The organism is Arthrobacter sp. P1_B11 (assembly GCF_056406715.1).
This window is the reverse complement of record NZ_JBFTZQ010000017.1, coordinates 1-55,638: the sequence shown is the minus strand read 5'-3', so window position 1 is coordinate 55,638 and position 55,638 is coordinate 1. Positions and strand designations below refer to the sequence as shown.

Below are 55,638 nucleotides of genomic sequence, written 5' to 3'. Positions count from 1 at the left end.
GCGTTGGAGCTTCCCACGGTGCCCACAAGAACCACCGTAAGCCCGGTTCAATCGGTGGCGCATCCACCCCGAGCCGCGTCTTCAAGGGCATGAAAATGGCCGGCCGCATGGGCGCCGTTCGTCACACCACGCTGAACCTCACTGTTCACGCGGTTGACGTCGAGAAGTCGCTGCTCCTGATCAAGGGTGCCGTCCCCGGCGCCCGCGGCCAGGTCGTACTCGTACGCACCGCCGTGAAGGGAGCCTAGTTCAATGACTAGCACTGTCAAGGTTGACCTGCCCGCAGAGATCTTCGACGTACAGACCAACGTGCCGCTGCTGCACCAGGTCGTCGTTGCACAGCTCGCTGCTGCTCGCCAGGGTACCCACAAGACCAAGACCCGCGCCGAAGTTTCCGGTGCAGGCCGCAAGCCGTTCAAGCAGAAGGGTACCGGCCGCGCCCGTCAGGGTTCCATCCGTGCTCCTCACATGACCGGCGGTGGCGTTGTCCACGGTCCGACTCCTCGCGACTACAGCCAGCGCACCCCCAAGAAGATGATTGCTGCTGCACTTCGCGGCGCACTGTCTGACCGCGCCCGTAACGGACGCATCCACGTCATTGCTGACCTGGTCGCCGGCTCCACGCCGTCCTCCAAGGAAGCACTGGCAACGCTGCGCGGCGTCTCCGAGCGCAAGAACCTGCTCGTTGTCATTGAGCGCGCCAACGATGTTGCTGCACTGTCCGTGCGCAACCTCGAGGAAGTTCACGTTCTGTACGCAGACCAGCTGAACACCTACGACGTTCTCGTTTCTGACGACGTAGTCTTCACCAAGGCTGCCTATGAAGCATTCGTTGCTGACAAGGCTGCAAAGAACGAGGAGGATGCCAAGTGAGCGCAGCCACCATCAAAGACCCGCGCGACGTCGTGCTTGCACCCGTTGTTTCGGAAAAGAGCTACGGCCTGATCGATGAGGGCAAGTACACCTTCCTGGTGGACCCCCGCTCGAACAAGACCGAGATCAAGCTGGCCGTGGAGAAAATTTTCTCCGTCAAGGTCGAATCGATCAACACCATCAACCGTGCCGGTAAGCGCAAGCGCACCAAATTCGGATGGGGTATCCGCAAGAACACCAAGCGTGCGATTGTCACCCTCAAAGAAGGCACTATCGACATCTTCGGCGGTCCGCTCGCGTAGCGGAGACCACTTTAACGAGGAAATAAATTATGGGAATCCGTAAATACAAGCCGACTACCCCGGGCCGTCGCGGCTCGAGCGTAGCTGACTTCACCGAAATCACGCGGTCGACGCCGGAAAAGTCGTTGGTACGTCCGCTGCCCAAAAAGGGTGGCCGTAACAACTCCGGCAAGATCACAACCCGTCACAAGGGTGGTGGACACAAGCGCCAGTACCGTCTGATCGACTTCCGTCGCCACGACAAGGACGGCGTCAACGCCCGCGTTGCCGAAATCGAGTACGATCCGAACCGCACGGCTCGCATCGCCCTCCTGCACTACGTTGATGGCACCAAGCGTTACATCATCGCTCCGAACAAGCTCTCCCAGGGTGACTTCGTAGAGGCCGGTGCCGACGCTGATATCAAGCCCGGCAACAACCTGCCCCTGCGCAACATCCCTGTGGGTACCGTTATCCACGCAGTTGAACTGCGCCCGGGTGGCGGCGCCAAGATGGCACGTTCCGCTGGAGCTTCTGTTCAGCTCGTCGCCAAGGAAGGCCGTTTCGCCCAGCTGCGTCTGCCTTCCGGTGAAATCCGCAACGTTGATGTGCGCTGCCGCGCAACCATCGGCGAGGTCGGCAACGCCGAACAGTCGAACATCAACTGGGGCAAGGCCGGCCGTATGCGCTGGAAGGGCGTCCGCCCGACCGTCCGTGGTGTCGCCATGAACCCGGTTGACCACCCGCACGGTGGTGGCGAGGGTAAGACGTCCGGTGGACGTCACCCCGTCAACCCGAACGGTAAGCGTGAGGGCCGCACCCGCCGCCCGAACAAAGAGAGCGACAAGCTTATTGTGCGTCGTCGTCGTACTGGCAAGAACAAGCGATAGGAGCCTGGACACATGCCACGCAGCCTGAAAAAAGGTCCTTTCGTTGACCAGCACCTCTTTGTGAAGGTGGACAGGGAAAACGAAAAGGGCACCAAGAACGTCATCAAGACCTGGTCCCGCCGCTCGATGATCATCCCCGACATGCTCGGGCACACGATCGCCGTGCACGACGGACGCAAGCACATTCCGGTGTTTGTCACCGAGTCGATGGTCGGGCACAAGCTCGGCGAATTCGCTCCCACGCGGACATTCCGCGGCCATGTCAAGGACGACCGTAAGGGCAAGCGCCGCTAGGCGCCTGCACTTACGTCAAAGACGAGAGAAGGAAAGCAATGGAAGCCAAGGCAATTGCGCGTCACATCCGCGTAACGCCTATGAAGGCCCGGCGCGTCGTCAACCTTGTTCGTGGTAAGCAAGCGAACGAGGCTCTGGCAATTCTGAAGTTTGCCCCCCAGGCAGCTTCAGAGCCGGTATTCAAGGTAGTTCAGTCGGCAATCTCGAACGCCCGGGTCCTCGCGGACCGCGACGGTGTTGCGTTTGACGAAGGTGACCTCATCATCAGCGAAGCGTTTGTTGATGAAGGCCCGACCATGAAGCGGTTCCAGCCGCGTGCTCAGGGTCGTGCATTTCAGATCAAGAAGCGCACGAGCCACATCACCGTGGTAGTCGCTACCCCGGAGAAAGAGGAGGCTCGCTAAGTGGGACAGAAAGTTAACCCGCACGGGTTCCGACTCGGCATCACCACCGATCACGTATCGCACTGGTTTGCTGACAGCACCAAGGCTGGCCAGCGGTACAAGGACTTCGTTCGCGAAGACATCCGTATCCGCCAGCTCATGTCCACGGGCATGGAGCGCGCCGGTATCGCCAAGGTCGAAATCGAGCGCACCCGCGACCGTGTCCGCGTGGATATCCACACGGCACGTCCGGGCATCGTTATCGGCCGCCGCGGCGCAGAAGCAGACCGCATCCGCGGCGAGCTCGAAAAGCTCACCGGCAAGCAGGTCCAGCTGAACATCCTCGAGGTCAAGAACCCCGAGATGGAAGCCCAGCTTGTTGCCCAGGGCGTTGCTGAGCAGCTGACTTCCCGTGTGGCTTTCCGCCGTGCGATGAAGAAGGCCATGCAGTCCGCACAGCGTGCCGGTGCCAAGGGTATCCGTATCGCTTGCTCCGGCCGTCTGGGTGGCGCAGAAATGTCCCGCTCGGAGTTCTACCGCGAAGGCCGTGTGCCCCTGCACACCCTCCGCGCGAACATCGACTACGGCTTCTACGAAGCCAAGACCACCTTCGGCCGCATCGGCGTGAAGGTCTGGATCTACAAGGGTGACGTCACGTCCAAGGAACTGGCTCAGCAGGCAGCTGCTGCTCCGTCCCGTGGACGCGGTGCCAGCGACCGTCCGGGCCGCCCGGGTGGCGCTGACCGTGGTGACCGCCGCCGTCGTACCGACCGTCCGGCAGCCGAAGCAGCTCCTGCTGCTGCAGCTCCGGCAGCCGATGCCGCTTCTGCCGCACCGGCACAGGCAGCAGAAGGAGGACAGGCTTAAATGCTTATCCCACGTCGAGTCAAGCACCGTAAGCAGCACCACCCGGGTCGTTCCGGCGCTGCTACGGGCGGCACCAAGGTCTCCTTCGGTGAGTACGGCATCCAGGCCCTGAGCCCGGCTTACGTAACGAACCGTCAGATCGAGTCTGCCCGTATTGCGATGACCCGCCACATCAAGCGTGGCGGTAAGGTCTGGATCAACATCTACCCGGACCGTCCCCTGACGAAGAAGCCGGCCGAAACCCGCATGGGTTCCGGTAAGGGTTCTCCGGAATGGTGGGTCGCAAACGTCAAGCCGGGCCGGGTTCTCTTTGAGATCTCCGGTGTCGAAGAATCGGTTGCTCGCGAGGCACTGCGCCTGGCAATCCACAAGCTCCCGTTGAAGGCACGCATTCTGCGTCGCGAAGGTGGTGAATAGAAATGGCAGTAGGATCCAAGGAACTTGCATCCGCACAGCTGGACGGTTTCGACAACGAGCGTCTCGTTGAAGAACTCCGTAAGGCTAAGGAAGAGCTGTTCAACCTGCGTTTCCAGTCCGCCACCGGTCAGCTGGAGAACCACGGTCGTCTGCGCGCGGTAAAGAAGGACATCGCACGCATCTACACCGTTCTCCGTGAACGCGAGCTGGGCATTCGTGCCGAGGTTGCCGCGCCTGTTGCGGAAGCCAAGGAAGAAAAGAAGTCCAAGAAGTCCGCAGCGAAGAAGGCCGAAACGCCGGCCGAAGCTGAGACTGAGGAGGACGCCAAGTGAGTGAAAAGGACGAGAACGTGACGGAAACTGTTTCCGCTGCAGCTACGGCTGCTGAGCGCGGTGACCGTAAGACGAAGCGCGGCTACGTGGTCTCGGACAAGATGGAAAAGACCATCGTTGTCCAGGTTGAAGACCGCGTGAAGCACGCCCTTTACGGCAAGGTCATCCGCCGCACCTCGAAGATCAAGGCTCACGACGAAGAGAACACCGCCGGCATCGGCGACCTCGTTCTCCTCGCCGAGACCCGCCCGCTGTCCGCTAGCAAGCGGTGGCGCCTGGTTGAGATCCTCGAAAAGGCCAAGTAACACCTGCAGCTCTCGCCGTAACCGGTGAGGTTTGTCCGGAAACCCCCGTTCCCTTTGGGAGCGGGGGTTTTCCGCGTTTTGGCTGGCGGCAGGCACCGGCCGCCGCCGTCGTCGGTTTAACGGAACCGGCTTAACGGGAGGGCAGCTGCTGTGATATGGGGCTGGGCCCGAAATGTGCTAAGATTTTGAGTTTGTATGGCGCCTTCTGTGCGCCGTCATCAAACCTCGTAAACAATCGTGCCACGGCATAGTGCCCCCTTGCGCTTGGACTGCGTCCGAATCCGCTTGGGAAGCAAATGTTTTTGGCACGGGCGTTTAGGCCTGGTCTGGCAAAATCCAGGCAGGTCAAGAGACACCCCGATCAACCGTTCCGCAAGGCTCATTCCGTAGGAAGATTTTCGGTCTGAGAACCGGCGCGACGCAAGGAGTAAATAGTGATTCAGCAGGAGTCGCGACTCAAGGTCGCCGACAACACGGGTGCTAAGGAAATCCTTACCATTCGCGTTCTCGGTGGATCTGGCCGTCGCTACGCAGGCATTGGCGACGTTATCGTCGCTACCGTCAAGGACGCAATTCCGGGCGGCAACGTAAAGAAGGGCGACGTCGTCAAGGCTGTCATCGTCCGTACCAAGAAGGAACGCCGCCGTGCGGATGGTTCCTATATCAAGTTTGACGAGAACGCGGCCGTGATTCTGAAGGCTGACGGTGACCCTCGCGGTACCCGCATCTTCGGACCGGTTGGTCGTGAACTTCGCGACAAGAAGTTCATGAAGATCGTTTCTCTGGCTCCGGAGGTGCTCTAGTCCATGGCTAAGATCAAAAAGGGTGACCTGGTTCAGGTCATCACTGGCGCCAAGGCTGAGCGCGGCGGCGACCGTGGCAAGCAGGGCAAGGTTCTGCGCGTATTCCCGGAGACCAACCGCGTGTTGGTTGAAGGCATTAACCGCGTAACCAAGCACACCAAGGTCGGTCAGTCGCAGCGCGGCACCAAGACCGGTGGCATCGAGGTCGTAGAAGCTTCGGTCCACATCTCCAACGTGGCTCTGGTTGACCCGTCCACCAAGAAGCCCACTCGCGTAGGTTTCCGCACCGAGACCGTTGAGCGCAATGGCGTGAAGCGTGAAGTGCGCGTACGCGTGGCAAAGAGCTCAGGGAAGGACATCTAATGACTGAGACTCTCGAGACTCCGGCAAGCAAGATCGTTCCTCGTCTGAAGACCAAGTACGCCGATTCCATCAAGAGCACGCTTCTTGAGGAATTCAAGTACGAGAACGTTAACCAGGTTCCCCGTCTGGTCAAGGTTGTTGTGAACATGGGTGTTGGAGATGCCGCCAAGGACTCCAAGCTGATCGACGGCGCTGTCCGCGACCTCACCCTGATCACCGGCCAGAAGCCGCAGGTAACCAAGGCCCGCAAGTCGATCGCACAGTTCAAGCTGCGCGAAGGCATGCCCATCGGTGCACACGCAACCCTGCGTGGCGACCGCATGTGGGAATTCGTGGATCGTCTGGTCACGCTGGCTCTGCCGCGTATCCGTGACTTCCGCGGCCTCAGCGGCAAGCAGTTTGATGGCAACGGCAACTACACCTTCGGTCTGACCGAACAGGTTATGTTCCACGAGATCGACCAGGATTCCATCGACCGCGTTCGCGGTATGGACATCACGGTTGTGACCACTGCCAAGACCGACGACGAAGGCCGCGCGCTGCTCAAGGCGCTTGGTTTCCCGTTCAAAACCGAAGCTTAATTAGCTACGTAAAAGGTCCGGCTGCACTGATCCTGAGGGATCAGCGCGAAGGAAACCGTTACGAGGAAGGGCAAGAGCCCAAATGACAATGACAGATCCTGTCGCAGACATGCTTACGCGTCTGCGCAATGCAAACTCGGCGTACCACGAATCCGTGACTATGCCGTACAGCAAGCTCAAGGCACGCGTTGCTGACATCCTGAAGGCCGAAGGTTACATCGCCTCCTGGAAAGAAGAAGACGCTGAAGTCGGCAAGAAGCTGACCATCGAGCTCAAGTTCGGTCCGAACCGCGAGCGTTCAATCGCCGGTGTTCGTCGTATTTCCAAGCCGGGACTGCGCGTTTACGCAAAGTCCACCAACCTGCCGCACGTGCTCGGTGGCCTGGGTGTCGCAATCCTGTCCACCTCTTCCGGCCTCTTGACTGACAAGCAGGCCGGCAAGAAGGGCGTGGGCGGCGAAGTCCTCGCTTACGTCTGGTAACGGGAAAGGAAGAGAATAATGTCACGTATTGGACGTCTCCCCATCACCGTTCCTGCCGGCGTTGAGGTCAAGGTTGACGGCTCTGTCGTCAGCGTCAAGGGTTCCAAAGGCGAGCTGAGCCACACTGTGGCCAGCCCGATCGAGGTCTCCCTGGTCGAAAGCACCCTGACTGTCGCCCGCCCGAACGACGAGCGCGCCTCCCGTTCACTGCACGGCCTGACCCGCACCCTGATCGCCAACATGATCCAGGGTGTCACCGCAGGCTACGAGAAGAAGCTTGAGATTGTCGGTACCGGTTACCGCGTCCAGGCAAAGGGTTCTGACCTGGAGTTCGCTCTGGGCTACAGCCACCCGGTTAACGTCTCGGCACCGAACGGCATCACCTTTGCAGTTGAGACCCCGACCAAGCTCTCTGTTTCAGGTATCAACAAGCAGCAGGTCGGCGAGGTTGCTGCCAACATTCGCAAGCTGCGGAAGCCGGACCCCTATAAGGGCAAGGGCATTCGCTACGCCGGCGAAGTCATCCGCCGCAAGGTCGGAAAGGCTGGTAAGTAACCATGGCCATCGCAATTAATAAGAAGCGTACGAACAAGAGCAAGTCTGCTTCACGCAGCCGCCGCCAGCTTCGTATCCGCAAGCGCATCTCCGGAACGGCTGTGCGTCCTCGCCTGGTCGTCAACCGCTCCGCACGCCACGTATTCGTCCAGGTTGTCGATGACACCAAGGGCCTGACCGTAGCGAGCGCGTCCACACTTGAAGCCGACCTTCGTGCATTCGACGGTGACAAGACTGCCAAGGCCAAGCGCGTTGGCGAGCTCGTAGCCGAGCGTGCCAAGGCTGCCGGAATCGAAGCTGTTGTCTTCGACCGCGGTGGTAACAAGTACCACGGCCGGATCGCCGCCGTCGCTGACGGTGCACGTGAAGGTGGGCTGTCACTGTGACGGAAGCAAACAAGGAAAAGGACACTGTGTCTGCAGATCAGAAGGCACCTGTTGCCGTAGCTGCTGAGGCCACTGAGACCACTGCCCCCGCAGCTGCCGATGACCGCCGTGGTGGCGCTCGTCGTGGCGAGCGTGGCGACCGTGGCCAGGGCCGCGGCGACCGTGGTGGCCGTGGCGGCCGCGACGGTGGCCGCGAAGCCGAGAAAAGCCAGTTCGTAGAGCGCGTTGTTACCATCAACCGCGTTTCCAAGGTCGTCAAGGGTGGTCGTCGCTTCAGCTTCACCGCACTGGTCGTCGTCGGTGACGGTAACGGTATGGTCGGCGTTGGCTACGGCAAGGCGAAGGAAGTTCCTGCCGCAATCGCGAAGGGCGTAGAAGAGGCCAAGAAGTCCTTCTTCCGCGTTCCCCGCATCGGCAGCACCATCCCGCACCGCGTTCAGGGTGAGGCCGCCGCAGGCGTCGTCATGCTGCGTCCGGCTTCCGCCGGTACTGGTGTTATCGCCGGTGGCCCGGTCCGTGCAGTACTGGAGTGCGTGGGCATCCACGACATCCTCTCCAAGTCGCTCGGTTCCTCCAACGCCATCAACATCGTTCACGCGACCGTTGATGCCCTGAAGCGCCTCGAAGAGCCGGCAGCAGTGGCAGCACGCCGCGGCCTCCCGCTCGATGAGATCGCTCCGCCGGCAATGGTGAAGGCGCTCATGAACCAGAAGGCAGGTGTCTGAGTCATGGCTAAGAACCTGATTCCGTCCGACGCCCAGTTGGAGATCACTCAGATCAAGTCCGCCATTGGCGGCAAGCAGAACCAGCGCGACACCCTGCGGTCCCTCGGCCTGAAGCGGATCGGACACACTGTTGTCCGCACCGCCGACGCCGTGACCGTTGGAATGCTCAACACGGTTCCGCACCTGGTAAAGGTAGAGGAGGCGAAATAAATGGCCGAGAAGAACACTGCCGAGAAGGCACAAAGCGACGCATCTGCTGACAAGCAGAACGCGCTGAAGGTTCACCACCTGCGTCCCGCTCCGGGTGCCAAGACCGCCAAGACCCGTGTTGGTCGTGGTGAAGGTTCCAAGGGTAAGACCGCCGGTCGCGGTACCAAGGGTACGAAGGCCCGCTACCAGATCAAGGCTGGCTTTGCCGGCGGCCAGCTGCCGCTGCACATGCGCCTGCCGAAGCTGCGCGGCTTCAAGAACCCGTTCCGGGTTGAGTTCCAGGTTGTAAACCTGGACAAGCTCAACGAGCTGTTCCCGGAAGGTGGCGCTGTCACCGTGGAGAACCTGGTTGCAAAGGGTGCCGTTCGCAAGAACCAGCCCGTGAAGGTGCTTGGCACCGGCGACATCACCGTCAAGGTCGACGTCACCGTCCACGCCTTCTCAGCCAGTGCCGCTGAAAAGATCGCCGCAGCAGGCGGAAGCACCACCGCTCTCTAGGAGAATTTTCTCCAGGAGCAGTGGGCTGATGCCCGTTGCGCAAACTCCCGGTACGCGGGGCCGAGGCCCCCGTGCCGGGAGTTTTTTCATATCTGCAGGTCTTCCGGATTGTTCGCATAGCGCAAACAACCGTTAGACTCGGTTGTTGGGTTTATTGACCTGCATCACAAGACTTATTAACTACTGAGGAGGACGCTTGCTTAGCGCATTCGGCCGGGCTTTTCGAACGCCTGATCTGCGTCGCAAGTTGTTGTTCACGCTGGGAATCATCACAATCTTCCGCTTGGGAGCCTTCATCCCCTCGCCTGGTGTGAGCTACCAGAATGTCCAGCAATGCTTGTCGAACGGGCAGACCCAGGGCGGGATCTACCAGCTCGTCAATCTTTTCAGCGGCGGTGCATTGCTGCAGGTCTCCATCTTCGCTTTGGGAATCATGCCGTACATTACGGCCAGCATCATTGTGCAGCTGCTTCGGGTGGTCATTCCCCGTTTCCAGCAGCTGTACGAAGAGGGCGCCTCGGGGCAGTCAAAGCTGACGCAGTACACGCGTTATCTGACCATCGCCCTTGGCCTGCTGAACGCAACCACCTTGGTGTCCCTGGCGCGTTCCGGTCAGTTGCTGCCCGGTTGCGCGCTGCCCATCATCCCGGACAGCAGCGTCATCACCACGATCCTGATCATCATCACGCTGACCGCCGGCACCGGCCTCATCATGTGGATGGGCGAGCTCGTGACCGAAAAGGGCGTGGGCAACGGTATGTCCCTGTTGATCTTCACCGCCATCGCTGCCGGCTTCCCCACGTCGCTGGGCGCCATCTGGACGGCACAGGGCCCGGGGACGTTCTTCCTGGTCCTCGTCATCGGTCTGCTGACGGTTGCGCTCGTAGTGTTCGTTGAGCAGTCCCAGCGCCGCATCCCGGTGCAGTACGCCAAGCGGATGATCGGACGCCGGACTGTGGGCGGCACCAGCACCTACATTCCCATCAAGGTCAATATGGCCGGCGTTATCCCGGTGATCTTTGCCTCGTCCATGCTCTACCTGCCGGCGTTGATTTCACAGTTCAACCAGCCCAAGGCCGGGGAGCAGTTGCAGCCGTGGGTTGAGTGGATCAACAACAACCTGACCCGTGGGGACCACCCCATCTACATGGCGCTCTACTTCGCCATGATTGTTTTCTTTACATACTTCTATGTCGCGATCACCTTCAACCCTGAAGAGGTCTCGGACAACATGAAGAAATACGGCGGCTTCATTCCGGGTATCCGTGCCGGCAAGCCGACCGCGGATTACCTGCAGTACGTCCTGTCGCGGATCACGCTGCCCGGCGCCTTTTACCTTGGCTTCGTGGCACTGATCCCGCTGGTGGCGCTCGTGCTGATCAACGCAAGCCAGAACTTCCCGTTCGGTGGCACCTCGATCCTGATCATGGTGGGCGTTGGCTTGGAAACCGTCAAGCAAATTGACGCGCAGCTACAGCAGCGTCACTACGAAGGGCTATTGCGATGACCAGAATGTTGATTATCGGACCACCGGGTTCCGGCAAGGGTACTCAGGCGGAACGCATCTCGGAGCGCCTCGGCGTCGTTGCGATCTCCACTGGCGACATCTTCCGGGCGAACGTCAAGGGTGAGACGCCGCTCGGCGTCGAAGCCAAGAAGTACATGGACGCGGGTGACTTCGTTCCGGACAGCGTGACCAACAAAATGGTTCGTGACCGCCTCAGCGAATCCGACGTCGAAGACGGCTTCCTGCTGGACGGCTACCCGCGCACCACGGCCCAGGTTGACTACCTGGACGAGATCCTGGCCAATGGTGACCAGAAGCTCGACGTCGTCCTGCAGCTGACCGCTGACGACGAGGAACTCGTTGCACGCCTCCTCGGCCGTGCCAAGGAAACCGGCCGCAGCGACGACAACGAAGCCGTCATCCGCCACCGCCTGGATCTCTACCACGAGCAGACCGAGGCCGTTGTGGCCAAGTACGCCGAGCGCGCCATCCTCACCCAGGTGGACGGCATCGGAGGCATTGACGAAGTCACCGACCGCGTCATGCAGGCCATCAAAGAGGCTCAGACAGCCTGATTCAGTAACAACCCTACGAGGCTCCTCCCGGTTTATTGGGAGGGGCCTCCGGCTTTTAGCCCGTACACGGCTAGCGCGCCCGGCATTTCGGCCGGGGGCGGCACCATTGAGAGGAAAACCGCAGATGGCATTCGGCCAGCCCCGGATTGAGTACAAGACCAACGCCCAGATGCGCACCATGCACGAGGCCGGGCTCGTCCTGAGCCGCGCCCTGGACGCTGCCGTGGCCGCGGCCGCACCGGGAGTCACCACGAAGCAGCTCGACGAGGTGTTCGCCGCCGTGCTCCTCGAGGCAGGGGCGAAGTCCAACTTCCTGGGCTACCATGGCTTCCCCGCCACGATCTGCACCTCCGTGAACGAGGAAGTCGTCCACGGCATCCCGGGGTCCAGGGTCCTGCAGGACGGCGACATCATCTCGATCGACGGCGGCGCAATCGTGGACGGCTGGCATTCGGATTCCGCCCGCACGGTCATTGTCGGCACGGTCGACCCCGAGGACCAGCGGCTCTCGGACGTCACCCAGGCCGCCATGTGGCGGGGGATTGCCGCGCTGGCCACCGGCAAGTTCGTCGGCGACGTCGGCTGCGCCGTGGACGACTACGTCTCCTCGGTGCAGGGCAAGCCGCTGGGCATCCTTGAGGACTACGTGGGGCACGGCATCGGCTCCGAGATGCACATGGCCCCGGACGTGCTCAACTACCGCACCAGCCACCGCGGCCCGAAGATCCGGCCCGGGCTGTGCCTCGCCATTGAACCCATGCTGGTGCGCGGCAGCATCGAAACGGCCGTCCTGGACGATGACTGGACAGTGGTCACCACCGACGGCAAACGTTCCTGCCAGTGGGAGCACTCCGTGGCCGTCCATGAGAAGGGCATCTGGGTGCTTTCGGCGCCCGACGGCGGCGCGGCCCAGCTGGCGCCGCTCGGCGTCGTCCCCGTCCCCATCCCCTGACGACTCGCCTTTAGCTTCACGATGCGCAAGATCCCTGTCGACACCGGAATTTCAGTATCGACGGGGATTTTGCGCGTCACGGGGAATTCCCGGCGTCGGCGCGTCAGGTCCGGGGAGTGTCAGGGGGCAGAATGGTGCCCATGGGAGCGATCACCGATGTGCCTGGCCTGCGGGTCGGGCACCAGCAGAAGTCCGACGGCGGCTGGCTGAGCGGCGTCACGGTGGTCCTGCCGCAGCCRGGAACCGTGGGGTCGGTGGATGTCCGCGGGGGAGGCCCCGGCACCCACGAGACCGATGCGCTGGACCCCACCACCCTGGTCTCCACAGTTGATGCGGTGGTTCTAACCGGCGGGAGCGCCTATGGACTGGTCACCGCCCACGGCGCCCAGCGCTGGTGCGAGGAACAGGGCCGCGGTTTTCCCGTAACCGGGGGAGTGGTCCCGATCGTCCCGGCGGCGGCCATCTTCGACCTCGGCCGCGGCGGCGACTTCTCTGCCCGCCCCGACGCGGACATGGGTTACGCTGCCGCTGCCGCAGCCGGTGTCAAAACGGACGGGCACGACGTCGAACGCGGCAACGTGGGAGCCGGCACCGGAGCCGTCATAGGGCGGGGCAAGTTCAAAGGCGGAGTAGGGACAGCCTCAGTCACGTTGGAGAACGGCGCAGTAGTAGGAGCCCTGGCAGTAGTCAACGCGCTGGGCATACCGTTCACCACGCAAGTTGAGCTTGCCGAAACCGAGGCCGGTGATTTCGACAAGCTCAATCAGCGGCAGCAGTTGAACACCACGCTCGTCGTCGTCGCCACGAACGCCGCCCTCGATGTGGCCGAGTGCAAGCGCACCGCATCGGCTGCCCACGCCGGACTCGCCCGGGCGCTGAACCCGAGCCACACCCTGGCGGACGGGGACACCGTGTTCTGCCTGGCGACCGGCGAGGCCACCCTGGACCGGAGTACGGAAGCTGCCCGGCAGGTGAGTCTCATTACCCTGCAGAGCGCGGCAGCCGACGTCGTGCGCTTGGCGATCCTGGACGGGATCAGCAGCGCGGAGGCCGTGACAACCGCTGCCGGCTCTTTTGAGGCGTACAGATTTGATGCGTCCGGCGGCGATGTGCGCTAACATGGCTGGATTTAACATTCCGGACCAAATGCCGTAATGTTGCTTGTTGGTTGTCTGCCCTGCCACGCCCATTTGCGGCCGGAGGGTGACGATCAATCACATCAAAAAACGTCCGCAGTCATGCCCGGTGCAATCCGGAGGGCTGAGGCAAACAACAGTTAGCGGAGGATATGGCCAAGAAGGACGGGGTCATAGAGATCGAGGGCGTAGTGACTGAGGCGCTGCCCAACGCGATGTTTCGTGTTGAGCTCACCAACAAGCACGTCGTTCTGGCACACATCTCTGGAAAAATGCGTCAGCACTACATCAGGATTCTCCCTGAGGACCGGGTAGTGGTGGAGCTGAGCCCTTACGACCTGACACGTGGTCGTATCGTCTACCGCTACAAGTAAACGCTGGGCGGCCAGAGCAACTGCCGAAGGCCGGTCCATCGGACCAACTGCTATCACGCAAAGGAACGCCATGAAGGTCAAGCCGAGCGTCAAGCAGATCTGCGAAAAGTGCAAAGTGATCCGCCGTAATGGCCGGGTCATGGTGATCTGCGAGAACCCGCGCCACAAGCAGCGCCAGGGCTAATTCCCTTTTCGGGAATCCCTGGGTTGCTAACCCACGCAAGTAAATAAAAGGCAGCACAAGCTGATCTGGAACATTTAGCTCGAAAGAGTCCGGACAGCTAACCCCCGGTCGGAGGCTGGGGCCGCACTGAAAGTGCGGGTGTACTGCCTACGACCTCCGGTTTATTCAAGGAGCACTGCCACTATGGCTCGTCTCGCTGGCGTAGACATTCCCCGCGAAAAGCGGCTGGAAATTGCGCTTACTTACATCTACGGCGTGGGCAAGACCCGTGCACACGAAACCCTGGCTGCCACCGGCATCAGCGCTGACGTCCGCGTAAAGGACCTCAGCGACGCCGACCTGGTCCAGCTGCGTGACTACATTGAAGGCAACTACAAGGTTGAGGGTGACCTTCGCCGCGAAGTGGCCGCAGATATCCGCCGCAAGGTGGAAATCGGCAGCTACGAAGGTATTCGCCACCGTAAGGGCCTGCCAGTGCGCGGACAGCGTACGAAGACGAACGCACGTACCCGTAAGGGTCCGAAGCGCACCGTTGCAGGCAAGAAGAAGGCCCGTTAATCCCTGAGGGATTAGCGGATCTTTCCCCCGATAACTTTCTGTAGGAGAAAAAATGCCCCCGAAGACTCGTGGCGCGGTTCGCAAGCCGCGTAAGAAGGACAAGAAGAATATCGCGCTTGGCCAGGCGCACATCAAGAGCACCTTTAACAACACCATCGTTTCCATCACGGATCCGAACGGTGCTGTCATCTCCTGGGCTTCCGCCGGTGAGGTTGGATTCAAGGGCTCACGTAAGTCCACCCCGTTCGCTGCACAGATGGCTGCCGAAGCTGCTGCCAAGCGTGCACAGGAGCACGGCCTGAAGAAGGTTGACGTGTTCGTCAAGGGACCGGGATCCGGACGCGAGACCGCCATCCGTTCGCTGCAGGCCGCTGGCCTCGAGGTTGGCTCCATCCAGGACGTCACCCCCGCCGCGCACAACGGCTGCCGTCCGCCGAAGCGCCGCCGCGTCTAAGGCCTTTCCGCCGCAAAAGCTTGCCCGGACCCTTGCCGGGTCCGGGCAAGCCCAGCGCGTTAAGTCTTCAGACCGATTTTCCACCACCTGTGTTGCGTCATATAGCGGATGCTCGCCGAAAGGAAACCTAAGTGCTCATTGCACAGCGCCCCACCCTCTCCGAAGAGGTCGTCACCGATAACCGCTCCCGTTTCATCATTGAACCGCTGGAGCCGGGCTTCGGTTACACTCTCGGAAACTCCCTCCGCCGTACCCTGCTCTCGTCCATCCCCGGTGCCTCTGTAACGAGCATCCGGATCGATGGCGTGCTGCACGAGTTCACCACGGTTCCGGGTGTCAAGGAAGATGTCACCGAGATCATCCTGAACATCAAGAACCTGTCTGTGTCCTCCGAGCACGACGAGCCGGTTGTTGCTTACCTGCGCAAGCAGGGCCCCGGAGTCGTCACCGCCGCGGACATCGCTCCGCCGGCCGGCGTCGAATTCCACAACCCGGATCTGCACATCGCCACGCTGAACTCGAAGGGCAAGTTCGAACTCGAACTGACCATCGAGCGCGGCCGCGGCTACGTTTCGGCAGCTCAGAACAAGTCCGGCGACGCAGAGATCGGCCGTATCCCGGTCGACTCCATCTACTCGCCGGTGTTGAAGGTTACTTTCCGCGTGGAAGCCACCCGTGTTGAGCAGCGCACCGACTTCGACAAGCTCATTGTCGACGTCGAGACCAAGCAGGCCATCGCTCCCCGCGATGCGGTTGCTTCGGCAGGTACCACCCTGGTGGAACTGTTCGGTCTGGCCCGCGAGCTGAACACCGCAGCTGAAGGTATCGAGATTGGCCCGTCGCCGACGGATGCTGCCCTGGCAGCAGACATGGCTCTGCCGATCGAGGACCTGGACCTCACGGTCCGTTCCTACAACTGCCTCAAGCGTGAGGGCATCCACACCGTGGGTGAACTCGTTGCCCGCTCCGAGGCTGACCTGATGGACATCCGTAACTTCGGTGCGAAGTCCATTGATGAGGTCAAGGCAAAGCTGGTTGAACTGGGACTGTCCCTCAAGGACTCGCCTCCCGGCTTCGACCTCGCCGCCCGCGCCGCAGCCATCGAAGAGGACGACGCCGCGTTCAGCGACGACGAGCTCTAACAAGCAGATCTTGGCCGGCGGGCTGGATGCACCACGTTGTGCGCAGCCCACCGGCTTCCATATGAGGAGAAACAACTATGCCTACCCCCACTAAGGGTCCGCGCCTCGGAGGCGGCCCGGCTCACGAGCGTCTCATGCTCGCGAACCTGGCAGCAGCACTGTTCGAGCACAAGCGGATCACCACCACGGTGACCAAGGCCAAGCGCCTGAAGCCGTACGCAGAGCGCCTGGTCACCTTCGCCAAGCGCGGCGACCTCGCTTCCCGCCGTCGTGTACTCGGCCTGATCAGCAACAAGGGCGTCGTCCACGAGCTGTTCACCGACATTGCACAGGCAGTGGAGAACCGCGACGGCGGCTACACCCGCATCACCAAGATCGGCAACCGCAAGGGCGACAACGCCCCCATGGCTGTCATCGAGCTGGTCCTTGAGCCGGTTTCCGCCAAGCAGGCCGTTGTAGCCGAGGCTACTTCCGCTGCCCAGCGCGACGCCGACAAGAAGGAAGCCGCTGCTGCCGCCCCGGCTGCCGAGGAAGCTCCCGAGGCCGAGGTCGTTGAGACCGAAGCTGCAGAGGCTCCCGAAGCTGAGGTCGTCGAGACCGAAGCCGCTGCCGAAGAGGCTCCGGCCGCTGAGGAAGCTCCGGTTGAGGAAGCTGCTGACGAGTCCGCAAAGGACGCGAAGTAATTCGCTGATTCCTTCGCATAGACTTAGTCTATGAACGACCAAAAACCCGCGGCCCCCGTTTTGGGGGGCGGCGGGTTTTTGCGTGTCCGGCTTGATTTGGCGTACGACGGCGGCCCGTTCAGCGGGTGGGCACTGCAGCCCGGTCTCCGCACAGTTCAGGGGACCTTGGAAGAGGCCCTGGAACTGCTCATCCGCCGTCCCGTCCGGGTCACCGTTGCGGGCCGTACGGATGCTGGCGTCCACGCCCGTGACCAGGTGGTGCACCTCGACCTGACGGAATCCGAGTGGCTCGGACTGAACCGCGGCGCGGAGCTGGATCCCGCCGTCGCACTTTTGCGCCGGCTGCGGGGCGCCCTCAGCCACGGGCTCGGGGACCTGACCGGGGCCATCGTGGTGCACCAGGTATCCATCGCTCCGGAGGGCTTCGACGCCCGCTTCTCGGCGCTGTGGCGCCGCTACAGCTACCGCATCGCGGACGGGCAGGCGCTGTGGGATCCGCTGGGACGGTATGACACGCTGTGGCACAAGTCCCCGCTGGATGTCGACCTCCTGAACGAGGGCTCATCGAAGCTGCTGGGCCTGCAGAACTTCCTTTCCTACTGCAAGCCGCGCGAGGGATCCACCACCATCCGTGAACTGCAGCGCTTTGAGTTTGCCCGCGGCGAGGACGGCGTCATTGTCGCCACTGTCCAGGCCGACGCGTTCTGCCACAACATGGTGCGTGCGCTGGTGGGGTCGGCGCTGTACGTGGGCGAGGGGCTGGAACCGCCGGGATGGCTGCATGAACGGCTGCTGGCCAGGAAGCGCGATGCCCGTTCGGTGCTGGCGGCACCGCATCCGCTCGTGCTGGAGGAAGTGGCCTACCCGTCTGACGACGAGTTGCTGGCCCGGGCCGAGCTGACGCGGGCACTGCGGGAGTAAGTCCCAACGTTAACGCCGTTCTGAGGGTGGCGCATCACTTTCATCCACGCAGCTAGTAGGCTGAACCGCAGTCTTTAGTCATGCGGTCCTTACAGGGGGTAAGGGATGAATGATCGTCGCGTTGTTGTCGTTATCGAACAGGATGAGGAAGTCCGGGCCCTATTGCGGTCCACCCTTGGTGATGCCGGTTTCGAGGTGCACTGCGCCGAAAACGGCGAGTCCGGGCTTGAACTGGTGCGGGCCAAACAACCCGACACCGTCACTCTGGACGTGGTCCTGCCGGACATGGACGGCTACGAGGTGGCGCGGCGCATCCGCGAATTCAGCCACACGTACCTTCTGATAGTCAGCGGCCGCAGCGACCTTGCGGCTACGGTGATGGGCTTCGATGCCGGGGCGGATGACTACATGGTGAAGCCCATCCGCCCGCGGGAACTCCGGGTCCGGGTGGACGGCATGCTGCGGCGGCCGCGCCGTTTGGTGCCTGTTCCTCCGGTGTTGACCGGCGCCGCTATGACGGCGCCGGAGACGGCGGTGGCCGCGGCGGCAGGGCCGGCGGCAGGTGCCGCGCACGGGCCGGCCGCAGAGCCAGCGGATGCCGCCTCACGCTTTGAACACAACGGCCTGCAGATAGACAGCGCCACGCGCGCCGCCAGCATCCGCGGCAGGTCTTTGGAGCTCACCCGGACCGAGTTCGACCTGCTCCGCATTTTGCTGGAGCGCGGCACGGGAGTGGTGAGCAAGGCCGAGCTGGCCGGTCTCCTGGGTCTTGTTCAGCAGGACCTGGCACACCAGGAAGTTGGGCCGTCCGGGGCCTACGACGCCGGCCGCATCATCGAAGCGCACGTCGGCAACCTGCGGCGGAAGCTGGGGGACGATGCCAGGTCACCGAAGTGGCTCAAGACCGTGCGCGGCGCGGGCTACACGCTGGCCTGACCGGCCCGGGTTCTACCCGCAGAGTTGGCCCCTGCAAACGGGGGAGTAGCTGGGAGAAGCCTAAGAAAATGCCAAGGGCGCAGGCGCACGGTAGAGGCATGAAATCACTATCAAGCGACGAGGTTGTCGCCGTCCGAGGCGTTCTAACTGATACGCATCCGGTCGATTTCTATGCGCTTGGCGTCGCGGGGGCGATTGACCGATTGACCCTTCCGTTGCGCGAACGTGGAGTCGTGGTGCACCTGGAAACACCGCACCACGGCATGGAAGTCGATCGTAAGTCCGCGACGCTGCTGTACCGGGCGGCGCAGGAGCTCTTGAGCAATGTCCACAAATTTGCGGGAGCATCAGCTGTTACCGTTCGGTTGGGGTGCGTGAGCCATCCAGCGGCCGGCCACGAGGTTCAGCTCAAAGTGTCCGACAACGGGGCTGGTTTCGATATTGAAGCAGCCACCCACGGCAGGCATTCGGGGATGGGGCTTCGGCTCATGCGCCTCGTCCTGGAAACGGTGGGCGGTCACGTGACCATCGACTCGTCCACAGCGGGAACGTGTGTGACTGTCACGTTGCCGCTGGACTAACAGATTAAACCTTCGCGCCAGACCTAAAGGACCGGTGCGTCTTCGGCCGGGAGCGTCATGGTGAACGTGGTCCCTGCGCCGGGCTTGCTGACGCAGGAGATGTCCCCGCCGTGCCGCTCCACGATGGTCTTGGTGATCGACAGGCCAAGGCCAACTCCGGGGATCGCCGCCTTCCTGGCTGCCTGGGTCCGGAAGAACCGGGTGAAAATCCGTGACGATTCCTCTTCGCTGATGCCCATCCCCGTGTCCTGCACCTTGAGCTGCACCCAGGAGTCACTGCTCCGGGCACTCACGGTGACGGCTCCGCCGTCGGGCGAGTATTTGATGGCGTTGGACACCAGGTTGTCCAGGGCCTGCGAAATGCGCAGCGGATCCGCGTAGGCCCATAGAGGCACCGGGACATCGGCGCTGAGGGAGACATTTGAGGCGTCCGCCTGTGCCTGCGCGGAGCCGATGCTGGTCTCGACGAGGCCTGCCAGGTCCGTCCGCCGGGGATGGACCGCGAGCACTGTTGAGGCCGAGACAAGCAGTTCCGACACGAGCGAAAGGAGCCGCTCGGCATTGCGCTGCACCACTTCCAGCTTTTGCACCGCGGCGGGCGACAAGCCGTCCGCGTCGCCCAGCACCAGGTCCACGTTGCCAAGGACGGACATCAGCGGGCTGCGGAATTCGTGGGAAACGTTGGAGATCAGCTCCTCCTTGGCTGAGAGAGCCTCCACGAGCCCGGTGACATCGCTGTAGACGATGACCGCCCCGCTGAACCCGCCGTCGTCGTTCTTGATGATCCTGGCCGCGGTGGAAACCGCACGCTGTGCCGTTCCCTCGCCGAGCCACACCAGGTAGTTCGCGTACGTCTCGCCGGCCGCCGCCCGGCGGATGGGCCGTTTGTCCACCGCGAGTGGGGTGACCCTGTCCTGGCCGAACATGACCTGCTGCGCTTCCAGCGGCACCTCCACGGCGCCGGCGGGAGCGGCAGCCTGTCGGAACGCTTTCTGCTGGTCGTTGACCAGCACTTTCTGGCCGTCGGCATCGATGGCCACAATGCCGACGTCGATCGTGTCCAGAACCGTTTTGAGCAGCCGCTCGCGGTTTCTGCTTTCTACGAGCAGTTCGCGCAGTTCGGCGTCCTTCTTTTCCAGACGCTGGCGCTGGACCCGGACATTGGCGCTGGCAAACCGGATGGCCAGGGATACGGCCAGCATCATGAGCGGCAACAGAATGGCGCCGGCGATTTCCGAAGGTGAAATGTTGGGAAACTTTTGAATCAGCGAGGGCAGGCTGATGAGCAGGGGCCCAAAGAAACTGATGAAAATCGTGGTGCGCGCGAAGGATCCCGACGCTGATAACCAGATCACGGGGAATATGGCCAGCACACCAAGGCCAGCCACCGCCGGAACTGCACCGTTGCGGGCAAGGCCGATGACCACGAGGTCAAGAATGGGAATGACGAGGTAGGCATTGGCCGGAAGCCGTTCCCAGGGAATCAGGAAACAGGAAACGAAGAGGAGCCCCATCATCACGATGGACGCAATGAAGACGGCATTCGCTATCAGCGTTGGCCAGACGGCCGGGGCAGCAACGGCGAGCGCGGCGAGAATGAGTGTTACCGGGAGCTGGCAGAGGGCCACCCGGACCCGCGGCCCGAGGCGCCTGAAGAATCGGTCCGTGTCACGGACCATCACGTGCTCACCCAACGCGGCCGTACCCCCTGTTCAGCTTTTTGGCGTTCCGGAACGGCGCCTGCATAAACCATGACATGAAGCCAATTATGCACGGCGGTTCTTCTGTAATTGGAGGGCGGGCCCTCGCTTCGTGGTTTCGATCAAAACATATCGCGAATTTCGGGTGTGTGGGCCTAATCACGGGGTAGCGTGGGTAATCTGGTAATGCTTCCCGCATTGCGCTGGGCGTTGCGGTGGTTATATCGGATATGGGGATAGTCGTGGGCGATTTAGGTGTGGCCGTGGTGATCGAAGATGATGACGACGTCCGCAATCTTCTTGACGCGGTCCTGCAGCAGGCGGGTTTCGAGGTGCATTCTGCAGCAACTGGCCGCGACGGCGTGGACGTTGCCAGACATCGTCAGGCGAATGTGATCACCCTCGACGTCGGTCTCCCGGACATCGACGGTTTCGAGGTGCTGCGCAGGATCCGCCAGTTCAGTGACGCCTACGTGGTGATGCTGACCGGCCGGAATGAGGAGCTGGACACCATTAGCGCCCTCCAGGGCGGCGCGGACGATTACATCGTCAAGCCCTTCCGGCCCCGTGAGCTGCGTGCACGCATCTCGGCAATGATGCGCCGGCCCCGGCAGGGTGTAGTTGGGGAGGTTGTGGCGGAACCTTCGGAGCAGATGGCCGCCGCCGTGAATGCTCGCCGCGGCAAGGTGCTTCAGCACAACGGCCTGGCGCTCGATACGGAAACCCGGACGGTCGCCCTTCGCGGCACGCCTTTGGGACTGACCCGCAGCGAGTTTGATCTTCTCCAGGAGCTACTGAAGGGGACCGGGGCTGTCCGGACTCGCGCAGATCTGGTCCGGGTGGTCCGCGGCGAGTACTACGGCGAGGACACCTACATCAGCGAGGCCGATGAGCGGGCCGTTGAAGTCCACATCGGAAATTTGCGCCGCAAGCTTCATGAGGATCCGCAGGACCCCCGGTGGCTGGTCACCGTTCGCGGAGTGGGTTACCGGCTGGCGCCGACGAAGGCTGAGTAATTCAGCTGGTGAAGGCTAGGCTTCGAGCGCCTAGGTCTCCGGCGGGAGGTAACCGAGCTTCAACTCCCTGACCGTCTCTTCGCCCGTTTGCGCGACGACCGGCAGAAGCTGCTCCACAGCGGGCAGGTCCCCGCTCTTGATCAAGCGCTCGAGTTCCACCGCCAGGCACGCCAGCCTCGCGCCGCCCACCATAAAGGCGGAATTCTTCACGCTGAGGACGGCGTCCATGGCGAGTTCGGGATCGTTGTCCTCGACCGATCGAGTCAGGTAGCCAATCCGCTTGTCCCAGATACTGATGTAGTCCCTGGCGAAAGAGCGGGCCACACCGGTACCGCCCAGTTCCTCCTCCAGATCGTGAAGGACGGTCAGATCCAAGAGCGGGACTCCGGACGACCCTTCCGCGGCGCCTTTCTTAGCGCCTTCCAGGGCGTCCCCCGAGGCGGGCAGGCAGACGCCGTTGGCGCCGCCGTCGCCTGTGCTGGACCCTGAACTGGACATACGTTAAGGCTACTTTCTGACCTTGTGAAAAACCTGATCAACCTTGGATCCTGTGGAAACCCTGCGGGTTCCTTGTGGTGGGGGGAAACTTGCGGAAACTCGACGTTACTGGCCACTGAAAGTCTCGATCATATTGATAACGGCCGGTCCCAAGACGGCGATGAAGAGCACAGGGAAGATAAAGAAGAGCAACGGAAATAGGATATTCACTGGCAGCTTCATGGCTTTTTCTTCGGCCCGCTGGCGGCGTTTCACCCGCATCACCTTTGCTTGCACACGCAAAACCCGGCTGATGGCGATACCGTACATATCCGCCTGTACCACCGCTTGGACGAAGCTCCGCAGCTCAGGGATGTTCGTACGCTCGGCCAAGGCGATGTACGACTCGCGGCGGCTGCGGCCCACCTGCATGTCTTGCAGTGTGCGGACGAGCTCCTCGGCCAGCGGGCCCTTGCCGTTCTGACCAGCCCGGGCCATGGCGCCCTCGAAACCAAGGCCCGCCTCCACTGAAATCAGCATTTGGTCCAAGGTGTTGGCAAGTTCCAGCTGCATCGCCTTCTGCCGTTCAATCCCTTTGCTGTAGAGCAGGAGGTCTGGGACGAAATACCCCAAGACCAGAACAAACAACCCGACGAGTTTGATGATTGGAGTTGTTCCGGCGGAACTGATGAGAAGTCCCAACACGGCGCCGACTAGACCCATAACGGGTTTGAGGGCGAGTACTCGGCCCAGTGGCAGAGACGGCGGGCGGCCAGCTAGGGAGAGCAGATGGTCGAGCTTCTGCACGTATACGGCTGGCGTGAGGCTGTAGCCGAACTTCTGGATGAACCCAGCACTGGATTTCTTCTCTTCGTCCGCCCGGTGGCTGCCTCGGGAGAGAATGTCCCGGGCAGTTGCTTGACCCTTACGGTCGACGGACAGCAGGGACCAGCCCAGGTAGGCGAGCGGCAGGCAGACGAGGAGCATGCCGAGGATTATCTGAGGATTCATGGCAGGCTCAGAACTTCAGGTCGATGATTTTGCGCATCCAGAGACCTCCGACGGTCATGAGGACGATGGAAGCCACGACCATGATCCAACCCAGCGGTGTTGTGAACATCTTGTTCATATAGCTCGGGTTGGTCAGCATGAGTAGCGCCACGATGGCTACGGGCAGTGCCATGAGGATGTAGGCGGAAAACTTACCTTCAGCCGCGAGCGACTTTATGTGCCCCTTGATTTCGCTGCGCTCGCGAATGGTTTCGTTCACTTGGTCTAGAACTTCCGCAAGGTTCCCGCCCACCTCACGGTTAATCTGGATGGCTTGGGCAATCCACACAAAGTCCTCGTTCTTCATCCGCTCAGCGGTGTCATTAAGAGACGCCAAGAGATCGCGGCCGAGGCTGGTTTCGGAGATCACGCGACGCATTTCTTCCGACGCCGGGGCCTGGGATTCGTGGGCGGCGGCATCGATGGCGCGCAGGATACTGTGGCCGGCGCGGAGGCTACCGGACAACAGCTGCAAGGTATCACCCAACTGCTCGTCAAACTTGGCGCGCCTTTTCCCGGCACGGATGCCCAACACAAGCTGGCCGATGAAAGGTGCCGCGATTACCAGAAGGATGGCCAGCAGTGGTCCCGCCACTACGAGACCCATGAGGGCGCCCACGAAGGCGCCGATGATCACTAGGAGCAGGAAGTCGGCCTGGCTCAGGTGGAGGCCCGCGTTCTCTAGCGCTTCCCGGTTGAAGTAACGGATGTTCCTCTTTGCAAGGAAGCGCTCGATCGTCTGAACGGCTGACCCTGCAAAGCGGGTCAGCTGCGAGTCTGGTTCCGTCCGGAAGGGCCGGCGGCGTTCCAGCGGAACCGTGGGCGTGCGTGGAATCAGTACCGCTACACCTCCCAAGGCAAAAGAAGAGATCACCAAGATTATTCCGATTGTTAGGACCATAAACGTCAGTGCTTTCCGGTCGAGGCCAAAGGCGACCCGAAGACGCCAGCCGAAACGTGAATGCCCATGTCCTCGAAGCGGTCGATGAACCGTGGACGGATACCGGTGGGGATAGGGCTACCGAGGAAGCGGCCGTGCTGGTCAACCCCTGCCGAGTAGTCGAAGACGAAGGCGTCCTGGAGCGTGACGATGTCGCCCTCCATACCTTGGACCTCAGTCACATGCGTGATTCGCCGGGTGCCGTCTCGTAGCCGGGAAATCTGGATGATCAGGTTTACGGCGGAGGCGATCTGCTCGCGGATGGCCCTGAGGGGAAGATCCATTCCCGCCATGAGGACCAGCGTTTCCAGACGCGCCACGGCGTCGCGGGGCGAGTTGGAATGGACCGTGGACAGCGAGCCGTCGTGGCCAGTGTTCATGGCCTGAAGCATGTCCAGCGATTCCCCGCCACGGACTTCACCCACCACTATGCGGTCGGGCCGCATACGGAGCGAGTTCCGGAGCAGTTCACGGATGGTGACTTCGCCCTTGCCCTCGGTGTTCGGAGGCCGACTTTCCAGCCGCACTACGTGCTCCTGCTGGATCTGGAGTTCCACGGCGTCCTCGATGGTTACGATGCGCTCATTGGCCGGAAGGAACGAGGAAAGCACGTTGAGTAGAGTGGTCTTGCCCGTTCCCGTGCCGCCGGAGACGATGATATTTAGCTTGGCCTTGACGCAGGCATTGAGCAGTTCGGCCATCTCCGGAGTGAGCGTTCCGAAATCGATGAGGTTCCGCACGGTCAGGGGCACCTTGCTGAACTTACGGATGGTCAGCGAGGAGCCGCCAACGGCGAGTGGGGGAATCACGGCGTTTACGCGGGAGCCGTCTTCCAGTCGCGCGTCAACCAGCGGGGACGACTCATCGATGCGCCGGCCCACCTTGGACACGATGCGCTCAATGACCTTGCGCAGATGGTCCTCGGAGCTGAACCTGGATTCCGTCAGGGTCAGCTGACCCTTGCGTTCCACGTAAATCTGGTCCATCCGGTTCACCATGATTTCGGTGACGGCTGGATCATCCAGAAGCCGCTGCAGCGGACCGTAACCCAGCACGTCGTCGGCGACATCTCGGACCAGACGCGAGCGCTCGTCTACGGTCAGCGGAACCTGCTCGGCGTCGATGATACGGATCAGCTCTTCCCTGGCGCTGCTGCGCAGTTCATTCTCCGTGATGGCAGAGTCGTTGAACCGGGCCCCCATCCTTTCGAATAGGGCTGTCGCGGCGCGCTGCTTAAGGGCAGCAAAGGCGTCTATTGGTTGCTGGATTTTCGCCTTGAAGACCTCGAACTGTACCTCCGCCTCCGGTTGTGCAGGCTTCGCTTGTCCTGACCCCGGCTGCGCTACTCTTGCTTGTACTGACCCACGGCGCGTTGAAGGTGCAGCGACGGTAGCTGGCGCGTTCGCCGCAGGCGCGCTTTTAGTCGTTCTTGGTCGTGGCGCGGGTACGGCCGGCCGTGCCACGGCAGTGGTCGAGTTCGGGACTGAAGCAACGGCCACCGGTGCAGCCGCAAGCTGGGACTTCTCCTGTGCCGCCTGGATGCGTGCGGAAAGCTTCATCTAGACCACCACCCTCCTGTGGGTTTTCCGCTGTGACTTGTCGCGCCAAGCAGGGGTGAACCGTTCCACGAGCTTGTTGAGGCCCTTGACTGCGGGGTCCTTTTTCCCGTCCTGCAGGACGGGAACGCCACGGTTAGTGGAGAAAGCGACGGCACGTGAGCGGGGGACGCTAACGTCCACGGGCGCGCCGATGGTGGATTCAACGTCCTGAACTGAAAGGCCGCATTTGGCGTCAGCCATGTTCAGCACCACGTGCCGGCCTTCCGGCAGAATGTCGAGCTGCCGGAGAATGTCGAGACCGGAGCGAAGACCGCGGACACTTGGAATGTCCATGGCGCTCACCCAGACCACGTCCGTGCAGGCTTCCAGGGCAGCCAGTCCTATTTCGGGCAGCCCGGGCGCGGTGTCTACCACCACATACTGGAACTCGTCCGCCAACTGCTCCAGGAGGCCGGTGATCTGTTCGGGCGTAATGTGGTCAGCCTCGACCGGGCTGACGGGTGCGCAGAGGGCATAGATGCTGGACGGATGGACGGTGAGAAATGCCTTGAGCACTAGGGTGTCCTGGCTGGCGGCAGGGGAGACTGCGTCCGTGACCGTGTGCTCCGGATTAAGATAGAGACTGGAGGCGACATCGCCGAACTGAAGGTCCAGGTCAACGATGACCACGCTCATGGGTGCAATCTTTCCAAGCCCAACGGCCACGTTGGTGGCAATGGTGGTTTTGCCGACGCCGCCCTTGGGTGAGAAAACGCCGATCACCATGCCCTTGCCGGTTTCAGCCTGTTTGGGCTGTTCCACCCTGTGTCGGTTGGCGAAGGACTGGCAGGCACGCTCCAGCAGCACTCGGATGTGAGCGGGATCTGCGGACGGGCTGAGTATGTCCCGAACGCCGGCCCGCATTGCCTGCAGGATGAAAGAGGGGTCGGGATCGCTGACCAAAAGAACTGTAAGGTCCGGGACCTGGACGTCGAGCACGGTGGCGAGACGCAGGGCCTCGTCGATGGGAACGTCCGGCCCCAGGATGAGAACCTCGGGCTGCTCCTGGTTCAGCTGGGCGAACAGATCATAGGGTCCGGCGGGCAGCACGTTTGTGAAGAAGGTCTGCACACCGCCCTGGAGTCCGCCGGCGACTGCCTTCCGCAGGCGGCTGTCAAAATCCGCGTTCGGCGTGATCAGGACGAAGCGGCTCACTTGTAGACCTCACTCCGCTGAATGATCCGGGGGCCGCTGTCCTTGGCGTCGAGGGGTTCCTTGCTCAGCCACATCTTGCCAAATTCGGCGGCGAAGACGATTTTCGCGGCCTCAACATCGTTGACTGCCACAGTCAGCATGAGCGAACCGGTCGGGAGAGTTGTATCTTCTGCGCTTGTACCGCTGGCGCCTGCCGTTGCGGTGGGGGCAGGCTGAGTCGTGGCCGCCGGTTGTGGTGCGCGCTGCACCGCTGTCACCAGGGCTTTTCGAACGGCCAATTTAGTGGTTTCGGCGTCCAGCTTGTCTTCCACCCCACCCTTCTCCAGGGAGATAAAGACGCCCACATGATCGCCGGCAGCCAACCTGCCCCCGATAACTCGGTCTGGTTGAAGCTGGAAGGAAACCTCCTGGAGCCCGCCTGGAATCTTCGCTGCCCCCTGGATCTTTAGCTCCGCGGGGGCAACCAAGCGTTCGGCCACGAGCTGCTCTCCGGGCACGAGACTTACGGCCGCGACCTTGCCCGCTGACTTGTCCAAGGACTTCAGTGCTGAATTAGCCACCGCGATGCCCGGCAAGCTTTCAGTGACGAGCGAGGCGCTCATGGATTCCACGGGTGTGCCTGCCGGTATGGCAGTCTTGACAACCAGAACGTCGACAGGTTCCAGGTTCCTGACGGCCCGCTGGTCAGCTCCCTGAGCGTAGGAGACTACCAACATGGCGCCGACGACGGCAAGTACCAGTGCTGCTATACCGGCGAGAAGTCGCGACTTCAAAGTTACGGTCCTTCCAAGGTGAGACGGGCGATGGATGTCCCATAATCAGGGGCGGCCCCTAGTTCAAGGGCTTGAGAAAGTGAGACGAACCTGACGAAGAAGCCCCGGATTGATTTATTGGGAATGCTCCCAATCGAAGTCCAGCCGATGCTGGCAAAGTTGTAGCCGGTCACGTGAAAGGCGGCAAAGCCTTTCACGAAGTATCTGGCACCGGAGCCGGTACCCGTCGCCCAGTCGTAAAGGGGCAAAAGCACGGTTTGATCATTCATTTGGCTGAGGTCGTTGCCCGTGCATGGGGCGGGCGCGCTGGCCCCGGGATCGAGGGAAAACCATGTCCCAGAACTACTCGCCTGGCCGATGGAGATGGTGACGCTGCACAGGGGATCGTTATCGACTATCCATCCGAACCCGCCAGGAACACTTCCGCAACCCTTGCCGAATTCCAAGACCTGTTCAGTGGCCACCTGTGTGCCAGCGTTTAGATTGAATTTGCACTCCGCAACGGCCAACGGCAATATTGGAGTGCCCTTGGAGGGAGTCCCCCATTGAGCCTTTGATGTCGCCGAAACTTCAACACTCTGGATACCCAGAGCACGGGCAACTAGAGTCGACACCGCGTTTGGCGAGCCACCGATTTCTTTGGCCCCCGTAGTTACAGAGACGGTGCGATTTGACTTGTCCAAAGCTATGGATTTTACGTTGCTCAATCCGTCTACTGCGTTCTTGTTGGCGAAATCAGCGGCCATCAGCGAAGTCGCGGAACATTCCGGGTCAGTTGTGTTCTTGGCACACTTCTGGCCCAGCATTAGGGCCGCGGAATCCGAAGCGTTCTGAAGCTGGGCCCGTTCGGAATATAGGCTTGCGACGTCAATTGCGATGGCTGCGAAACCGAGCAGCACCACCATCAGAAGTGCGACGATGATGCCGACGGCCCCGTGTTCGCGCTCGGCCGTCTGCGTCACCCGCCGCATAGCATCGTACCGATGCCCTTCATGGCGAACGGCCCCGCGATTCCAGTCATTGTGTTGAGCGTGTAACTAACTGTCAAAGTGACTTGGCGCCCCGGTGCGCAGGTCGTCGGCGCTGGCGTAGTTGGAGGCGTCGTTTGAAATGCAAAGACTACCTTTTCATCCTTGAGACCGGGGGAGAGTATCGAAGCAGCGCTTTTTGTCGCTAGTAGGGCACCGTTAGCGTTATTGCCGATAGCCATGACGCGGGCGCCTTCGCGGGCAGCGTTCGAGAGCGTAATCTGCACGTTGTAGGCACGGCTGAACTCCATGATGCCGAGCAGGAGCATTATTAGTACTGGTGCAATGAGAGCGAACTCAACCGCGACGGCGCCCCGTTCAGAAGCCCTGAACATATGTTCGCCTTTCACGATGGGACTGGTTTATAACGAAACTCAAAGCGGGTGGCGGAAGTTTTTAGGCTTCCGCCACCGCGATTGAGAAGACTGCTAGCTGCAGGAGGCCGGCGTGGCGCTGCTGCCGGTGCCGGCGGCGGCGTTGTAGGTCTTACCCTGAACTCCGCAGGCGGCGGACTGGAACATGGTCGAAATTTGACCACCGAGGAACGTCACAGCGAGGACGATTGCAACGGCAATCAGCGACACCATGAGACCGTATTCAACAGCGGTGGCGCCCTTTTCGTCGCGACGGATACGGGCTGCGGCGTTTGAGAAGAAAGCAAGCATTTTGAAACTCCTGAGCGAGTGAGGGAGAAGCTGGTCCATCACCAGCTCTATAAAAAAGTTAGCAACGCTTTTCGCCTGGGGGCGCGGTTCTTGCAGCATCCTGAGCCAACCCTTCCCAAGCTGCGCGTTTCCTGCGTCGTCACTGCGTCAACCTTGCATTTCCGGCCATCCCAAAGCTCGTCCGCCGGGCACAAAGGGACCCCCTCGGTGCTGGGGTCCGAGGGGGTCCGTTCTTGGTGGTCCACCGCCCAATGAACTGTGTGCGGTGGACCAGTTGGCAGCCGTGCTGCTGCCCAGGGGACGAACTAGCCGCTGAACATGTCGACAATGCTCATCACGGTCGGTCCAAGCACCACGATGAAAAGCGTCGGCAGGATGAAGAAGATCAGCGGGAAGAGCATCTTGACTGGCATCTTCATCGCGTGTTCCTCTGCCCGCTGCTTCCGCTTGATGCGCATGTCCTGAGCCTGCATCTTCAGCACTCCGGCAATGGCCACACCGTAAGCGTCCGCCTGGACCACTGCCCGGATGAAGCTTCGGACGTCAGGCACATCCACCCTTTCAGCCAGAGCGAGGTAGGCCTCCTTGCGGGACCGACCCACCTGGATGTCCTGAAGTGTACGGATCAGTTCCTCAGCCAGAGGACCGCTGCCGTTGGTGCCGGCCCGTCCCATGGCCGCCTCGAACCCGAGGCCGGCCTGGACGGAGATCAGCATCTGGTCCAGCGACTTGGGGAGCTCAAGCCGGACTGCCTCCCGCCGCTTTTGCGCGCGGCTTCGCACCAGCAGATCCGGCGTGAAGTAGCTCAGCGCGGCCACACCCACCATGATGAGAAACCGCTGAGCCGATGGCTCTCCGGCGAAGTACAGATACCCTGCAATTGCACCGGCGAAGGCCAGCAGCGGCTTGACCATAATGATCCGAGCCAGCGGCCATTCCTTGGGCCGCCCCAGACCAGCCAACTGCTTGTCCAGCCAGGCGACATAGCCTTTCGGCGTGATGCGCCGGCTCACCAGCATCAGTTTTTCATTGGCTGAGAGCGCCGGGCCCTTGGTCTTGGACGTCTGGCCGAGGTTCGCCCTGATGTTCCGCAGGCCGGCCCGGTCGCCGGTGATGACGAACCACGTCATGACTGTCAGCGGGGCTATCACCGCCAGAATTGCGGCATAAGCAAGAGGCTGCAAGCTGATCACCTTCTTTCTAGAACTTCGGCTTGATGATGCGGCTGAGCCAGAAACCGCCCGCGGACAGAAGCACCGCAGCCGCCGCGATCATGAGGAAGCCGGGCAGCGTGCTGGTAAAGACGCGTGAGTACATGTCGTTGAACAACGTGAGGCCGATGAACATCACGATCGGAAGCGCCATGAGGACAATCGCAGACATCCGGCCTTCTGCACTGAGAGCACGAATCTGGCCCCGCACCTGGGTCCGGTCACGAACCGTATCGCCGAGGTGATCCAGCACTTCCGCCAAGTCGCCGCCCACTTCGCGGTGGATTTCGATTGCCTGTGAGATCGAGAGGAAGTCCTCGCTTCGAGTCCGTCTGGCGACGTCGGCCAGCGACTCACCCAGATCCCGGCCGATCCGCGTTTCGTTGATGATCCGGCTCAGCTCCTCGGACATCGGCGGCTGGCTTTCCTGTGCTGCCGCGTCGACTGCCCTGAGCAGGCTGTGCCCGGCGCGGAGACCTCCGGAGAACATCTGCAGCGTGTCCGGTACCTGCTGGTCGAACTTTGCCCTACGGCGCGAGGAAAAAACGTTCAACAGCAGGTGGAGTCCAAGAGGAGTCAGCAGCGCCAGCAGAACGCTTGCAAAAAGGCCACCCAGGAAGAAGCCGAAGACCGCGGCCATCAGGGTGATGATCCCGCCAATCAGAAGGTAGTCTCCCGGCTCTTTCTGGAGCCCGCATTCGTCCAGCCGCTCCCGGGTCAAGAGACCTGGACCGCGTTTTTTCATGCCCTTGTTCAACGCCCCGACGGCGTGGCCGGTCAGACTCGTCAGGATGGATGGCTGGGTGGGAGAGTCGGGCCGGCGCCTGGACAACGGCAGCGCCGACTTCGGCCTGAGGACAACCCCATACACAAGGAACATGGCGAGATACAGGAGGAACAGTGCCGCCACGAGGATGCCGTTGTCGCCTGTCATGGTTACCGACCCCTTGGCTGCAGCGCGCCGGACAAGGCCGGCGACGTACCGAACACAGCCGGCGATACCTCTATGCCAAGTTCCGCGAAACGGTCCGTGAACCGGGGACGCACGCCCGTCGGGACGGGCTTTCCCAGGAACCGTCCGTTGGCGTCGACGCCAGCCGCGTAGTCGAAGACGAAGGCGTCCTGGAGCGTAACGACGTCCCCCTCCATGCCCTGGACCTCAGTGATGTGGGTGACCCGCCGGGAGCCATCGCGCAGCCTCGAAATGTGAACGATCAGGTTGACCGCCGAGGCAACCTGCTCGCGCACAGCCCTCAGCGGGATATCCATACCTGCCATAAGGACAAGAGTCTCGAGCCTCGCGATGGCGTCCCGGGGAGAGTTCGCGTGGACGGTGGAGATGGAGCCGTCATGGCCGGTGTTCATGGCCTGCAGCATGTCGAGGCATTCGCCGCCACGCACTTCACCCACCACTATGCGGTCCGGGCGCATGCGCAGTGAGTTCCGAACCAGGTCCCGAATGGAGACCTCGCCCCTGCCCTCGATGTTCTGCGGACGGCTCTCGAGGCGTACCACGTGGTCCTGCTGCAGCTGCAGCTCGACGGCGTCCTCGATCGTCACGATCCTGTCATCAACGGGAATGAAGGAGGAGAGCACGTTGAGCAGGGTGGTCTTGCCCGTTCCGGTGCCGCCCGAGACGATGATGTTCATCCGGGCGAGCACGCAGGCCTGCAGGAGTTCAGCCATCTCCGGGGAGAGGCTTCCAAGGGAAACGAGGTTCTGAACCGTCAGCGGATCCCGGCCGAACTTGCGGATGGTGAGTGCAGGCCCGTTGACGGCGAGCGGCGGGATGATGGCGTTGACGCGCGAGCCGTCAGCGAGCCGGGCGTCAACCAACGGCGAGGACTCGTCAATGCGCCTTCCCACCTTGGAAACGATGCGTTCGATCACCCTGCGCAGCGCGTCATCCGAACTGAATTTTGTGTCGGTGACGAAGAGGCGGCCCTGTCGTTCAACGTAGACCTGGTCGAAACGGTTCACCATGATCTCCGTGATGGACGGATCATCCAGGAACCGCTGGATTGGCCCGTGGCCCAGAACGTCGGCGATGATCTCCCGGATGAGCCGCTGCCGCTCGGCCGTTGATAGCGGCACCTGCTCCTCGTCCACCACGATCTTCAGTTCGTCCCGTACGAACTGGTGCAGGTCGTCATCTGCCAGCGATGAGTCGGTGAGCCGTGAGCCCAGTCGTTCAAAAAGGGCCTGCATGGCTCTTTCCTTCAGAGCATTCAGTGCTTCGCTGGCGACCGAAACGGGCGGCGGGAGCTCCAGCGCCGCCTCCGCACTGGCCGCTGCCTCGGCGGTCTGGGCCTCATGCTTCCGCCCGAGAGTGGCTGGCGTCTTCGGCTGGAAAACGTCGCCTGGCGGTTTGGTGGTGTCTGGCTCAGCCTTGGCCTCGCCACGGAGGAGCTGGAACCGGTCTGAGAGGCTCACTGTACTACCGCCCTTCTGTGCAGCTTCTTATGAGGTCGTTCTTCCCAATTCGGCTTGAAGCGCTCCACCAGTTGGCGGAGGCCTTTCGCGGCAGGGTCGCGGCTGCCGTCCTGCAGCACGGGAACGCCTTTGTTCGTCGAATAGGGCATGGACTTAGAGCGGGGAAGTGCCACGTCCACCGGGGCGCCGATGGTGGCCTCGATGTCCTGAAGTGTGAGGCCGGCCCGCCGATCGGCCATGTTGAGCACCACGTGGCGCTGCTCGGGCACCAGATTGAGTTCGGTCAGGATCTTGAAGCCCGTCCGGAGGCCGCGGATGCTCGGGATGTCCATGCCGCAGATCCAGACGGCGTCGGTCGCCTGTTCCAGGGTCGCGAGCACGTGCTCACCCAAGCCCGGAGCCGTATCCACCACCACGTAGTGAAACTCCTCTCGCAGCTGGATGAGAAGCCTGGTGACGTGTTCGCCGGTGATCCTGTCCATCTCCACAGGGTTCCGCGGTGCGCAAAGGGCGTAGATGCCGGCCGGATGAACGGTGAGGTAGGTCTTAAGGACCATGGAATCCTGGCTGGCGGCCCCCACCACGGCATCCGTAATGGTGTGTTCCGGGTCCAGCATCAGGCCGCTGGCCACGTCACCGAACTGGAGGTCCAGGTCCACGATCACCACCGTCATCGGTGCGGACTTGCCAAGCCCGACGGCGAGATTGGTCGCCACCGTGGTCTTGCCGACCCCGCCTTTGGGCGACATGACGGCAATGATCCTGCCGCCGGCACCGTGATCGGCGTGCTCGGACGTACCGGGACCCAAACCCCGACGGCGGCCCGCGGCGGCAAGTGCAGCACGCTCCAGCATGACGCGGATTGAGTCCGGATCCGCGGCCGGGTCGAGGAGGTCCCTTACCCCGGATCGCATGGCCTGCAGGACCACCTCCTTCGTTTCCGGCTCTACCAGGACCACGCTGATCTCCGGATACTGGAGGTCCATGACTGACGCCAGCTTCAGCGACCCGTCGACTGGCAACCCGGGGCCGAGTATCAGCACTTCGGGCGGTTCGCCGGCGAGCTGGCGGAGGAAATCATGGGGGCTCTCCGGCAGGTAGTCCGCCTGGAAGACATGGAGTGACCCGTGCATCCCGGCCACTGCCAGCTGCATTCGTCTTTCGAAGTCGGTGTTGGGGGTGATGAGGACGAAGCGGCTCATCGGAACAACCTGGCCCTGTTCACGACGCCCGACGTGCCCTCGACCGCACCTGCCGGTTCTTTGGAGAGGTAGACCGTGCCGAACTCTGTGGCGTAAATGATCCGTTCGGCGTCTGCCGCGTTGCGGGCCACGGTGATCAGGTAGGTGTCGTCGGACGTCGTCTTCTTTTTGGATGTAAGTGAACCCTTGGTCGCGTCATCTTCGGCGGCTGGGTCCTGGGATTTGGCTGCGCTGCCGTTGCTGAACTGGGCCGCGGTGACGAGGACCTTGTGAAAGGTCAGCTGGGTCTCGCTGGAGGCGGACGTGGCGCCATCGACTGAGAGGAAGATGCCGACAGAGTCGCCGGCGGCCMGGGTGCCGCCGACCACGCGTTCGATGGGGAGCTTGAGCGTGATTTCCTGAAGCCCCWGCGGTACGGCCACTCTGGAGGGGCCGATCAGGGAAGCGGCGTCGACCATGCGTGTGGACAGCAGCTGCTCTCCTGGCATGAGCGCCACGCCCGTGACCTTCTGCCCGACATCGGACAGGTCCGTGACGGCACCGGCGGCGACGGCCGACTTCGGAACGTCCTTCTTGACCACGTCGCCGGCCATCTTATCGATGCCTGTACCGGCAGAAATGGCTTTCTCGACGACGTAAACGGATTCTGTTTCGGTGTTGGCAAGGGCACGTTTGTCTGCATTTTGAACGTAGGTTACCAGCAAAACAGTTCCAATAATGGCCACAAGTAAAGCGGCAATGCCTCCCAATAGACGAATTTTCATTGTGTCCCCTAGCTAGATTAGTTAATAAGGCGAATGGCAACAGTGCCTAAATCGTCTCCGGTACCTGAATTGCCGCCGAATGAATCGATGGACTCAAATTTCTTGAACTTGCCGATAATGCCCCGGCAGGGATCCACGCAGGCGGTAGCCGGAGTGGGAGAACTGTTGAAAGTCCTGGGGCCCGAAGAACCGCCGCCAAACTTCCAGCCGACCATTTGAAATGTTGCGTAACCCCGGATATTAAACCAGCCATTACCTTTGTCCTTGCCATCATTGTCGAACACGGGGAACACCCCGAGGACGTCGTCGCCGGCCTGGATGGAGTTGATCCAACCCTGGAGGACGGAGTCGCAGTTTTGGCCCGGTTTGTTCGGATAATCAGCGCCGGGGTCATAGACCGCGTTATCCTCCGTGTCCGTCGTCGCCTTGCACTCGCCGCCGTTCTGGCTCAGCCAGCCGAAGCCGCCAGGAATCGCGTGACCTGACGTCGAGGTGCAGCCCGCCATGCCGGGCTTGTAACGGATCTGCTGGAGCGCGCCTGTCTCCACCGCGTCGGTGAGATCGTATTGACACTCGGAGAACGCGAGCGGAAAGCCTGCGCCGGAACCCGGCACTTCGATACTCGCCGTTGCATGCGCACCGACGCTTGCTCCAGGTGCGCTCAGGGCGCTGGCAAACAGCTTGTTGAGGACGCTGCTGCCGCCGTTCTGGGTGGTGGTCCGGACCGTCACCTGGTTCGGGACCGACAGTTCGACTTCGGAGACGTTCGACTGGCCGTCATTGGAGTTGCCGTTGGCCAGTGCAGAAGCGATGGCTTCGGCCTCGGCCTGGTTGCAGCCCGCCTTGTGGCAGGCCTGGGCAACGGCTATTGCGCTGGCATCAGCCCCGTTCTGAAGTTGCGCCCGTTCGGCGAAGATCTGCCCTACGTCGACGGCCAGGGCGCCGGCGCCGATGAGGACAAGCATCATGACGGCCACCAGCACGCCAGCCGCGCCGCGCTCGCTGTCCCTTCGGATTGTCTTCAGCCGCCGCATCTCATGGCTCCTACTCCCGTTAGGGTGACTGTGCTGCCGAAAATGCCGGTAAGCGTCGAAGCTGGGTACGTGATGGTCACCGTCATCGTGTCTCCGTCACTGCAGGCAGCCGGGGCAAAGGCATATGCGAAGCTCCCGGCGTTAAGCCCGGGCGCGCCTCCGGCAGCGGCCACCGCGGCTGCTGCCTGATCATCCGAGATGGCCATTTCCCTGGCAGCCTCCCGGGCTGCCTGCGTGACAGAAATTTGGAGGTTGTAGGCGTAGGAAAACTCGACGATGCCGGCCACCAGGGCCAGTAATATCGGCGCGACGAGGGCGAACTCAACGGCCACCGCCCCGCGGTCCCGCCAGATGGTTCTGGATCTGCTGCGTTTCACTGGAACTCCCGCGAATAGTTACAGCTGGAGGTGGTAGGGTGCGCCGCGTTCGGCTGGGGCGAACGCGACGCACCGATGGGTTCACATTGCGACCGCTAGTTCGCCCAGCCTGTAACGGTGGTGCCGAGGTCGGTGAACCACGTATTGAGTGCGCCGCCGAAAGCCGTAACTCCGCCGATGACAGCGAATGCGATAAAAGCAATGAGCAGCGAATACTCGGTTGCGGTGGCGCCCTTTTCTGATGACAGTCGGTCCTTGACTCCCGAAACGAAAGCAAGCACCGAGACCATGAGTGTAGTCATTGTGATTTCCTTAAATTCGATGGAATAATTCACCGAATTCCAGCGTCCCCCATATGCCGCGAAGGGCTGGTTCTTCGATAGCTAAAGAATTCCACCGGGGCAGAAATGCAACAATGCGTAGCCATACCCGACTTTTGAGGGGGGACACTTAGTGGCCCCCTCAAATAGGTACTCACATAGAAAATTCCAAGGTCCGGTAATCACTTGGATTCATAAGCCAGGCTTGGCTTTGTTCTCGGAAAACTACTAAGAGGGGCACTGTCCGAAATGCGTCAGGAGGCGAACAGGACCATCCCCAGGGCGGCCGCCAGCATGGAGGGCCCAAAGGCCACGTCGGATGATTTTTCGGTGCGCTTAAGCGAAATCAAGACGACGGAGAAAATCCCGCCCAGCACGAAGCCCAGGGCTCCGCCGTAGAACAGCTGGCTCCAGCCCAAGTAGCCCAGGTAGAGGCCCACCGGAGCAGCAAGCTTCACGTCGCCCATTCCTATGCCGTTGGGCGAGATAATCGCCAGAATCAGGAAGCCTACGAACAGGATGGCGGCGCCGGCGGCCGCACGAAGCAGCTCGGCCCAGCCTGAAGTGGCCGTGCTGCTGAGAGTGAGCAGTGCCAGGCCGGCAAAGAGCAGGGACAAAACCAGGGGATTGGGCAGTAGATGGTGGGCCAGATCAATCCGGGCCAGTTGCACGGCGAGTACACCGAGCGCCAGGAAGGCGGGTAGTGACCAGTCCACACCGAACCGCAGCGCGAAGGCGGCGCAGAGAACGCCGGTGAGCGCCGCCGTCGTAATTCTTGTCCTTATGCCCGGGAGCCCACCAAGGCGGGGGAGCAGGCGCGCGATCAGCAGCTCAGCCAGTATGCAAAGGAGAATTCCAAGCAGGCCGGCGGCAAGCGCAAACAGCGGACTGGCGCTGGCGGTTACACCCACAATGGACACAGAGACTCCCTGGCTGGAACGGATCGGCGCAGACCAAGGCGCGTTGCACCCTGAGACCGGATACCCCATTTTGACCCTGACGCCCGGTTCACGCTATTCTTAGTAGCCGTTGTGCGTGTCCTTTTCCGATGATGCGTGCCCGCTGAGAATCCGGTTGCAGGATAACTACTCCTCGGGCATATTCGGGACTTCTGGACCACTGGATTCATAGAGCCCTCACCTCTGTTCCGGTAGCGCATAGATAGTAGGTGCACCTTAGAGTGACGCCTAAAACAAGAACGCCAGAACAAGAACGAGGCAAACACCGTGCGTACGTACACCCCGAAGCCCGGCGATATCAACCGCCAGTGGCACGTCATTGACGCCACCGACGTTGTCCTTGGTCGTCTCGCCAGCCAGACCGCAATCCTGCTGCGCGGCAAGCACAAGGCCACCTTTGCGTCCCACATGGACATGGGCGATTTCGTCATCATCATCAACGCTGAAAAGGTAGCCCTCACCGGCGCCAAGCTGGAGCAGAAGCGCGCATACCGCCACTCCGGCTACCCGGGCGGCCTGACCTCCGTCAACTACGCGGAGCTGCTGGAATCCAACCCGGTCCGGGCCGTGGAGAAGGCCATCAAGGGCATGCTCCCGAAGAACTCCCTCGCTGCACAGCAGCTGGGCAAGCTGAAGGTGTACCGCGGTGCTGAGCACCCGCACGCCGCCCAGCAGCCCAAGACTTTCGAAATCACCCAGGTCGCCCAGTAGTCCTGGCCACCAACCAACTTATCTATACAAGGAGAACCGTGGCTCAGAACGAAGAGACCACCGAAGCCGTTGTGGCAGAGGAAAACCCGACCAGCTACACCTCGGAAAGCGGTCCTGCAGAAGCAGAAGCGCCGAAGAAGGAACGCCCGGCACTGACCGTCGCCGGCGCAGCAGTTGGCCGTCGCAAGGAAGCCGTCGCACGCGTTCGCATCGTGCCCGGCACCGGCAAGTGGGTCATCAACGGCCGCGAACTGGCCAACTACTTCCCGAACAAGCTGCACCAGCAGGACGTCAACGAACCCTTCAAGATCCTCGATCTTGACGGCGCCTACGACGTCATTGCCCGCATCCACGGTGGCGGCATTTCCGGCCAGGCCGGCGCCCTGCGCCTCGGCATCGCCCGTTCACTGAACGAGATCGACACCGAGAACAACCGCGCCACCCTGAAGAAGGCCGGTTACCTGCGCCGTGACGCCCGCGTCATCGAACGTAAGAAGGCCGGTCTCAAGAAGGCCCGCAAGGCTCAGCAGTACTCGAAGCGTTAATTCGCTTCCGAAGCGCTGCCGCTTCACAGAAGCCCGTCCCGCCGTTCGGCGGGACGGGCTTCTGCCGTTAAGCCTTTGTGACCTGGCGGGATGCCCCCTTGAGCAGGCCAAACGTCCCCGGACGCCAGGCGGTCCCCTTGCCGGGGGCCGCCCGAGGCAGGGGCGGGGACCTGCATCGTCTAAACTTGACCCGATGTCTACATTATTTGGAACAGACGGTGTCCGTGGCCTGGCGAACGGCCTGCTGACTGCCGAGCTCGCACTGCAGCTGGCCCAGGCCGCCGCCGTCGTGCTTGGCCATGAACGCACCAGCGAGGGTGCGCGGCCGCGCGCCGTGGTGGCAAGGGACCCCCGCGCCAGCGGTGAGTTCATCGCCGCGGCCGTGGAGGCAGGGCTTTCCAGCTCCGGAATCGACGTCTATGACGCCGGCGTGCTTCCCACCCCCGCGGCCGCCTACCTAGTGGCGGACCTTAACGCGGACTTCGGCGTGATGATTTCCGCCTCGCACAACCCAGCGCCTGACAACGGGATCAAGTTCTTCGCCCGCGGCGGCCAGAAACTCCCCGACGAGGTGGAGGACGCCATCGAGGAACAGATGGGCAAGGAGCCCGTCCGGCCTGTCGGCGGTGAAGTGGGCCGCATCCAGCGCTTCTCCGACGCCGAGGACCGCTACATCGTCCACCTGCTGGGCACCCTCCCGCACAACCTTGACGGACTGAAGGTGGTCTTGGACTGCGCCCACGGAGCCGCCAGCGGCTGTTCCCCGCAGGTCTTTAAGGATGCCGGAGCCGAGGTTGTGGTCATCGGAGCCGAGCCGGACGGCCTGAACATCAATGAGGGCGTGGGCTCCACGCACCTGGGACCGCTCAAGGCCGCGGTGGTGGCGCACGGAGCAGACCTCGGCATCGCCCATGACGGCGACGCCGACCGCTGCCTCGCCGTGGACCACGAGGGCAACGAGGTGGACGGTGACCAGATCATGGCCATCATCGCCATCGCGCTCAAGGACGCCGGCAAGCTTACGGACAATGTCCTGGTTGCCACCGTGATGAGCAACCTCGGACTGAAGATCGCCCTGCGCAATGCCGGCATCGAGGTCCGCGAGACCGGGGTGGGTGACCGTTACGTCCTTGAGGAAATGCGCGACGGCGGTTTCAACCTCGGCGGCGAACAGTCCGGCCACGTGATCCTCGCCGACTACGCCACCACCGGCGACGGCGTCCTGACCGGCCTGCAGCTCGCAGCGCAGGTGGCCCTCACCGGCCGCCCGCTGAAAGAGCTCGCCACCGTCATGACCAAGCTCCCGCAGGTCCTCATCAACGTGAAGGGCGTGGACCGCAGCCGGGTCAGCGGCGACGAAGCCCTCGCAGCGGCCGTCAAGCTGGCCGAAGCCGAGCTCGGCGACACCGGCCGTGTGCTGCTCCGCCCTTCCGGCACCGAACCCGTGGTCCGCGTCATGGTGGAAGCCGGCACCCAGGAGACCGCCCAGGTCATCGCCGAGCGACTGGCCCAGGTGGTCAAGCGCGAGCTGGCGCTGGATCCCGTCCCGACTGAGCTCGTCCGCTAGGGCAGCTCCCGCAGCACCGAGAATTAAGAAAGCGGTCCGCCTCCCTCTCGGAAGGCGGACCGCTTTTGTCTCATTGGATTGCTCGCCGGGGCGATTACCGGGTGGGCTGTTTGCGCAGCTCGTCCCGGATTTCCTTCAGCAGAGCGATCTGGGGATCCTCGGCTGCTTCCTTCTTCACTTCCTGTCCAATGCCCAGCTTGCGGTTCCGGTGCTCGATCAGCCGGTTCATCGGCAGGATGATGACGAAGTAGATCGCGGCCGAAACCAGCAGGAAGTTGACCACAGCGGTAAGCAGGACGCCGATCCGTACGTCGCCGAAGGCCAGGAAATCATCAAAGTTGGGCTGTCCGACGAGCAGCGAGATCAGGGGCATCATGACACTCTTGACCAGCGCGTCCACCACTGAGCTGAACGCTGCGCCGATGACCACGGCCACGGCCAGGTCAATGACATTGCCTTTGAGAATGAATTTTTTGAATCCGGTAAGCATGGGTCCAAGCTATCGCACCGGTCCTCGCCGGCGGGCAGCGGTTACGCGCGCCAAGGGCAGCGGTTACAGGTAAGCAGGGCAGCGGTTACGGGTAACCGGGCGCCGCTTCGAGCCCGAAATACTCCTCGAGGGTGGCGATTCCGCGCTTCCGCATGTCGCTGGCCGCCTCGACGCCGACATATCTCAGGTGCCACGACTCGTAGTAATACCCCGTAATCGGATGCAGCATCCACGGGTACCGCACCACGAAGCCGAACCGGTACGCGTTGGCCTTGGCCCACACAGCGGCCGGCTGCTCGGCGAAGCAGGGCTGGAAACTGCACGCGCCGCCGCCGTCGCCGATGTCGAACGCCCAGCCTGTCTGGTGCTCGGAATGCCCGGGCCGCGCCGAGGCGGTGTCGGCAGCGGCCTGCCCCCGCGCGCTGACGTAGCCGTTGTAGGTGGCTGTCTGCGTGGCGTAGGACCGGTAGCCGCTGGCCAGCGTCATGGTCACGCCGTCCGCCGCCGCTGCCGCGAACATCTTTTCCGCGGCGGCCGCCGTGGTGCGGTTCAGCAGCGCTGCCTCGCCGGAAACGGCAAGGGCAACGCCCGGCTGGACAAGATCCCGCGGAACAAAGTTGGCCGGCTTCAGCGGGCGCCGCTTGTTGACCACAACCCAGGGGCTGGTTGGGTTGGTCAGTGAGTACTGCTTGGGCAGCCGGGAGGCGGCCGACGGCGGCGCTGGTGCTGCCGTCGGGGCGGCGGCTGCCGACGGCGGTGCTGCCGCGGACGCCGCGGCAGAACCGGAGGGAGGCGCGGTGGCAGAGGGCGACGCGGTGGCGGAAGCCCGCGCCGACGCGCTGCCGGCAGATGCGCCGGGTGACCCGGACGCCGACGGGGGTGCCGGCGTCGTACTTCCCGTGGCGGAAGGTGCCGCGGCAGGACCTGCGGGTGTGCAGGCCGCCAGCGCGGACAGGCTGGCGCCGGCGAGGAGGAATCGGGTGACTATACGGCGGCCGGGCGCAGCCGCTTTAGGGGCCGCGGCTTCCTGTGCTGACGCTGTCTGTGCCGCCCGGTCCGCGGCGGGGGAGCAGTCGTAGCACACCTGTGCTAGACCTTCCTTAGCAGCATGCGGCGGATGGAGTGGTCGGCTTCCTTGGTGAGCACCAGCTGGGCCCGTCCCCTCGTGGGCAGCACATTCTCTTCAAGGTTCGGCTCGTTGATCCGCTTCCAGATTTCGCGGGCCGTGGTCTCGGCCTCGGAATCGGAGAGGGTGGCGTAGCGGTGGAAGTATGACTCTGGCTGGGCGAACGCGGTGGAGCGCAGCTTCCGGAACCGGTCCACATACCATTCCTCGATGTAGGAGGTCTTGGCATCCACGTAGATGGAGAAGTCAAAGAAGTCGCTCAGTGCCAGTCCCTGCCGGCCGTCATGCCGGGGACGCGCGGGCGCCAGGACGTTCAGGCCTTCAACGATGAGGACGTCCGGGCGGCGGACCACCACTTCCTTGCCGGGCACGATGTCGTAGGTGACGTGTGAGTACCAGGGCGCCCGGACTTCCTCCGCGCCGCCCTTGATCTCACTCACGAAACGCAGCAGCGCCCTGCGGTCGTAGGACTCCGGGAAGCCCTTGCGCTCGAGCAGCTGGCGGCGCTTGAGTTCGGCGAGCGGGTACAGGAACCCGTCGGTGGTGATCAGCTCAACGTTGGGGGTGCCCGGCCAGCGCCGCAGCATTTCCCGGAGCACACGGGCGATGGTGGACTTGCCCACGGCCACCGAACCGGCGACACCAATGACGAACGGGGTGCGCTGGGTCTGCTCACCCAGGAACGTCGTGGTGGCCGCGTGCAGCTGGCCTGCCGCCTCCACATACAGGTGCAGCAGCCGGGACAGCGGCAGGTAGACCTCCCGGACCTCCTTCATGTCCAGGGGGTCACCGAGCCCACGAAGGCGCAGCACATCCTCTTCGTTAAGGGGCTGTTCCATCTGGGCTGCGAGCCGGGACCAGGTCTGCCGGTCCAGCTCCACGAACGGCGAGACACCCTCCCCGTTCGCTTCATTGCGTTGCGAAGTCACCCTAGAGATTCTGCCCTCCGCGACGCCGAGAGCGAAATGCGTGCGGACGTAAACTGCCTGATGACGGGCCGGTTGGGGCCTCACGCGTGCTTTGCCGGCGGCCGTTTGGCGGCCTTCCGGCATGCTGCGGCGGAGGTTGTCCGACGTCCGGTCTCCCCAAAGCCGGTTAGGCTTATACCCATGTGTGGAATCGTGGGTTATGTAGGGCGTACGTCGGGCCGGGCTGATGCCGGGCACACGGCGCTGGATGTTGTTCTTGAGGGTCTGCGCCGCCTGGAGTACCGGGGCTATGACTCGGCGGGTGTCGCCGTGGTTGCCGGCGGGGAGATTTTCTCGCGGAAGAAGTCCGGGAAGCTGAGCAATCTGCTCGCTGAACTGGAGGCGCGGCCTCTGCCGGAGTCGATGACCGGTATCGGCCACACGCGCTGGGCCACGCACGGCGGGCCTACGGATCAGAACGCGCACCCGCACCTGTCTGATGGCGGGAAGCTGGCGCTGATCCACAACGGCATCATTGAAAACTTCGCCGAGCTCAAGCTTGAGCTCGTGGCCAAGGGTGTGGAGTTCGCTTCCGAGACCGACACCGAGGTGGCCGCGGCGCTGCTGGGCGACATCTTCCGCAACAAGCTCGGCGGCGACGTCTCCGACGGCGGCCTGACCAAGGCCATGGAGCTGGCCTGCCAGCGCCTTGATGGTGCGTTCACGCTGCTGGCGGTGCACGCGGACCAGCCCGATGTGGTGGTCGCGGCCCGCCGCAACTCACCGCTCGTGGTTGGCCTGGGCGAGGGCGAGAACTTCCTGGGCTCGGACGTGTCCGGGTTCATCGACTACACCCGCCGCGCGGTGGAGCTCGGCCAGGACCAGATCGTGACGATCACCGCGGATTCCGTGGTGATCACCGACTTCTTCGGCGCCCCCGCGGAGGGCAAGGAATACCACGTGGACTGGGACCCGGAATCGGCGGAAAAGGGCGGCTTCCCGTCCTTCATGGAGAAGGAAATCCATGACCAGCCCGACGCCGTGGCCCAGACCCTGCTGGGACGGTCGGACATTCACGGGAAGCTGACGCTGGATGAGCTGCGGATCGACCCGGCGCTGCTCAAGAGCGTGGACAAGATCATCGTCCTGGCCTGCGGCACGTCCGCGTACGCCGGGCAGGTCGCGAAGTACGCGATCGAGCACTGGTGCCGGATCCCCACTGAGGTGGAGCTCTCCCATGAGTTCCGCTACCGCGACCCGATCGTGGACGCGAACACCCTGATCGTGTCGATCTCCCAGTCCGGGGAGACCATGGACACGCTGATGGCGGTCCGGTACGCGAAGGAACAGGGCGCGAAGACCCTGTCGATCTGCAACACCAACGGTTCCACGATCCCGCGTGAGTCCGACGCCGTGCTGTACACGCACGCCGGTCCGGAGATCGCGGTGGCGTCCACGAAGGCGTTCCTGGCCCAGATCACAGCCGCCTACCTGCTGGGCCTGTATTTGGCACAGCTGCGCGGGAACAAGTTCCAGGGCGAGATCAAGGACATCTTGGCGGACCTGGGCAAGATCCCGGCCAAGATCCAGCGGATCCTGGACAACGAGGGCCAGATCAAGGAACTCGGGCGGTCCATGGCGGATGCGAAGTCCGTGCTGTTCCTGGGCCGGCACGTCGGGTTCCCCGTGGCCATGGAAGGCGCGCTCAAGCTCAAGGAGCTCGCCTACATCCACGCCGAGGGTTTCGCCGCCGGTGAGCTCAAGCACGGCCCGATCGCGCTGATCGAGGAAGGCCAGCCGGTGTTCGTGGTGGTCCCGTCCCCGCGCGGGCGCGACTCGCTGCACTCCAAGGTGGTCTCGAACATCCAGGAAGTCCGGGCCCGCGGCGCGAAGACCATCGTCATCGCCGAGGAAGGCGATGAGGCTGTGAAGGCTTACGCGGAGCACGTCTTCTACATCCCGGAGACCCCCACCCTCCTGGCGCCCCTGCTGGCCACCGTGCCGCTGCAGATCTTCGCCCTCGAACTCGCCACGGCCAAGGGATACGACGTGGACCAGCCACGCAACCTGGCCAAGAGCGTCACCGTAGAGTAAGCCCATGATTGTTGGCATCGGCGTAGACGTCGTGGACATTGAGCGCTTCGGCCGTCAGCTGGAGCGAACCCCCGGGCTGCGCGACCGGCTGTTCGTTCCGGCCGAGCGCGAGCTGAACACCCGCTCCCTGGCTGCGAGGTTTGCCGCCAAGGAAGCCGTGGCCAAGGTCCTTGGGGCCCCGGCCGGCATGAACTGGCAGGACTGCTGGATCGGGCTGGACCAGAACGGCCCAACGATCCAGGTCAAGGGCACAGTGCTGGCCGTGGCGGAGGCCAAGGGCGTCAAGCGCTGGCACCTGTCCATGAGCCACGACGGCGGCATCGCCACCGCCACCGTCCTGGCCGAGGGCTGATACCGAACGGATCGGACTGAATGATCAGCGCCTATACCGGAACCCAGATACGAGAGGCTGAAAAGCCTTTACTGGATTCAGGTATGGGCGCTGTTCTCATGCAGCGGGCAGCCCACGGCCTTGCCAATGCGGTCATTGGCGAGCTTCGCTCCGGGGGCCGTCGGCTCTACGGTTCCAGCGTTGTGGTGTTGGCCGGCAAGGGGAACAACGGCGGCGACGGCCTGTTCGCGGCCGCGCGCCTTGCCGGACGGGGCATGCGGACGACGGCGGTCCTCGCCTCGGGCAGCGCCCATCCCGAAGCGCTGGCGGCCTTTGAGCGGGCCGGTGGCCGGGTCCGGCACCTGACCGACGCCAACCTCGGCGAGCTGGCAGCGGAAACCGGCAGGGCCGACGTCGTGATTGACGCCCTGCTGGGAACCGGCGCGCAGGGCGGGCTCCGCGGAGCCTCCGCCGGGCTCGTATCCCTGCTTGCCGCCGGTCCGCACGGCCTGGTGGTGGCCTGCGACGTGCCGAGCGGCGTGAACTCCGATACCGGGGAAGCGGCGGAACCGGTGCTCCCGGCCGATCTCACCGTCACGTTCGGCGGCGCCAAGGCCGGCCTGCTGGCGGACCCGGGCGCCGACTTTGCCGGGACTGTCCGTGTGATTCCGATCGGGATCGAGGAAGGGCTTCCCTGGCCGGCGCTGCGGCGCCTGGAAGCTTCCGATCTGGCCGCGCTCCTGCCCAAACCCGGTCGCCGCTCACACAAGTATTCCCGGGGCGTCCTCGGGGTGGTTGCCGGGTCCCCGGCGTATCCGGGCGCCGCCGTGCTCGCCTGCCGCGGGGCCCTCGCTGCCGGGGCCGGCATGGTGCGGTATGTCGGCCCGCCCGACGTTGCCGACCTCATCCGGCACACCTGCCCCGAGGTGGTGTGCAGCTCCGGGACCGTGGCCGAAACCCACGTCCAGGCGTGGCTCGTGGGTTCAGGCATGGACGGCTCGGATGACGAGCAGATGCAGCGGGTCCGTGACGCCGCGGATTCAGGCCTGCCTACCGTGGCGGACGCCGGCGCGCTGCCGGCACTGCCTGATGTCCTCGCGCCGCAGGTGGTGCTCACCCCGCACGCCGGCGAGCTGGCAACGCTGCTGACGCGCCTCGGAGCCGGCCTGGACCGCGCCGCCGTGGAGGCCTCGACGCTCGCAGCGGCCCGCCAGGCTGCAGGTCTCACCGAGGCCACCGTGCTGCTCAAAGGCGCCACGACGCTGGTGGCATCGCCGTACCAGGACTTCTACAGCCAGGCCGACGGTACGCCGTGGCTGGCAACGGCCGGCAGCGGCGACGTGCTGGCCGGGGTTATCGGTGCGCTGCTCGCCCAGGTGGGGTCCGACGTCGGCCGTTTCAGGGAACTTGGCATCGACCCGGACGAGCGGTGGGCGGCGATCGCCGCCATGGGGGCCAGCCTGCACGGCCGCGCCGGAAACGCCGCATCGGACGGCGCGCCACTGACCGCGGGACGTATTGCCGACGCCCTACCCGAAATCTGGGATAAAGTAAGCACGCTTAGTAATCAGCCGGCCGGTAATCGTAATAGTCACACCTACCGGCTACGGTAAGACCTAGTTCCCGGCGGTGACGCACGACATACCGGCCGGACACAAGTGTTGGACAACGTAATAGGAGCACGAATGGAAATCTGGCCCGGAACGGCGTACCCCCTTGGCGCCACCTTCGACGGAACCGGAACCAACTTCGCATTGTTCAGCGAAAGGGCAGAGAAAGTCGAGCTGTGCCTCTTCGAGGAGGACGGCACTGAAACCCGCGTAGAGGTCGGGGAAGTGGACGGGTATGTGTGGCACTGCTACCTGCCCCAGGTCCAGCCCGGCCAGAAGTACGGCTTCCGCGTCCACGGCCCTTATGACCCGGACTCAGGCAACCGCTTCAACCCGAACAAGCTCCTCCTGGACCCGTACGCCAAGGCAGTGCACGGCCAGATCGATTGGGATCCCGCCCTGTTCTCGTACAACATGGGCGACCCCGACTCCCGCAATGACAAGGACTCGGCGCCCCACATGATGATGGGCGTGGTCATCAACCCGTTCTTCGACTGGGACGGCGACCACCTCCCGCGGATCCCGTACCACCAGTCCGTGATCTACGAAGCCCACGTCAAGGGCCTCACGCAGCTCCACCCCGAGATCCCCGAGGAGCAGCGCGGCACCTACGCCGGCGTGGCCCACCCCTCGGTCATCTCCCACCTGCAGAAGCTCGGCATCACCGCCATCGAGCTCATGCCGGTGCACCAGTTCGTCAACGACGGCATCCTTGAGGACAAGGGGCTGAACAACTACTGGGGCTACAACACCATCGGGTTCTTCGCCCCGCACAACAGCTACAGCTCCACCGGCGACACCGGCCAGCAGGTTCAGGACTTCAAGGCCATGGTCCGCTCGCTCCACCGCGCCGGCATCGAAGTCATCCTCGACGTGGTGTACAACCACACGGCAGAGGGCAACCACCTCGGGCCCACGCTGTCCTTCAAGGGCATCGACAACGCCGCTTATTACCGTCTGATGGACGGCGATGAAAAGCACTACATGGACTACACCGGCACCGGCAACTCGCTGAACGTCCGCCAGCCGCACTCCCTGCAGCTGCTCATGGACTCCCTGCGTTACTGGGTGACCGAGATGCACGTGGACGGGTTCCGCTTCGACCTCGCGTCCACGCTGGCCCGCGAGTTCTACGACGTCGACAAGCTGTCCACCTTCTTCGAACTCATCCAGCAGGACCCCGTTGTCTCGCAGGTGAAGCTCATCGCGGAACCGTGGGACGTTGGCCCCGGCGGCTACCAGGTGGGCAACTTCCCGCCGCAGTGGACGGAATGGAACGGAAAGTACCGCGACACCGTCCGTGACTTCTGGCGCGGCGAGCCAGCCACCTTGGGCGAATTCGCCTCGCGCATCACCGGATCCGCAGACCTCTACGAGCACTCCGGCCGCCGCCCGGTTGCGTCCATCAACTTCGTCACCGCCCACGACGGCTTCACCCTCGCGGACCTGGTCTCCTACAACGAGAAGCACAACGACGCCAACGGCGAAGGCAACAACGACGGCGAATCGCACAACCGGTCCTGGAACTGCGGAGCCGAAGGGCCCACGGAGGACGCGAAGGTGCTGGGACTGCGCGCCCGGCAGCAGCGGAACTTCATCGCCTCGCTGCTGCTCTCGCAGGGCGTGCCCATGCTCCTGCACGGCGACGAACTGGGCCGCACCCAGCGCGGAAACAACAACGGCTACTGCCAGGACTCCGAACTGACCTGGATCAACTGGGACAACGTGGACCAGCCGCTGATCGAGTTCACGGCCGCCGTAAACTCGCTGAGGGCCAAGCACCCCACGTTCAGGCGCAGCCGGTTCTTCGATGGCCGGCCCGTCCGGCGCGGTGAAGGCGAACGTCTGCCGGACATCGAATGGCTGGACCCGGACGGCAACACCATGCAGCCGGAGGACTGGGACAGCGGGTTCGGCCGGTCCGTAGGCGTATTCCTCAACGGTGACGGCATCCAGGGCAAGGACAACCGCGGGCGCCGCATCACGGATGTCAACTTCGTGCTGTACTTCAACGCGCACGATGGCGACGTCGTGTTCAAGCTCCCGTCGGATGAATACGCCCCGGCCTGGGACGTCATCATCGACACCGCCGGCGCGGGTGCCGATTCCGAACCCGTGCAGGCTGGCGGCAAGCTCAACGTCGCAGCGAAATCGCTCGTGGTGCTGCGTGCCCACAGTGCGCCGGAGGAGGAACCGGACCACTCGGTGGCCGCCTCCCTTGCGGCGCTGACGCAGACGGCGACGACCGAGACTGCGGCGCTCACGGCACCTACCTTTCCGGAGCCGAAGAAGACGAAGAAAGCCTGGGCCGAGCCGGAAGAGACTCCTGTTGAGGAGCCGGAAGAGACCCCTGTTGAGGAGACTCCTGAACAGAAGCCGGCAGATCCTGAACAGAAGCCGGCGGAGGCTCCTGTACAGAAGCCGGCAACCAAGCGGAGCCGCAAGCCGGCGGGCAAGCAGGGCGGGACGCGCTCATGAGGACGCCCGTCTCCACCTACCGGCTGCAGATCCGGGAGGGGTTCACGCTGTTTGATGCCGCCGAAACGGTGCCTTACCTGAAGTCGCTCGGCGTGGACTGGGTCTACCTGTCGCCCATCCTGAAGGCGGAGAGCGGTTCCGACCACGGCTATGACGTCACGGATCCCTCCGTGGTGGATCCGGAGCGCGGCGGCCCGGAGGGGCTAGCGGCGGTTTCGAAGGCAGCCCGCGCTGCGGGAATGGGTGTACTGATCGACATCGTGCCCAACCATGTGGGCGTGGCCTCGCCGGTGCAGAACCCCTGGTGGTGGTCGCTGCTCAAGGAGGGCCGCGGGTCCCGCTATGCCGAGGCGTTCGACGTCGACTGGGACCTGGCCGGGGGCCGAATCCGTATCCCCGTCTTGGGCAGCGATGACGATCTGGACCAGCTCGAGATCAAGGACGGCGAGCTGCGGTACTACGACCACCGCTTCCCGCTGGCCGAGGGCAGCTATGCCGAGGGCGACTCGCCGAGGGACGTCCATGGCCGGCAGCACTACGAACTCATCGGCTGGCGCCGTGCAGACAATGAGCTGAACTACCGTCGGTTTTTCGCGGTAAACACGCTGGCCGGCATTCGCGTCGAGGTGCCGTCCGTCTTTGACGAGGCACATGAAGAAGTGGTGCGCTGGTTCAATGAGGGTCTTGCGGACGGACTGCGGATCGACCACCCGGACGGCCTCGCCGATCCGGAGGGATACCTCGAACGGCTCCGCGGAGCCACCGGGGGAGCGTACCTGCTCATCGAAAAGATCCTGGAGCCGGGAGAGCAGCTGCCTGCCGGTTTCGAGTGCGAAGGCACCACCGGCTACGACGCCCTCGCCGACGTCGACCGGATCTTCGTCGATCCGCAGGGACGCGAAGCGCTGGACCGGCTCGACGCACAGCTCCGCGGCGGCGAAGCTGCGGATTACCAGGCCATGATCCGCGGCACCAAGCGGCGGATCACCGACGGCATCCTCCACTCGGAGATCCTGCGGCTCGCCAGGCTGGTGCCTGGCGACGCCGGAATCCCGCAGGAGGCGGCAGCGGATGCCATCGCGGAAATCATCGCCGCCTTCCCGGTTTACCGCACGTACCTGCCCGAGGGTGCGGAAGTCCTGAAGGAAGCCTGCGAACTGGCAGCCCGGTGGCGCCCGGAGCTGGACCAGGCCATTGAGGTTCTGCATCCGCTGCTGCTGGAAACCGACCTGGAGCTCTCGCGCCGCTTCCAGCAGACCTCCGGAATGGTGATGGCCAAGGGCGTGGAGGACACCGCGTTCTTCCGGTACAACCGCTTGGGAACCCTCACGGAGGTGGGCGCCGACCCCACCGAGTTCGCGCTCGAACCGGAGGAGTTCCATGCCCGGATGGCCCGCCGCCAGGCGGAGCTTCCGCTGTCCATGACCACGCTCAGCACCCACGACACCAAACGGAGCGAGGACACCCGGGCCCGGATCTCGGTCATCTCCGAGGTGGCGCCTGAATGGGAAAAGGCACTCGACAGGCTGAGCGCCCTGGCGCCGCTGCCTGACGGGCCGCTCTCCGTCCTGCTCTGGCAGGCCGTCGCCGGCGCGTGGCCCGCCGACCGGGAACGCCTCCAGTCGTACGCCCTCAAGGCCGCACGCGAAGCCGGGAACTCGACCAACTGGACTGATCCCGATCCGGCGTTCGAGAAGAAACTGGCGGCCGCCGTAGACTCCGCCTTCGACAACCCGGAGGTCCGCACGGAACTGGAAGCCCTCGTGGCGCTGCTGGAACCGCACGGGGCATCGAACTCACTCTCGGCAAAGCTCGTGCAGCTGACCATGCCGGGGGTACCCGACGTGTATCAGGGAACCGAGTTCTGGGACCGTTCACTGACGGACCCCGATAACCGCCGCCCGTTCAGTTTCGAGGACCGCAAGCAGGCCCTGGAACAGCTGGATGCCGGATCCCGTCCGGAATCATTCCTCGACGAGCGGGCCAAGCTGCTGGTGACGTCCCGTGCCCTGCGGCTGCGCCGCGAACGGCCGGAGCTCTTCGCCGGTTACCGTCCGTTGCAGGCCAGCGGTCCAGCTACCTCCCACCTGCTGGCGTTCGGCCGCGGAGCCGGCGGGGCTGCAGGCCCGGGAGCACTCACCCTGGCAACCCGGCTTCCCTACGGACTGGAACAGTCGGGCGGCTGGCGGGACACCGCCGTCGAACTTGAAACGGCTATGAAGGACGAACTGACCGGTACCAGCTACGGACCGGGCCCGGCGGCGCTTTCGGAGGTCTTCCGGACCTACCCGGTGGCATTGCTGGTTCCCGAGACAGGAGCAAAGCCATGACACAGACCAACGTTGCAGCACAGCCCCACCAAGCCGCCAAACCCGTGCGGGGAGCAGAAAGGTTCGACGTCTGGGCGCCGGAGGCGGGCGCCGTCACGCTGCTGGCCGGAGGGGAGCGCTACCCGATGAGCCGCCGGCCCGGCAACGCGCCGGCGGACCAGGGCTGGTGGACGGCCCCGGACGCACCGACCGGCGCCGACGTGGACTACGGGTACCTGCTCGACGGCGACGAAACGCCGCTGCCCGACCCCCGGACCCGCCGCCAGCCCGACGGCGTCCACGCCCTTTCCCGCACTTTCGACCCCAGTGCCCACAGCTGGCAGGAAGCCGCGTGGCAGGGCCGGGAGCTCCAGGGTGCCGTGATCTACGAACTGCACCTGGGAACGTTCACGCCGGAAGGGACGCTCGACGCCGCCGCCGGGAATCTGGACTACCTCGCCGGGCTGGGCATCGACTTTGTGGAACTGCTGCCGGTGAATGCCTTCAATGGCACCCACAACTGGGGTTACGACGGCGTGCAGTGGTTCGCCGTCCACGAGGGCTACGGTGGACCGGCCGCCTACCAGCGGTTCGTGGACGCCGCCCACGCCGCGGGCATCGGCGTCATCCAGGACGTGGTCTACAACCACCTCGGCCCGAGCGGGAACTACCTGCCCAGATTCGGGCCGTACCTCAAGCACGGCGAGGGCAACACATGGGGTGACTCGGTCAATCTTGACGGTCCGGGATCGGACCACGTGCGCAAGTACATCCTGGACAACCTCACCATGTGGCTGCGCGACTACCGGGTGGATGGCCTCCGCCTGGACGCCGTGCACGCCCTCAAGGATGAGCGGGCCGTCCACATCCTGGWGGACTTCGGTGCACTGGCCGACGAACTGTCGGCCGAGGCCGGGCGTCCGCTGACCCTCATCGCCGAATCCGACCTCAACAACCCGCGCCTGCTGTACCCCCGGGACGCCAACGGCTACGGGCTGGCCGGCCAGTGGAGCGATGACTTCCACCACGCCGTCCACGTCAACGTCAGCGGGGAAACCACCGGCTACTACAGCGACTTCGATTCGCTCGGGGCGCTGGCCAAGGTGCTGCAGGACGGGTTCTTCCACGACGGCAGCTACTCCAGCTTCCGGGAACGCCACCACGGCAGGCCCATCGACTTCAGCGCCGTCCTTCCGTCCGCACTGGTGGTTTGCTCACAGAACCATGACCAGATCGGCAACAGGGCCACCGGCGACCGGCTGTCCCAGACACTCCCGTACGGCAGCCTTGCCCTGGCCGCGGTGCTGACCCTGACCGGGCCGTTCACGCCCATGCTGTTCATGGGCGAGGAGTACGGGGCAACCACGCCCTGGCAGTTCTTCACCTCCCATCCGGAGCCGGAGCTTGGCAAAGCCACGGCCGAGGGCCGGATCAAGGAGTTCGAGCGCATGGGGTGGGACCCCGCCGTCGTGCCCGATCCGCAGGATCCGGAAACCTTCACCCGCTCCAAACTGAACTGGGCGGAAGCGTCAGACGGGGAGCACGCCAGGCTGCTAGAGCTGTACCGCTCCCTGATTGCGGTGCGGCGCTCGAGTCCGGATCTCACCAAGTTGGGCTTCGAAGACACAGCAGTGGAGTTCGACGACGACGCCCGCTGGCTGCGGTACCGGCGCGGAGCGGTTCAGGTCCTGCTGAACTTCGGCGATCAGGCCGTCACCCTGGACCGGCCGGGAGCGAGCGTACTGCTGGCCACCGATGATGCCGTCCGCGTCGACGGGGGCAAGGTGGAGCTGCCGGCGCTGAGCGCCGTCGTCCTTAGCGACTGACACAGGCGGCCTTATCGTGCGCCGCGGGCTGATTCTGTCAGCCCGCGGCGTAACAACGGACTTGCGGGCTGTAGCCTGCGTCACAACTGGCAGGATGGATCGTATGACTTATTTGGCAGCGGACAACCGCTACGAAACCATGCCGTACCGCCGCGTCGGACGCAGCGGCCTGAAGCTTCCCGCCGTCTCGCTGGGGCTCTGGCACAACTTCGGTGACGACAAGCGCTTTGACGAGCAGCGCGCCATCCTGCGCCGTGCCTTCGACCTCGGCGTGAACCACTTCGACCTCGCCAACAACTACGGCCCGCCGGACGGATCGGCGGAAACCAACTTCGGCAGGCACCTGCAGGACGACTTCAAGCCCTACCGCGACGAGCTGGTCATCTCCACCAAGGCCGGCTACTACATGTGGCCCGGCCCCTACGGTGAGTGGGGCTCACGCAAGTACCTGCTCTCCAGCCTGGACCAGTCGCTCCAGCGCATGGGCCTGGACTATGTGGACATTTTCTACAGCCACCGCCCGGATCCCGAGACGCCGATGGAGGAAACCATGGGCGCCCTGGACCACGCCGTGCGCTCCGGCAAGGCCCTCTACGCGGGCATCTCCTCCTACACCCCGGAACAGACGCTGGAGGCCGCGCGCATCCTCAAAGAACTCGGCACTCCGCTGCTCATCCACCAGCCCAGCTACTCCATGCTGAACCGGTGGACCGAGGACGGCAGCCCCAACCTGTACGAGGCACTTGAGCAGGTGGGCGCCGGCTCCATCGCCTTCTCGCCGCTCGCCCAGGGCATGCTGACCGACCGCTACCTCCACGGCATACCGGCGGATTCCCGTGCGGCCAAGGACCGGTTCCTGTCCGAATCGGCCATTACCGAGGACAAGCTGGACCGGGTCCGCGGGCTGAACCGGATTGCTTCGGGCCGCGGCCAGACCCTGGCCCAGATGGCCATCGCCTGGATTCTCCGCGACCAGCAGAGGGGCACGCCGGTCACCTCGGCACTGGTCGGAGCGTCCAGCGTCAAACAGCTTGAAGACAGCCTCTCGGCGATCAGCAACCTGGAGTTCAGCTCGGAGGAGCTCACCGCGATCGACGAGTTCGCCGTCGAGTCTGACATCAATCTCTGGGCGCAGAAGGTGTGACGCTCACGCAAATGTAATGAACTGCCCGGGGCCGGCGGGAACAAAGCCGGCCCCGGCGCAGTTGGTTAGACTGTTAGGGCGCCGCGTGGCGCTGTGTCCGTCAGCCGCCGTCGTACAACAGGGTACCGACGCGCAGGGCACTGAAGTTTGTTCTCAAAGGAGTTCCGTGTCTTCAAATCCGATTCGTGTTGCCATTGTCGGCGTGGGTAACTGCGCTGCTTCCCTGGTGCAGGGTGTCCACTACTACCGGGATGCCGACCCCCAGGCAACGATCCCGGGTCTGATGCATGTTGAGTTCGGCAAGTACCACGTCAACGACGTCCAGTTCGTAGCCGCCTTCGATGTTGACGGCAAGAAGGTCGGCGTTGACCTGGCCGATGCCATCCTGGCCAGCGAGAACAACACCATCAAGATCGCCGACGTTCCGCCGACCGGGGTGACCGTGCAGCGCGGCCACACCCTGGACGGGCTCGGCAAGTACTACCTCGAGACCATCGAGCAGTCCCCGGCCGAGCCGGTCGACGTGGTCCAGGCCGACGTGGTCCAGGCC

Annotated in this window: 66 protein-coding genes and 1 pseudogene (1 of these 67 only partly in view); 45 read left to right on the top strand and 22 right to left on the bottom strand. The window is 63.3% G+C overall.

The window, feature by feature from the left end:
• From rplC to AC1D14_RS14290, 32 genes are all read left to right on the top strand, one after another.
• Positions 1-248, top strand: partial view of a 50S ribosomal protein L3 gene (gene rplC, locus AC1D14_RS14445; protein WP_056626643.1) — the 3' end only. It extends 403 nt beyond the left edge of the window; only the last 248 of its 651 coding nucleotides appear in the window; its start codon lies off the left edge, out of view; its stop codon occupies positions 246-248.
• 4 nt (positions 249-252) lie between these two features.
• Positions 253-873, top strand: a complete 621-nt coding sequence (gene rplD, locus AC1D14_RS14440; protein WP_230118107.1) for a 50S ribosomal protein L4 — start codon at positions 253-255, stop codon at positions 871-873.
• Complete coding sequence (gene rplW / locus AC1D14_RS14435) at positions 870-1,175, top strand: 50S ribosomal protein L23 (RefSeq protein ID WP_230118108.1); 306 nt, start codon at positions 870-872, stop codon at positions 1,173-1,175. Before rplD ends, rplW begins: the two co-directional genes overlap by 4 nt.
• 29 nt (positions 1,176-1,204) lie before the next feature.
• On the top strand, positions 1,205-2,044 hold the full coding sequence (gene rplB, locus AC1D14_RS14430) for a 50S ribosomal protein L2 (RefSeq protein WP_078027238.1): 840 nt from the start codon (positions 1,205-1,207) through the stop codon (positions 2,042-2,044).
• A gap of 12 nt (positions 2,045-2,056) precedes the next feature.
• The gene (rpsS, locus tag AC1D14_RS14425) at positions 2,057-2,338 is read left to right on the top strand and encodes a 30S ribosomal protein S19 (protein ID WP_011692805.1); all 282 of its coding nucleotides are present in this window, start codon (positions 2,057-2,059) and stop codon (positions 2,336-2,338) included.
• 38 nt (positions 2,339-2,376) lie between these two features.
• Positions 2,377-2,742, top strand: coding sequence for a 50S ribosomal protein L22 (gene rplV, locus AC1D14_RS14420; protein WP_003803798.1), 366 nt, complete (start codon positions 2,377-2,379; stop codon positions 2,740-2,742).
• Positions 2,743-3,588 carry a 30S ribosomal protein S3 gene (rpsC, locus tag AC1D14_RS14415; RefSeq protein WP_230118109.1) on the top strand — a complete coding sequence of 282 codons (846 nt, stop codon included), beginning with the start codon at positions 2,743-2,745 and terminating at the stop codon, positions 3,586-3,588.
• Complete coding sequence (gene rplP, locus AC1D14_RS14410) at positions 3,589-4,005, top strand: 50S ribosomal protein L16 (RefSeq protein WP_013601829.1); 417 nt, start codon at positions 3,589-3,591, stop codon at positions 4,003-4,005.
• Positions 4,006-4,007: 2 nt separating this feature from the next.
• Complete coding sequence (gene rpmC, locus AC1D14_RS14405) at positions 4,008-4,337, top strand: 50S ribosomal protein L29 (protein ID WP_290369733.1); 330 nt, start codon at positions 4,008-4,010, stop codon at positions 4,335-4,337.
• Positions 4,334-4,642 carry a 30S ribosomal protein S17 gene (rpsQ, locus tag AC1D14_RS14400; protein ID WP_230118110.1) on the top strand — a complete coding sequence of 103 codons (309 nt, stop codon included), beginning with the start codon at positions 4,334-4,336 and terminating at the stop codon, positions 4,640-4,642. Before rpmC ends, rpsQ begins: the two co-directional genes overlap by 4 nt.
• A 434-nt stretch (positions 4,643-5,076) precedes the next feature.
• Positions 5,077-5,445: a 50S ribosomal protein L14 gene (gene rplN / locus AC1D14_RS14395; RefSeq protein WP_024366126.1), complete on the top strand. Its 369-nt coding sequence runs from the start codon at positions 5,077-5,079 to the stop codon at positions 5,443-5,445.
• A gap of 3 nt (positions 5,446-5,448) precedes the next feature.
• A complete protein-coding gene (gene rplX, locus AC1D14_RS14390; RefSeq protein WP_230118111.1) occupies positions 5,449-5,808 on the top strand; it encodes a 50S ribosomal protein L24 in 360 nt (119 codons plus the stop codon).
• Positions 5,808-6,389, top strand: a complete 582-nt coding sequence (rplE, locus tag AC1D14_RS14385; protein ID WP_230118112.1) for a 50S ribosomal protein L5 — start codon at positions 5,808-5,810, stop codon at positions 6,387-6,389. Before rplX ends, rplE begins: the two co-directional genes overlap by 1 nt.
• An 82-nt stretch (positions 6,390-6,471) precedes the next feature.
• Complete coding sequence (gene rpsH, locus AC1D14_RS14380) at positions 6,472-6,870, top strand: 30S ribosomal protein S8 (protein WP_230118113.1); 399 nt, start codon at positions 6,472-6,474, stop codon at positions 6,868-6,870.
• A gap of 18 nt (positions 6,871-6,888) precedes the next feature.
• Complete coding sequence (gene rplF, locus AC1D14_RS14375) at positions 6,889-7,425, top strand: 50S ribosomal protein L6 (protein ID WP_230118114.1); 537 nt, start codon at positions 6,889-6,891, stop codon at positions 7,423-7,425.
• Between the two features lie 2 nt (positions 7,426-7,427).
• Complete coding sequence (gene rplR, locus AC1D14_RS14370) at positions 7,428-7,811, top strand: 50S ribosomal protein L18 (protein WP_011692796.1); 384 nt, start codon at positions 7,428-7,430, stop codon at positions 7,809-7,811.
• A complete protein-coding gene (gene rpsE, locus AC1D14_RS14365) occupies positions 7,808-8,536 on the top strand; it encodes a 30S ribosomal protein S5 (protein WP_214968822.1) in 729 nt (242 codons plus the stop codon). Before rplR ends, rpsE begins: the two co-directional genes overlap by 4 nt.
• A 3-nt stretch (positions 8,537-8,539) precedes the next feature.
• Positions 8,540-8,746, top strand: coding sequence for a 50S ribosomal protein L30 (rpmD, locus tag AC1D14_RS14360; RefSeq protein WP_056626615.1), 207 nt, complete (start codon positions 8,540-8,542; stop codon positions 8,744-8,746).
• Positions 8,747-9,244, top strand: coding sequence for a 50S ribosomal protein L15 (gene rplO / locus AC1D14_RS14355; RefSeq protein WP_230118115.1), 498 nt, complete (start codon positions 8,747-8,749; stop codon positions 9,242-9,244). It abuts the gene before it with no gap.
• Positions 9,245-9,440: 196 nt separating this feature from the next.
• Positions 9,441-10,751, top strand: coding sequence for a preprotein translocase subunit SecY (gene secY / locus AC1D14_RS14350; RefSeq protein ID WP_476876070.1), 1,311 nt, complete (start codon positions 9,441-9,443; stop codon positions 10,749-10,751).
• A gap of 5 nt (positions 10,752-10,756) precedes the next feature.
• On the top strand, positions 10,757-11,326 hold the full coding sequence (locus AC1D14_RS14345; RefSeq protein ID WP_230118152.1) for an adenylate kinase: 570 nt from the start codon (positions 10,757-10,759) through the stop codon (positions 11,324-11,326).
• Between the two features lie 124 nt (positions 11,327-11,450).
• Positions 11,451-12,278, top strand: a complete 828-nt coding sequence (gene map, locus AC1D14_RS14340; protein ID WP_476968684.1) for a type I methionyl aminopeptidase — start codon at positions 11,451-11,453, stop codon at positions 12,276-12,278.
• A 140-nt stretch (positions 12,279-12,418) separates the two neighbouring features.
• On the top strand, positions 12,419-13,396 hold the full coding sequence (locus AC1D14_RS14335) for a P1 family peptidase (RefSeq protein ID WP_476968683.1): 978 nt from the start codon (positions 12,419-12,421) through the stop codon (positions 13,394-13,396).
• A 170-nt stretch (positions 13,397-13,566) separates the two neighbouring features.
• Positions 13,567-13,788, top strand: coding sequence for a translation initiation factor IF-1 (infA, locus tag AC1D14_RS14330; RefSeq protein WP_011775571.1), 222 nt, complete (start codon positions 13,567-13,569; stop codon positions 13,786-13,788).
• 70 nt (positions 13,789-13,858) lie between these two features.
• Positions 13,859-13,972 carry a 50S ribosomal protein L36 gene (gene rpmJ, locus AC1D14_RS14325; protein ID WP_009358722.1) on the top strand — a complete coding sequence of 38 codons (114 nt, stop codon included), beginning with the start codon at positions 13,859-13,861 and terminating at the stop codon, positions 13,970-13,972.
• 183 nt (positions 13,973-14,155) lie between these two features.
• Positions 14,156-14,530, top strand: a complete 375-nt coding sequence (gene rpsM / locus AC1D14_RS14320) for a 30S ribosomal protein S13 (protein WP_230118119.1) — start codon at positions 14,156-14,158, stop codon at positions 14,528-14,530.
• Positions 14,531-14,582: 52 nt separating this feature from the next.
• Positions 14,583-14,984: a 30S ribosomal protein S11 gene (gene rpsK, locus AC1D14_RS14315; protein WP_011692779.1), complete on the top strand. Its 402-nt coding sequence runs from the start codon at positions 14,583-14,585 to the stop codon at positions 14,982-14,984.
• Between the two features lie 131 nt (positions 14,985-15,115).
• Positions 15,116-16,126 carry a DNA-directed RNA polymerase subunit alpha gene (locus AC1D14_RS14310; RefSeq protein WP_230118120.1) on the top strand — a complete coding sequence of 337 codons (1,011 nt, stop codon included), beginning with the start codon at positions 15,116-15,118 and terminating at the stop codon, positions 16,124-16,126.
• A 77-nt stretch (positions 16,127-16,203) separates the two neighbouring features.
• Positions 16,204-16,809, top strand: a complete 606-nt coding sequence (gene rplQ, locus AC1D14_RS14305) for a 50S ribosomal protein L17 (RefSeq protein ID WP_476968682.1) — start codon at positions 16,204-16,206, stop codon at positions 16,807-16,809.
• A gap of 30 nt (positions 16,810-16,839) precedes the next feature.
• Positions 16,840-17,730, top strand: coding sequence for a tRNA pseudouridine(38-40) synthase TruA (gene truA / locus AC1D14_RS14300; protein WP_476968681.1), 891 nt, complete (start codon positions 16,840-16,842; stop codon positions 17,728-17,730).
• 105 nt (positions 17,731-17,835) lie between these two features.
• On the top strand, positions 17,836-18,666 hold the full coding sequence (locus AC1D14_RS14295) for a response regulator transcription factor (RefSeq protein ID WP_476968680.1): 831 nt from the start codon (positions 17,836-17,838) through the stop codon (positions 18,664-18,666).
• A gap of 98 nt (positions 18,667-18,764) precedes the next feature.
• Entirely contained in the window at positions 18,765-19,247 is a 483-nt protein-coding gene (locus tag AC1D14_RS14290) for a sensor histidine kinase (RefSeq protein WP_230118124.1), read from the top strand.
• Between the two features lie 23 nt (positions 19,248-19,270).
• Here the strand turns inward: AC1D14_RS14290 and AC1D14_RS14285 are convergent, their stop codons facing one another.
• Positions 19,271-20,926 carry a sensor histidine kinase gene (locus AC1D14_RS14285; RefSeq protein ID WP_476968689.1) on the bottom strand — a complete coding sequence of 552 codons (1,656 nt, stop codon included), beginning with the start codon at positions 20,924-20,926 and terminating at the stop codon, positions 19,271-19,273.
• A gap of 263 nt (positions 20,927-21,189) precedes the next feature.
• Here AC1D14_RS14285 and AC1D14_RS14280 point away from each other — a divergent pair, with 263 nt between their 5' ends.
• Complete coding sequence (locus tag AC1D14_RS14280) at positions 21,190-21,963, top strand: response regulator transcription factor (RefSeq protein WP_230118125.1); 774 nt, start codon at positions 21,190-21,192, stop codon at positions 21,961-21,963.
• A gap of 30 nt (positions 21,964-21,993) precedes the next feature.
• Here the strand turns inward: AC1D14_RS14280 and AC1D14_RS14275 are convergent, their stop codons facing one another.
• The 18 genes from AC1D14_RS14275 to AC1D14_RS14190 form a co-directional block, all read right to left on the bottom strand.
• On the bottom strand, positions 21,994-22,461 hold the full coding sequence (locus AC1D14_RS14275) for an Hpt domain-containing protein (RefSeq protein WP_476968679.1): 468 nt from the start codon (positions 22,459-22,461) through the stop codon (positions 21,994-21,996).
• A gap of 105 nt (positions 22,462-22,566) precedes the next feature.
• Positions 22,567-23,451 carry a type II secretion system F family protein gene (locus AC1D14_RS14270; RefSeq protein ID WP_476968678.1) on the bottom strand — a complete coding sequence of 295 codons (885 nt, stop codon included), beginning with the start codon at positions 23,449-23,451 and terminating at the stop codon, positions 22,567-22,569.
• A gap of 7 nt (positions 23,452-23,458) precedes the next feature.
• Positions 23,459-24,391: a type II secretion system F family protein gene (locus tag AC1D14_RS14265; RefSeq protein WP_476968677.1), complete on the bottom strand. Its 933-nt coding sequence runs from the start codon at positions 24,389-24,391 to the stop codon at positions 23,459-23,461.
• Positions 24,392-24,396: 5 nt separating this feature from the next.
• Positions 24,397-25,989, bottom strand: a complete 1,593-nt coding sequence (locus AC1D14_RS14260) for a CpaF family protein (RefSeq protein WP_476968676.1) — start codon at positions 25,987-25,989, stop codon at positions 24,397-24,399.
• Positions 25,990-27,183: a CpaE/TadZ family protein gene (locus tag AC1D14_RS14255; RefSeq protein ID WP_476968675.1), complete on the bottom strand. Its 1,194-nt coding sequence runs from the start codon at positions 27,181-27,183 to the stop codon at positions 25,990-25,992.
• On the bottom strand, positions 27,180-27,956 hold the full coding sequence (gene cpaB / locus AC1D14_RS14250) for a Flp pilus assembly protein CpaB (protein ID WP_476968674.1): 777 nt from the start codon (positions 27,954-27,956) through the stop codon (positions 27,180-27,182). Before cpaB (AC1D14_RS14250) ends, AC1D14_RS14255 begins: the two co-directional genes overlap by 4 nt.
• Positions 27,957-27,958: 2 nt before the next feature.
• Positions 27,959-28,918 (bottom strand): TadE/TadG family type IV pilus assembly protein, encoded by a 960-nt coding sequence (locus AC1D14_RS14245; RefSeq protein ID WP_476968673.1) that lies wholly within the window; start codon positions 28,916-28,918, stop codon positions 27,959-27,961.
• Entirely contained in the window at positions 28,915-29,319 is a 405-nt protein-coding gene (locus AC1D14_RS14240; protein WP_476968672.1) for a TadE/TadG family type IV pilus assembly protein, read from the bottom strand. Before AC1D14_RS14240 ends, AC1D14_RS14245 begins: the two co-directional genes overlap by 4 nt.
• Before the next feature lie 93 nt (positions 29,320-29,412).
• Positions 29,413-29,748, bottom strand: coding sequence for a Flp family type IVb pilin (locus tag AC1D14_RS14235; RefSeq protein ID WP_476968671.1), 336 nt, complete (start codon positions 29,746-29,748; stop codon positions 29,413-29,415).
• Positions 29,749-29,954: 206 nt separating this feature from the next.
• Positions 29,955-30,833, bottom strand: a complete 879-nt coding sequence (locus AC1D14_RS14230; protein WP_476968670.1) for a type II secretion system F family protein — start codon at positions 30,831-30,833, stop codon at positions 29,955-29,957.
• Between the two features lie 16 nt (positions 30,834-30,849).
• Positions 30,850-31,794, bottom strand: coding sequence for a type II secretion system F family protein (locus AC1D14_RS14225; RefSeq protein ID WP_476968669.1), 945 nt, complete (start codon positions 31,792-31,794; stop codon positions 30,850-30,852).
• A gap of 2 nt (positions 31,795-31,796) precedes the next feature.
• On the bottom strand, positions 31,797-33,293 hold the full coding sequence (locus tag AC1D14_RS14220) for a CpaF family protein (protein ID WP_476968668.1): 1,497 nt from the start codon (positions 33,291-33,293) through the stop codon (positions 31,797-31,799).
• Positions 33,290-34,495, bottom strand: coding sequence for a CpaE/TadZ family protein (locus AC1D14_RS14215; RefSeq protein ID WP_476968667.1), 1,206 nt, complete (start codon positions 34,493-34,495; stop codon positions 33,290-33,292). The genes AC1D14_RS14220 and AC1D14_RS14215 overlap by 4 nt, the downstream gene beginning before the upstream one ends.
• On the bottom strand, positions 34,492-35,259 hold the full coding sequence (gene cpaB, locus AC1D14_RS14210) for a Flp pilus assembly protein CpaB (RefSeq protein WP_476968666.1): 768 nt from the start codon (positions 35,257-35,259) through the stop codon (positions 34,492-34,494). Before cpaB (AC1D14_RS14210) ends, AC1D14_RS14215 begins: the two co-directional genes overlap by 4 nt.
• A 17-nt stretch (positions 35,260-35,276) precedes the next feature.
• A complete protein-coding gene (locus tag AC1D14_RS14205) occupies positions 35,277-36,242 on the bottom strand; it encodes a Tad domain-containing protein (RefSeq protein ID WP_476968665.1) in 966 nt (321 codons plus the stop codon).
• Between the two features lie 38 nt (positions 36,243-36,280).
• Positions 36,281-36,670 (bottom strand): TadE family protein, encoded by a 390-nt coding sequence (locus AC1D14_RS14200; RefSeq protein ID WP_476968664.1) that lies wholly within the window; start codon positions 36,668-36,670, stop codon positions 36,281-36,283.
• A 95-nt stretch (positions 36,671-36,765) separates the two neighbouring features.
• A complete protein-coding gene (locus tag AC1D14_RS14195; RefSeq protein WP_476876048.1) occupies positions 36,766-36,972 on the bottom strand; it encodes a Flp family type IVb pilin in 207 nt (68 codons plus the stop codon).
• Positions 36,973-37,244: 272 nt separating this feature from the next.
• Positions 37,245-37,910 (bottom strand): prepilin peptidase, encoded by a 666-nt coding sequence (locus tag AC1D14_RS14190; protein WP_476968663.1) that lies wholly within the window; start codon positions 37,908-37,910, stop codon positions 37,245-37,247.
• 306 nt (positions 37,911-38,216) lie between these two features.
• Here AC1D14_RS14190 and rplM point away from each other — a divergent pair, with 306 nt between their 5' ends.
• From rplM to glmM, 3 genes are all read left to right on the top strand, one after another.
• Positions 38,217-38,660 carry a 50S ribosomal protein L13 gene (rplM, locus tag AC1D14_RS14185; RefSeq protein WP_015937805.1) on the top strand — a complete coding sequence of 148 codons (444 nt, stop codon included), beginning with the start codon at positions 38,217-38,219 and terminating at the stop codon, positions 38,658-38,660.
• A gap of 38 nt (positions 38,661-38,698) precedes the next feature.
• On the top strand, positions 38,699-39,205 hold the full coding sequence (gene rpsI / locus AC1D14_RS14180; protein ID WP_476968662.1) for a 30S ribosomal protein S9: 507 nt from the start codon (positions 38,699-38,701) through the stop codon (positions 39,203-39,205).
• Positions 39,206-39,398: 193 nt separating this feature from the next.
• Positions 39,399-40,772, top strand: coding sequence for a phosphoglucosamine mutase (gene glmM / locus AC1D14_RS14175; RefSeq protein ID WP_230118143.1), 1,374 nt, complete (start codon positions 39,399-39,401; stop codon positions 40,770-40,772).
• 94 nt (positions 40,773-40,866) lie between these two features.
• Here glmM and mscL read toward each other — a convergent pair whose 3' ends face one another.
• On the bottom strand, positions 40,867-41,262 hold the full coding sequence (gene mscL / locus AC1D14_RS14170; protein ID WP_230118144.1) for a large conductance mechanosensitive channel protein MscL: 396 nt from the start codon (positions 41,260-41,262) through the stop codon (positions 40,867-40,869).
• An 85-nt stretch (positions 41,263-41,347) separates the two neighbouring features.
• Entirely contained in the window at positions 41,348-41,914 is a 567-nt protein-coding gene (locus tag AC1D14_RS14165; protein WP_476968661.1) for a M15 family metallopeptidase, read from the bottom strand.
• On the opposite strand from AC1D14_RS14165, the gene AC1D14_RS14160 reads away from it, so the two are divergent.
• A complete protein-coding gene (locus AC1D14_RS14160) occupies positions 41,907-42,341 on the top strand; it encodes a hypothetical protein (protein WP_476968660.1) in 435 nt (144 codons plus the stop codon). The two genes, AC1D14_RS14165 and AC1D14_RS14160, sit on opposite strands and share 8 nt — an antisense overlap.
• 10 nt (positions 42,342-42,351) lie before the next feature.
• Here the strand turns inward: AC1D14_RS14160 and coaA are convergent, their stop codons facing one another.
• Positions 42,352-43,317, bottom strand: a complete 966-nt coding sequence (coaA, locus tag AC1D14_RS14155; protein ID WP_230118145.1) for a type I pantothenate kinase — start codon at positions 43,315-43,317, stop codon at positions 42,352-42,354.
• Between the two features lie 180 nt (positions 43,318-43,497).
• Between coaA and glmS the strand changes: the two genes are divergently transcribed.
• The 8 genes and pseudogenes from glmS to AC1D14_RS14115 all read left to right on the top strand — a co-directional run.
• Complete coding sequence (gene glmS / locus AC1D14_RS14150; protein WP_476968659.1) at positions 43,498-45,390, top strand: glutamine--fructose-6-phosphate transaminase (isomerizing); 1,893 nt, start codon at positions 43,498-43,500, stop codon at positions 45,388-45,390.
• 4 nt (positions 45,391-45,394) lie between these two features.
• Positions 45,395-45,742, top strand: a complete 348-nt coding sequence (locus tag AC1D14_RS14145) for a holo-ACP synthase (protein ID WP_018776647.1) — start codon at positions 45,395-45,397, stop codon at positions 45,740-45,742.
• A gap of 20 nt (positions 45,743-45,762) precedes the next feature.
• Positions 45,763-47,334 carry an NAD(P)H-hydrate epimerase gene (locus AC1D14_RS14140; RefSeq protein WP_476968658.1) on the top strand — a complete coding sequence of 524 codons (1,572 nt, stop codon included), beginning with the start codon at positions 45,763-45,765 and terminating at the stop codon, positions 47,332-47,334.
• Between the two features lie 72 nt (positions 47,335-47,406).
• Positions 47,407-49,809, top strand: coding sequence for a glycogen debranching protein GlgX (glgX, locus tag AC1D14_RS14135; RefSeq protein ID WP_230118148.1), 2,403 nt, complete (start codon positions 47,407-47,409; stop codon positions 49,807-49,809).
• On the top strand, positions 49,806-52,139 hold the full coding sequence (gene treY, locus AC1D14_RS14130) for a malto-oligosyltrehalose synthase (protein ID WP_230118149.1): 2,334 nt from the start codon (positions 49,806-49,808) through the stop codon (positions 52,137-52,139). Before glgX ends, treY begins: the two co-directional genes overlap by 4 nt.
• Positions 52,136-53,944 carry a malto-oligosyltrehalose trehalohydrolase gene (gene treZ, locus AC1D14_RS14125; protein WP_476968657.1) on the top strand — a complete coding sequence of 603 codons (1,809 nt, stop codon included), beginning with the start codon at positions 52,136-52,138 and terminating at the stop codon, positions 53,942-53,944. The genes treY and treZ overlap by 4 nt, the downstream gene beginning before the upstream one ends.
• 103 nt (positions 53,945-54,047) lie before the next feature.
• On the top strand, positions 54,048-55,088 hold the full coding sequence (mgrA, locus tag AC1D14_RS14120) for an L-glyceraldehyde 3-phosphate reductase (RefSeq protein WP_230118151.1): 1,041 nt from the start codon (positions 54,048-54,050) through the stop codon (positions 55,086-55,088).
• Positions 55,089-55,254: 166 nt separating this feature from the next.
• A pseudogene (locus AC1D14_RS14115) lies at positions 55,255-55,638 on the top strand (inositol-3-phosphate synthase); the annotation flags it as partial.

Coding starts and splice junctions, on each gene's coding strand:
- rplD (WP_230118107.1), top strand. CDS start 253: ATGACTAGCACTGTCAAGGTTGACCTGCCCGCAGAGATCTTCGACGTA.
- rplB (WP_078027238.1), top strand. CDS start 1,205: ATGGGAATCCGTAAATACAAGCCGACTACCCCGGGCCGTCGCGGCTCG.
- rpsS (WP_011692805.1), top strand. CDS start 2,057: ATGCCACGCAGCCTGAAAAAAGGTCCTTTCGTTGACCAGCACCTCTTT.
- rplV (WP_003803798.1), top strand. CDS start 2,377: ATGGAAGCCAAGGCAATTGCGCGTCACATCCGCGTAACGCCTATGAAG.
- rplP (WP_013601829.1), top strand. CDS start 3,589: ATGCTTATCCCACGTCGAGTCAAGCACCGTAAGCAGCACCACCCGGGT.
- rpmC (WP_290369733.1), top strand. CDS start 4,008: ATGGCAGTAGGATCCAAGGAACTTGCATCCGCACAGCTGGACGGTTTC.
- rplX (WP_230118111.1), top strand. CDS start 5,449: ATGGCTAAGATCAAAAAGGGTGACCTGGTTCAGGTCATCACTGGCGCC.
- rplE (WP_230118112.1), top strand. CDS start 5,808: ATGACTGAGACTCTCGAGACTCCGGCAAGCAAGATCGTTCCTCGTCTG.
- rpsH (WP_230118113.1), top strand. CDS start 6,472: ATGACAATGACAGATCCTGTCGCAGACATGCTTACGCGTCTGCGCAAT.
- rplF (WP_230118114.1), top strand. CDS start 6,889: ATGTCACGTATTGGACGTCTCCCCATCACCGTTCCTGCCGGCGTTGAG.
- rplR (WP_011692796.1), top strand. CDS start 7,428: ATGGCCATCGCAATTAATAAGAAGCGTACGAACAAGAGCAAGTCTGCT.
- rpmD (WP_056626615.1), top strand. CDS start 8,540: ATGGCTAAGAACCTGATTCCGTCCGACGCCCAGTTGGAGATCACTCAG.
- rplO (WP_230118115.1), top strand. CDS start 8,747: ATGGCCGAGAAGAACACTGCCGAGAAGGCACAAAGCGACGCATCTGCT.
- AC1D14_RS14345 (WP_230118152.1), top strand. CDS start 10,757: ATGTTGATTATCGGACCACCGGGTTCCGGCAAGGGTACTCAGGCGGAA.
- map (WP_476968684.1), top strand. CDS start 11,451: ATGGCATTCGGCCAGCCCCGGATTGAGTACAAGACCAACGCCCAGATG.
- infA (WP_011775571.1), top strand. CDS start 13,567: ATGGCCAAGAAGGACGGGGTCATAGAGATCGAGGGCGTAGTGACTGAG.
- rpmJ (WP_009358722.1), top strand. CDS start 13,859: ATGAAGGTCAAGCCGAGCGTCAAGCAGATCTGCGAAAAGTGCAAAGTG.
- rpsM (WP_230118119.1), top strand. CDS start 14,156: ATGGCTCGTCTCGCTGGCGTAGACATTCCCCGCGAAAAGCGGCTGGAA.
- rpsK (WP_011692779.1), top strand. CDS start 14,583: ATGCCCCCGAAGACTCGTGGCGCGGTTCGCAAGCCGCGTAAGAAGGAC.
- rplQ (WP_476968682.1), top strand. CDS start 16,204: ATGCCTACCCCCACTAAGGGTCCGCGCCTCGGAGGCGGCCCGGCTCAC.
- truA (WP_476968681.1), top strand. CDS start 16,840: ATGAACGACCAAAAACCCGCGGCCCCCGTTTTGGGGGGCGGCGGGTTT.
- AC1D14_RS14295 (WP_476968680.1), top strand. CDS start 17,836: ATGAATGATCGTCGCGTTGTTGTCGTTATCGAACAGGATGAGGAAGTC.
- AC1D14_RS14290 (WP_230118124.1), top strand. CDS start 18,765: ATGAAATCACTATCAAGCGACGAGGTTGTCGCCGTCCGAGGCGTTCTA.
- AC1D14_RS14285 (WP_476968689.1), bottom strand. CDS start 20,926: ATGGTCCGTGACACGGACCGATTCTTCAGGCGCCTCGGGCCGCGGGTC.
- AC1D14_RS14275 (WP_476968679.1), bottom strand. CDS start 22,461: ATGTCCAGTTCAGGGTCCAGCACAGGCGACGGCGGCGCCAACGGCGTC.
- AC1D14_RS14270 (WP_476968678.1), bottom strand. CDS start 23,451: ATGAATCCTCAGATAATCCTCGGCATGCTCCTCGTCTGCCTGCCGCTC.
- AC1D14_RS14265 (WP_476968677.1), bottom strand. CDS start 24,391: ATGGTCCTAACAATCGGAATAATCTTGGTGATCTCTTCTTTTGCCTTG.
- AC1D14_RS14260 (WP_476968676.1), bottom strand. CDS start 25,989: ATGAAGCTTTCCGCACGCATCCAGGCGGCACAGGAGAAGTCCCAGCTT.
- AC1D14_RS14240 (WP_476968672.1), bottom strand. CDS start 29,319: ATGTTCAGGGCTTCTGAACGGGGCGCCGTCGCGGTTGAGTTCGCTCTC.
- AC1D14_RS14235 (WP_476968671.1), bottom strand. CDS start 29,748: ATGCTGCAAGAACCGCGCCCCCAGGCGAAAAGCGTTGCTAACTTTTTT.
- AC1D14_RS14225 (WP_476968669.1), bottom strand. CDS start 31,794: ATGACAGGCGACAACGGCATCCTCGTGGCGGCACTGTTCCTCCTGTAT.
- AC1D14_RS14215 (WP_476968667.1), bottom strand. CDS start 34,495: ATGAGCCGCTTCGTCCTCATCACCCCCAACACCGACTTCGAAAGACGA.
- AC1D14_RS14195 (WP_476876048.1), bottom strand. CDS start 36,972: ATGACTACACTCATGGTCTCGGTGCTTGCTTTCGTTTCGGGAGTCAAG.
- glmM (WP_230118143.1), top strand. CDS start 39,399: ATGTCTACATTATTTGGAACAGACGGTGTCCGTGGCCTGGCGAACGGC.
- mscL (WP_230118144.1), bottom strand. CDS start 41,262: ATGCTTACCGGATTCAAAAAATTCATTCTCAAAGGCAATGTCATTGAC.
- glmS (WP_476968659.1), top strand. CDS start 43,498: ATGTGTGGAATCGTGGGTTATGTAGGGCGTACGTCGGGCCGGGCTGAT.
- AC1D14_RS14145 (WP_018776647.1), top strand. CDS start 45,395: ATGATTGTTGGCATCGGCGTAGACGTCGTGGACATTGAGCGCTTCGGC.
- AC1D14_RS14140 (WP_476968658.1), top strand. CDS start 45,763: ATGATCAGCGCCTATACCGGAACCCAGATACGAGAGGCTGAAAAGCCT.
- glgX (WP_230118148.1), top strand. CDS start 47,407: ATGGAAATCTGGCCCGGAACGGCGTACCCCCTTGGCGCCACCTTCGAC.
- treY (WP_230118149.1), top strand. CDS start 49,806: ATGAGGACGCCCGTCTCCACCTACCGGCTGCAGATCCGGGAGGGGTTC.
- mgrA (WP_230118151.1), top strand. CDS start 54,048: ATGACTTATTTGGCAGCGGACAACCGCTACGAAACCATGCCGTACCGC.